Source organism: Streptomyces sp. LBL, from assembly GCF_029893585.1.
GTDB lineage: Bacteria > Actinomycetota > Actinomycetes > Streptomycetales > Streptomycetaceae > Streptomyces.
In genome coordinates this window covers 1-56,522 of sequence record NZ_JARXYX010000043.1, presented here as the reverse complement: position 1 = coordinate 56,522, position 56,522 = coordinate 1, and the positions used below count along the sequence as shown (strand labels likewise).

General features: G+C 71.0%; 52 protein-coding genes and 3 pseudogenes (1 of these 55 running past the window's edge). 27 read left to right on the top strand and 28 right to left on the bottom strand.

Annotated features, from left to right (window positions below):
* From M2271_RS37365 to M2271_RS37345, 5 genes are all read left to right on the top strand, one after another.
* Positions 1–15 carry the 3' end of an FAD-dependent oxidoreductase gene (locus tag M2271_RS37365; RefSeq protein ID WP_280891915.1) on the top strand. Its footprint begins 1,194 nt before the window's first position, so 15 of the gene's 1,209 nt are visible here — the last part of the coding sequence; its start codon lies off the left edge, out of view; it ends in the stop codon at positions 13–15.
* A 200-nt stretch (positions 16–215) separates the two neighbouring features.
* Positions 216–737 (top strand): MarR family transcriptional regulator, encoded by a 522-nt coding sequence (locus M2271_RS37360; RefSeq protein WP_280891914.1) that lies wholly within the window; start codon positions 216–218, stop codon positions 735–737.
* A gap of 347 nt (positions 738–1,084) precedes the next feature.
* Positions 1,085–1,465, top strand: a complete 381-nt coding sequence (locus tag M2271_RS37355; protein WP_280891913.1) for a hypothetical protein — start codon at positions 1,085–1,087, stop codon at positions 1,463–1,465.
* A complete protein-coding gene (locus tag M2271_RS37350; protein WP_280891912.1) occupies positions 1,462–1,929 on the top strand; it encodes a peroxiredoxin in 468 nt (155 codons plus the stop codon). Before M2271_RS37355 ends, M2271_RS37350 begins: the two co-directional genes overlap by 4 nt.
* A gap of 63 nt (positions 1,930–1,992) precedes the next feature.
* Entirely contained in the window at positions 1,993–4,365 is a 2,373-nt protein-coding gene (locus M2271_RS37345; protein ID WP_280891911.1) for a SpoIIE family protein phosphatase, read from the top strand.
* Between the two features lie 66 nt (positions 4,366–4,431).
* Here the strand turns inward: M2271_RS37345 and M2271_RS37340 are convergent, their stop codons facing one another.
* The gene (locus M2271_RS37340) at positions 4,432–5,262 is read right to left on the bottom strand and encodes an aldo/keto reductase (protein WP_280891910.1); all 831 of its coding nucleotides are present in this window, start codon (positions 5,260–5,262) and stop codon (positions 4,432–4,434) included.
* 210 nt (positions 5,263–5,472) lie between these two features.
* Here M2271_RS37340 and M2271_RS37335 point away from each other — a divergent pair, with 210 nt between their 5' ends.
* Entirely contained in the window at positions 5,473–6,447 is a 975-nt protein-coding gene (locus tag M2271_RS37335) for a TauD/TfdA family dioxygenase (protein WP_280891909.1), read from the top strand.
* A gap of 24 nt (positions 6,448–6,471) precedes the next feature.
* On the opposite strand, the gene M2271_RS37330 is transcribed toward M2271_RS37335, so the two are convergent.
* From M2271_RS37330 to M2271_RS37310, 5 genes are all read right to left on the bottom strand, one after another.
* Positions 6,472–7,518, bottom strand: coding sequence for an LLM class flavin-dependent oxidoreductase (locus M2271_RS37330; RefSeq protein WP_280891908.1), 1,047 nt, complete (start codon positions 7,516–7,518; stop codon positions 6,472–6,474).
* Between the two features lie 191 nt (positions 7,519–7,709).
* Positions 7,710–9,212 (bottom strand): metallophosphoesterase, encoded by a 1,503-nt coding sequence (locus M2271_RS37325; protein WP_280891907.1) that lies wholly within the window; start codon positions 9,210–9,212, stop codon positions 7,710–7,712.
* A 156-nt stretch (positions 9,213–9,368) separates the two neighbouring features.
* Positions 9,369–10,283 (bottom strand): MHYT domain-containing protein, encoded by a 915-nt coding sequence (locus M2271_RS37320; RefSeq protein WP_280891906.1) that lies wholly within the window; start codon positions 10,281–10,283, stop codon positions 9,369–9,371.
* A gap of 223 nt (positions 10,284–10,506) precedes the next feature.
* The gene (locus M2271_RS37315; protein WP_280891905.1) at positions 10,507–11,262 is read right to left on the bottom strand and encodes a dienelactone hydrolase family protein; all 756 of its coding nucleotides are present in this window, start codon (positions 11,260–11,262) and stop codon (positions 10,507–10,509) included.
* 183 nt (positions 11,263–11,445) lie between these two features.
* Positions 11,446–12,066 (bottom strand): L-threonylcarbamoyladenylate synthase, encoded by a 621-nt coding sequence (locus M2271_RS37310; RefSeq protein ID WP_280891904.1) that lies wholly within the window; start codon positions 12,064–12,066, stop codon positions 11,446–11,448.
* 456 nt (positions 12,067–12,522) lie between these two features.
* Between M2271_RS37310 and M2271_RS37305 the strand changes: the two genes are divergently transcribed.
* Entirely contained in the window at positions 12,523–14,055 is a 1,533-nt protein-coding gene (locus tag M2271_RS37305; protein ID WP_280891903.1) for a helix-turn-helix domain-containing protein, read from the top strand.
* A 199-nt stretch (positions 14,056–14,254) separates the two neighbouring features.
* On the opposite strand, the pseudogene M2271_RS37300 reads toward M2271_RS37305, so the two are convergent.
* Positions 14,255–14,449 (bottom strand): annotated as a pseudogene (locus M2271_RS37300) (hypothetical protein); the annotation flags it as partial.
* Between the two features lie 139 nt (positions 14,450–14,588).
* Here M2271_RS37300 and M2271_RS37295 point away from each other — a divergent pair.
* The 4 genes from M2271_RS37295 to ykgO all read left to right on the top strand — a co-directional run bounded on the left by M2271_RS37295 (position 14,589) and on the right by ykgO (position 16,151).
* Positions 14,589–15,050: a hypothetical protein gene (locus M2271_RS37295; RefSeq protein WP_348539225.1), complete on the top strand. Its 462-nt coding sequence runs from the start codon at positions 14,589–14,591 to the stop codon at positions 15,048–15,050.
* 473 nt (positions 15,051–15,523) lie between these two features.
* Positions 15,524–15,688 (top strand): 50S ribosomal protein L33, encoded by a 165-nt coding sequence (gene rpmG, locus M2271_RS37290; RefSeq protein ID WP_280891902.1) that lies wholly within the window; start codon positions 15,524–15,526, stop codon positions 15,686–15,688.
* A gap of 47 nt (positions 15,689–15,735) precedes the next feature.
* Positions 15,736–16,032, top strand: a complete 297-nt coding sequence (locus tag M2271_RS37285; protein ID WP_280891901.1) for a type B 50S ribosomal protein L31 — start codon at positions 15,736–15,738, stop codon at positions 16,030–16,032.
* Positions 16,029–16,151, top strand: a complete 123-nt coding sequence (gene ykgO / locus M2271_RS37280) for a type B 50S ribosomal protein L36 (RefSeq protein WP_030678658.1) — start codon at positions 16,029–16,031, stop codon at positions 16,149–16,151. The genes M2271_RS37285 and ykgO overlap by 4 nt, the downstream gene beginning before the upstream one ends.
* 129 nt (positions 16,152–16,280) lie before the next feature.
* Here the strand turns inward: ykgO and M2271_RS37275 are convergent, their stop codons facing one another.
* Together M2271_RS37275 and M2271_RS37270 are read right to left on the bottom strand one after the other, a co-directional pair.
* The gene (locus M2271_RS37275; protein ID WP_280891936.1) at positions 16,281–16,775 is read right to left on the bottom strand and encodes a carboxymuconolactone decarboxylase family protein; all 495 of its coding nucleotides are present in this window, start codon (positions 16,773–16,775) and stop codon (positions 16,281–16,283) included.
* Between the two features lie 295 nt (positions 16,776–17,070).
* Positions 17,071–17,946, bottom strand: a complete 876-nt coding sequence (locus tag M2271_RS37270; protein WP_280891900.1) for a serine/threonine protein kinase — start codon at positions 17,944–17,946, stop codon at positions 17,071–17,073.
* 375 nt (positions 17,947–18,321) lie between these two features.
* Between M2271_RS37270 and M2271_RS37265 the strand changes: the two genes are divergently transcribed.
* The 4 genes and pseudogenes from M2271_RS37265 to M2271_RS37250 all read left to right on the top strand — a co-directional run bounded on the left by M2271_RS37265 (position 18,322) and on the right by M2271_RS37250 (position 22,032).
* Complete coding sequence (locus tag M2271_RS37265) at positions 18,322–19,845, top strand: MFS transporter (protein WP_280891935.1); 1,524 nt, start codon at positions 18,322–18,324, stop codon at positions 19,843–19,845.
* 567 nt (positions 19,846–20,412) lie between these two features.
* A pseudogene (locus tag M2271_RS37260) lies at positions 20,413–20,679 on the top strand (MarR family transcriptional regulator); the annotation flags it as partial.
* Between the two features lie 376 nt (positions 20,680–21,055).
* The gene (locus M2271_RS37255) at positions 21,056–21,244 is read left to right on the top strand and encodes a hypothetical protein (protein WP_280891899.1); all 189 of its coding nucleotides are present in this window, start codon (positions 21,056–21,058) and stop codon (positions 21,242–21,244) included.
* 128 nt (positions 21,245–21,372) lie between these two features.
* Entirely contained in the window at positions 21,373–22,032 is a 660-nt protein-coding gene (locus tag M2271_RS37250) for a YceI family protein (RefSeq protein WP_280891898.1), read from the top strand.
* A 133-nt stretch (positions 22,033–22,165) separates the two neighbouring features.
* Here M2271_RS37250 and M2271_RS37245 read toward each other — a convergent pair whose 3' ends face one another.
* Positions 22,166–22,606: a hypothetical protein gene (locus tag M2271_RS37245; protein ID WP_280891897.1), complete on the bottom strand. Its 441-nt coding sequence runs from the start codon at positions 22,604–22,606 to the stop codon at positions 22,166–22,168.
* A gap of 839 nt (positions 22,607–23,445) precedes the next feature.
* On the opposite strand from M2271_RS37245, the gene M2271_RS37240 reads away from it, so the two are divergent.
* Entirely contained in the window at positions 23,446–24,903 is a 1,458-nt protein-coding gene (locus tag M2271_RS37240; protein ID WP_280891896.1) for a diacylglycerol kinase family protein, read from the top strand.
* Complete coding sequence (locus tag M2271_RS37235) at positions 24,896–25,483, top strand: phosphatase PAP2 family protein (RefSeq protein ID WP_280891895.1); 588 nt, start codon at positions 24,896–24,898, stop codon at positions 25,481–25,483. The genes M2271_RS37240 and M2271_RS37235 overlap by 8 nt, the downstream gene beginning before the upstream one ends.
* Before the next feature lie 195 nt (positions 25,484–25,678).
* On the opposite strand, the pseudogene M2271_RS37230 reads toward M2271_RS37235, so the two are convergent.
* Positions 25,679–26,302, bottom strand: a pseudogene (locus M2271_RS37230) (MerR family transcriptional regulator); the annotation flags it as partial.
* Between the two features lie 345 nt (positions 26,303–26,647).
* Here M2271_RS37230 and M2271_RS37225 point away from each other — a divergent pair.
* The gene (locus M2271_RS37225) at positions 26,648–27,439 is read left to right on the top strand and encodes a DUF2071 domain-containing protein (RefSeq protein ID WP_280891894.1); all 792 of its coding nucleotides are present in this window, start codon (positions 26,648–26,650) and stop codon (positions 27,437–27,439) included.
* Here the strand turns inward: M2271_RS37225 and M2271_RS37220 are convergent.
* From M2271_RS37220 to ligA, 4 genes are all read right to left on the bottom strand, one after another.
* Positions 27,430–27,627 carry a hypothetical protein gene (locus M2271_RS37220; RefSeq protein ID WP_280891893.1) on the bottom strand — a complete coding sequence of 66 codons (198 nt, stop codon included), beginning with the start codon at positions 27,625–27,627 and terminating at the stop codon, positions 27,430–27,432. The genes M2271_RS37225 and M2271_RS37220 overlap by 10 nt on opposite strands.
* 83 nt (positions 27,628–27,710) lie before the next feature.
* Positions 27,711–28,628 carry a LysR family transcriptional regulator gene (locus tag M2271_RS37215; RefSeq protein WP_280891892.1) on the bottom strand — a complete coding sequence of 306 codons (918 nt, stop codon included), beginning with the start codon at positions 28,626–28,628 and terminating at the stop codon, positions 27,711–27,713.
* A gap of 165 nt (positions 28,629–28,793) precedes the next feature.
* A complete protein-coding gene (locus M2271_RS37210) occupies positions 28,794–30,569 on the bottom strand; it encodes an FUSC family protein (RefSeq protein ID WP_280891891.1) in 1,776 nt (591 codons plus the stop codon).
* Between the two features lie 719 nt (positions 30,570–31,288).
* Positions 31,289–33,400 (bottom strand): NAD-dependent DNA ligase LigA, encoded by a 2,112-nt coding sequence (ligA, locus tag M2271_RS37205; protein WP_280891890.1) that lies wholly within the window; start codon positions 33,398–33,400, stop codon positions 31,289–31,291.
* Positions 33,401–33,684: 284 nt separating this feature from the next.
* Between ligA and M2271_RS37200 the strand changes: the two genes are divergently transcribed.
* Positions 33,685–34,743, top strand: coding sequence for a right-handed parallel beta-helix repeat-containing protein (locus M2271_RS37200; protein ID WP_280891889.1), 1,059 nt, complete (start codon positions 33,685–33,687; stop codon positions 34,741–34,743).
* Positions 34,744–34,873: 130 nt separating this feature from the next.
* Positions 34,874–35,968, top strand: a complete 1,095-nt coding sequence (locus M2271_RS37195; protein ID WP_280891934.1) for a methyltransferase — start codon at positions 34,874–34,876, stop codon at positions 35,966–35,968.
* Here the strand turns inward: M2271_RS37195 and M2271_RS37190 are convergent.
* The 10 genes from M2271_RS37190 to M2271_RS37145 all read right to left on the bottom strand — a co-directional run bounded on the left by M2271_RS37190 (position 35,947) and on the right by M2271_RS37145 (position 44,675).
* Positions 35,947–36,270, bottom strand: a complete 324-nt coding sequence (locus M2271_RS37190; RefSeq protein ID WP_280891888.1) for a TcmI family type II polyketide cyclase — start codon at positions 36,268–36,270, stop codon at positions 35,947–35,949. The two genes, M2271_RS37195 and M2271_RS37190, sit on opposite strands and share 22 nt — an antisense overlap.
* A gap of 21 nt (positions 36,271–36,291) precedes the next feature.
* The gene (locus M2271_RS37185) at positions 36,292–36,771 is read right to left on the bottom strand and encodes an SRPBCC family protein (protein WP_280891887.1); all 480 of its coding nucleotides are present in this window, start codon (positions 36,769–36,771) and stop codon (positions 36,292–36,294) included.
* Position 36,772: 1 nt separating this feature from the next.
* On the bottom strand, positions 36,773–37,030 hold the full coding sequence (locus M2271_RS37180; protein ID WP_280891886.1) for an acyl carrier protein: 258 nt from the start codon (positions 37,028–37,030) through the stop codon (positions 36,773–36,775).
* Between the two features lie 32 nt (positions 37,031–37,062).
* Positions 37,063–38,313, bottom strand: coding sequence for a ketosynthase chain-length factor (locus M2271_RS37175; RefSeq protein ID WP_280891885.1), 1,251 nt, complete (start codon positions 38,311–38,313; stop codon positions 37,063–37,065).
* On the bottom strand, positions 38,310–39,578 hold the full coding sequence (locus M2271_RS37170; RefSeq protein WP_280891884.1) for a beta-ketoacyl-[acyl-carrier-protein] synthase family protein: 1,269 nt from the start codon (positions 39,576–39,578) through the stop codon (positions 38,310–38,312). The genes M2271_RS37175 and M2271_RS37170 overlap by 4 nt, the downstream gene beginning before the upstream one ends.
* Positions 39,575–40,036 carry a cupin domain-containing protein gene (locus M2271_RS37165; RefSeq protein WP_280891883.1) on the bottom strand — a complete coding sequence of 154 codons (462 nt, stop codon included), beginning with the start codon at positions 40,034–40,036 and terminating at the stop codon, positions 39,575–39,577. Before M2271_RS37165 ends, M2271_RS37170 begins: the two co-directional genes overlap by 4 nt.
* Positions 40,037–40,104: 68 nt before the next feature.
* Entirely contained in the window at positions 40,105–41,259 is a 1,155-nt protein-coding gene (locus tag M2271_RS37160) for a SchA/CurD-like domain-containing protein (RefSeq protein ID WP_280891882.1), read from the bottom strand.
* A gap of 146 nt (positions 41,260–41,405) precedes the next feature.
* A complete protein-coding gene (locus M2271_RS37155) occupies positions 41,406–42,125 on the bottom strand; it encodes a class F sortase (RefSeq protein ID WP_280891881.1) in 720 nt (239 codons plus the stop codon).
* A 118-nt stretch (positions 42,126–42,243) separates the two neighbouring features.
* Positions 42,244–42,798: a hypothetical protein gene (locus M2271_RS37150; protein ID WP_280891880.1), complete on the bottom strand. Its 555-nt coding sequence runs from the start codon at positions 42,796–42,798 to the stop codon at positions 42,244–42,246.
* Positions 42,799–43,019: 221 nt separating this feature from the next.
* On the bottom strand, positions 43,020–44,675 hold the full coding sequence (locus tag M2271_RS37145) for an FAD-dependent monooxygenase (RefSeq protein ID WP_280891879.1): 1,656 nt from the start codon (positions 44,673–44,675) through the stop codon (positions 43,020–43,022).
* 570 nt (positions 44,676–45,245) lie between these two features.
* Between M2271_RS37145 and M2271_RS37140 the strand changes: the two genes are divergently transcribed.
* From M2271_RS37140 to M2271_RS37130, 3 genes are all read left to right on the top strand, one after another.
* A complete protein-coding gene (locus tag M2271_RS37140) occupies positions 45,246–46,451 on the top strand; it encodes an MFS transporter (RefSeq protein WP_280891878.1) in 1,206 nt (401 codons plus the stop codon).
* A gap of 281 nt (positions 46,452–46,732) precedes the next feature.
* On the top strand, positions 46,733–47,299 hold the full coding sequence (locus tag M2271_RS37135; protein ID WP_280891877.1) for a Chromate resistance protein ChrB: 567 nt from the start codon (positions 46,733–46,735) through the stop codon (positions 47,297–47,299).
* 35 nt (positions 47,300–47,334) lie between these two features.
* The gene (locus tag M2271_RS37130; RefSeq protein WP_280891933.1) at positions 47,335–48,480 is read left to right on the top strand and encodes an MFS transporter; all 1,146 of its coding nucleotides are present in this window, start codon (positions 47,335–47,337) and stop codon (positions 48,478–48,480) included.
* 175 nt (positions 48,481–48,655) lie between these two features.
* Here the strand turns inward: M2271_RS37130 and M2271_RS37125 are convergent, their stop codons facing one another.
* Complete coding sequence (locus M2271_RS37125; RefSeq protein ID WP_280891876.1) at positions 48,656–49,261, bottom strand: TetR/AcrR family transcriptional regulator; 606 nt, start codon at positions 49,259–49,261, stop codon at positions 48,656–48,658.
* A 130-nt stretch (positions 49,262–49,391) separates the two neighbouring features.
* Between M2271_RS37125 and M2271_RS37120 the strand changes: the two genes are divergently transcribed.
* Both M2271_RS37120 and M2271_RS37115 read left to right on the top strand, forming a co-directional pair.
* On the top strand, positions 49,392–49,850 hold the full coding sequence (locus tag M2271_RS37120; RefSeq protein WP_280891875.1) for a cupin domain-containing protein: 459 nt from the start codon (positions 49,392–49,394) through the stop codon (positions 49,848–49,850).
* Between the two features lie 46 nt (positions 49,851–49,896).
* Positions 49,897–50,706, top strand: coding sequence for an alpha/beta hydrolase (locus M2271_RS37115; RefSeq protein ID WP_280891874.1), 810 nt, complete (start codon positions 49,897–49,899; stop codon positions 50,704–50,706).
* A gap of 163 nt (positions 50,707–50,869) precedes the next feature.
* Here M2271_RS37115 and M2271_RS37110 read toward each other — a convergent pair whose 3' ends face one another.
* Entirely contained in the window at positions 50,870–52,084 is a 1,215-nt protein-coding gene (locus tag M2271_RS37110; protein WP_280891873.1) for a cytochrome P450, read from the bottom strand.
* Between the two features lie 136 nt (positions 52,085–52,220).
* Here M2271_RS37110 and M2271_RS37105 point away from each other — a divergent pair, with 136 nt between their 5' ends.
* On the top strand, positions 52,221–52,904 hold the full coding sequence (locus tag M2271_RS37105) for a TetR/AcrR family transcriptional regulator (RefSeq protein ID WP_280891932.1): 684 nt from the start codon (positions 52,221–52,223) through the stop codon (positions 52,902–52,904).
* A gap of 337 nt (positions 52,905–53,241) precedes the next feature.
* The gene (locus M2271_RS37100; RefSeq protein WP_280891872.1) at positions 53,242–55,584 is read left to right on the top strand and encodes a glycoside hydrolase family 95-like protein; all 2,343 of its coding nucleotides are present in this window, start codon (positions 53,242–53,244) and stop codon (positions 55,582–55,584) included.
* 61 nt (positions 55,585–55,645) lie between these two features.
* Here the strand turns inward: M2271_RS37100 and M2271_RS37095 are convergent, their stop codons facing one another.
* Positions 55,646–56,518: a hypothetical protein gene (locus M2271_RS37095; protein ID WP_280891931.1), complete on the bottom strand. Its 873-nt coding sequence runs from the start codon at positions 56,516–56,518 to the stop codon at positions 55,646–55,648.
* Between the last annotated feature and the right edge of the window lie 4 nt (positions 56,519–56,522).

Sequence of the window (56,522 nt, the reverse complement as noted above, 5' to 3'; positions counted from 1 at the left end):
GCGAGCGAGGTCTGATCGAAGGAGACCTGATCGGAAGAGGCCGACGCCTTCGCAGGCGTCGGCCGCACGTCGTGACCGGCCCACGTCGTAACCGGCCCACGTCGTGACCGGCTTGGGCTTTGCGGAGCGGTCGATGTCTGTACACGGGCCGTACTCCGCGTCAACGCGCACAGTAAATTACTTGAGTTACGCAACAAGATGGTAAAGTGGCTCGCATGCCCACACAGCCGCTCCCCGGCATCCCCGCATCCCCGGAAGTCACCGAGATCGAGCGGGCGCTCACCCGGATCACGTACCTGAGCACACGCGCCCGGCAGCACGAACGGCTCATGGCCCTGGCCGACGTGCCGCTCGACCGGGCCGCCGTGGCGCTGCTGCGTCAGGTCGCCGATTCCGAGCCGCTGCGGCCGGGGGAGCTGGCCAACCGGCTGGGCGTGGAGGCCTCCCACGTCACGCGCACCGCGCAGCAACTGCAGAAGTCGGGGTACGTCACCCGTGTCCCCGACCCGCAGGACCGCCGTGCCCAGCGCATCCAGCTCACCGAGACCGGCCGGCAGGCCATCGCCCGTATCCGGGACGTGGGCGCCCGAGGCATGGAGCTGGCCCTGGCCGACTGGTCGCCCGAGGAACTGCGGCAACTCGCCACGCTCTTCCACCGCATGGTCGACGACTTCCTGTCCCACGCCGCCGACGACGAGACCGACCCGCGGCCGGCAGAACCGGCCGGCACCGCCTGAACCGCCGGTCCTCCGGCCGACAGCGGCTGTCCGCGGCGCCCTCCGCGCCCACGGCGCCCGCGGCGCCCTCCGTGACCACCGTGCCCACCGCCGCCCCGGCCCCCGGCTGGTCGGACTGCCCGACCAGCCGGGGGCCAACCCGCTCGGCCTGACCCCCGACCGTCCTCGCGGTCGGCCCGCTCCTGCGCGAACCGATCCTCGCCCACTTCCGCGCCCCGACGATGGCAGCCCCGAACGCCTGCACACCGGGCACGCACATCCGGCGTTCCCCGACGGACAGGGGCCCGGCGGGCACCTGAGGTTTACCGTCCAGTAATATCGCGCGGCAGGTCACCTGAGGAGGAACCGTGCTCCGGTCCGAACGCTCACCCCTGCTGCTCGCCGGCCTGTTGGCCACAGCGGGCGTCACCCATTTCGCCGCTCCCCGCTCCTACGACGCGACCATCCCGAACGGCCTTCCGGGATCGCCCCGGGCCTGGACGTACGCGAGCGGCGTCGCCGAACTGGCGCTGGCCGCGGGCGTGGCCCTGCCGCGGACCCGGCGCAGGGCCGCGCTGGCCACGGCCGCGTTCTTCGTCGGGGTGTTCCCCGCCAACGTCAAGATGGCCCTGGACTGGCGGCACCGCCCCGCCCCGCTGAAGGCCGCGGCCTTCAGCCGGCTGCCCCTTCAGGTGCCCCTCGTCCTGTGGGCGCGCGGCGTCGCCGGGAACGGGGAGGGCCGGTCATGAGCGGACGTACGGAGGTGGGCGTCACGGTCGAGGACTTCGAGCTGCCGGACGAGACCGGCACGCCGCGCAGCCTCACCGGACTCCTCGCCGACGGGCCCGTCGTGTTGTTCTTCTACCCCGCGGCTCTCACCGCCGGCTGCACGGCGGAGGCTTGCCACTTCCGTGACCTTGCCGCCGAGTTCGCCGCCGTGGGCGCCCGGCCCGTGGGCATCAGCGGCGACCCCGTCGAACGCCAGCAGGAGTTCGCCGGACAGCACAGCCTCGGCATGCCCCTGCTGTCCGACGCCGACGGGACGGTCCGGGAACGGTTCGGAGTGAAGCGGGGCTTCTCCCTCGCGCCCACCAAGCGGGCCACCTTCGTCATCGCCGAGGACCGGACCGTCCTGGAGGTCGTACGCAGTGAACTGCGGATGAACGCCCACGCCGACCGGGCCCTCGACGCACTGCGCGCCCACCGGAAGTGACTCGGGGGCTCCTGTTGCGCATCGCGCTTGAAGCGGTGTGACAAAGGGGCCATCCTGGACAATATGGAGCACGTCTCCGCTGCGGCGACCACGGATGCCCAGGGCATCGTGACGGGGTGGAGCGAGGGTGCCCGGCAGCTGACGGGCCACACGGCCGAGGAGGTCGTGGGACGCACGGCGCGGGAACTGCTCGCCGAGGACCCGCCGGACAGAGCCGTGGCGGAGCTGGCGGGCGCCGTCGTCCTCCGACACCGGGACGGCGCCCTCGTCACCCTCGCCCTGCGGGCGCACCCCGTGTTCGGCGCGGACGGCGCACCGAACGGCTATGTGATCACCGAGCAGCCCGGCGAGCGGGAACCGCCCTTCACCGGGCAGCCCGGCGAGCGGGAAGCGACCCTCGCCGAGCAGGCCTTCGAGCAGGCGTCGGTGTCGATGTCCGTCTTCGACACCCGGCAGCGCTACCTGCGCCTCAACGGCACGGCCTGCCGGGTGATGGGTGTCTCGGAGGAGACCCTGCTCGGCCGACACTTCCCCGAGTCCGTCGAGGACGCCGAGGCCAACCGCGGCTTCCAGCGCAATCTGCGCCACGTGGCCGAGACGGGCTGGCCCGTCCGCTACGAGAGCTTCACCGGCGCCCCCTCCCTCAACCGGGAACACGCCTGGAGCATCGAGATGTGGCCCGTGCGGAACCCTTCCGGCGAGGTGACCGGGGTCGCTCTCGCGGCGCTCGACAGCACCGAGCAGTACTGGGCCCGGCAGCGGCTGGCCATGCTGGACGAGGCGGCGGCGGCCCTCGGCACCACCCTGGATGTGGTGCGCACCGCCGAGGAACTGGTCGGGCTCCTCGTCCCGCGGTACGCCGACTTCGCCAGCGTGGACCTGCTGGAGTGGGTCCTCGGGGCGGACGAGCCACCGACGGCCCTGGACAGTGAGATCGTCCTGCGCCGTGTCGCCCACGGATCCGTCACCGAAGGCACCCCGGAGGCGGCCGTGCACCTGGGCGAGGTGGATGTCTACCCCGCCTACTCGCCGCCCGCGCGAGCGCTGCGGCAGGGCCGGGCGGTCCTCAGCCAGGCGGGCGAGCCCGGCTTCGTGCGCTGGGTCGCCGAACGCAACACGCGGGCCCCCGCCGGCCGCTCCCACCGCAGGGGCGTCCACTCGATGCTGGCCGTGCCGCTGCGGGCCCGCGGCACCACCCTGGGCGTCGCCGTCGCCGTCCGCATCGCCCACCCGGACGACTACGGCGAGGACGACGACGTCCTGGCCGGGGAACTCGCCGGCCGCGCCGCCGTCTGCATCGACAACGCCCGCCGCTTCGCCCGGGAACGCACCACCGCCCTGGCTCTCCAGAACAGCCTGCTGCCCCGCGGCCTGCCCGGACAGGCCGCGGTCGAGGTCGCCCACCGCTATCTGCCCTCCGGCTCGCTGGCCGGCATCGGCGGCGACTGGTTCGACGTCATCCCCCTCTCCGGCAGCAGGGTCGCCCTGGTCGTCGGCGACGTCGTCGGACACGGCATCCCGTCCTCGGCGACCATGGGCCGCCTGTGCACGGCCGTGCGCACCCTCGCCGACGTGGACCTGCCACCCGACGAGCTGCTCACCCATCTCGACGACCTGGTCACCCACCTGGACTCCGGCGACCGCGAGGACGAGGTCGCGGAACTCGGCGCCACCTGCCTCTACGCCGTCTACGACCCGGTCTCCCGCTCTCTCACCCTGGCCTCCGCCGGTCATCCGCCGCCCGCGCTGGTGCTGCCCGACGGCACGGCGAGCCTCGTCCCGCTCGCCGCCGGCCCACCGCTCGGCGTCGGTGGCCTGCCGTTCGAGGCGACCGAGCTGGAGCTGCCCGAGGGGGCGGTCGTCGCCCTGTACACGGACGGACTCGTCGAGGACCGCGACCGCGACGTCGACCACTCCACCGAGGAGCTGTGCCGCGCCCTGACCGCCCGCACCGACACCCTCGACGCCCTGTGCGACACGGTCCTGAAGGCCGTACTGCCGGAGGAACCCAGCGACGACGTGGCCCTGCTGCTCGCCCGTACCCGGGCGCTGGGCGGGGACCGCGTCGCCACCTGGGACGTCACCCCGGACCCCGCCCAGGTGGCCGCCACCCGGCAGGACGCCACCGAGCAACTCGCCGCGTGGGGACTGGACGAGGCGGCCTTCGTCACCGAACTCGTCGTCAGCGAACTGGTCACCAACGCGATCCGGTACGGCGAACCGCCCATCCAGCTGCGGCTGATCCGCGACCAGACCCTCATCTGCGAGGTCTCCGACGGCAGTTCCACCTCACCGCACCTGCGCCGGGCGCACGCCTACGACGAGGGAGGCCGCGGCCTGCTCCTGGTCGCCCAGCTCACCCAGCGCTGGGGCAGCCGGCAGACCGGCGGCGGCAAGACGATCTGGGCCGAACAGTCGCTGACGCCGGAGTTCTGATCACCCGGACGGGCAGCACGGGTTCGGCGCGCGCTCGGAGAACAGCGTGCCGTGCGGCGCACGGCGTCAGAACTCCTCGTGTGTCTCCGGGTCCCCGCCGACGCGCCGGTGGGGGCGGTCCGCGATCGCCTCCACCTGGGCGGGGCTCAGTTCGAAACCGAAGACGTCGAGGTTCTGGCGCCGGCGCTCGGCGTTCGCCGACTTCGGGATGGGAAGCGCCCCCAGCTGGATGTGCCAGCGCAGGACGACCTGGCCCGGTGTCACGCCGTGGGCCTCGGCGGCGGCCGCGACGGCGGGGTCGTCGAGCAGGGCTGTGCCCCGGCCCAGCGGGCTCCAGCTCTCGGTCACGATGCCCTTGCCGGCGTGGAAGGCGCGCAGCTCGTCCTGCGGGAAGAAGGGGTGCAGCTCGATCTGGTTGACGGAGGGCAGGACGCCGGTCTCCTTCTCCAGCCGCTCGATGTGACCGGCGGTGAAGTTGGAGACGCCGATCGAGCGGACGAGGCCCTCCTCACGGAGCTTGATCATGGCCTTCCAGGAGTCGACATACCGGTCGACGCGTGGGAGCGGCCAGTGGATCAGGTACAGGTCCACGTAGTCGAGGCCGAGGCGGGCGCGGGACTCCTCGAAGGAGGCGAGGGTCTTCTCGTAGCCGTGGTGCCGGCCGGGGAGCTTCGTCGTCACCACGACCTCCTCGCGGGGCACCGAAGCGGCGGCCACACCGCGACCGACGCCGGTCTCGTTGCGGTAGTTCGTCGCCGTGTCGACGAGCCGGTAGCCCGTCTCCAGGGCGTCGCGTACCTCCCGCTCCGCCTGGGTGTCGTCCATCGGCCAGGTGCCCAGACCGAAGGCGGGGATCGTCGTGCCGTCGTTGAGGGTGTACGTCGGGATGCTGCTCACTGCCGGACCTTCCCTTGACTGTGTCGTACCCCCACCCTCACGGACGGGGCGCGGGGCGATCAACCGGACGGGCCAGAACGAACACAGGCGTCCAGCTGAAGGGGCCATGACCGTACGACGCCCTGTCGCCCCACAGGGCAAACACTGTCACGATCTTCAGGGAGCCGGCCCGGACCGGCCGGTGCGGACGGACGGATCATCGGAGCGCGTATGACGACGGACAGGGCCACTGCGGACCGCTCGGACGAGACCACGGGGATCGAGGCGAACCCGGTCGCCGGACACATCGGCGCCGAGATCACGGGTGTCGACCTGGCCGGCGATCTCGACGACGCCGTGGTCGCCGCGATCCGCGCGGCGGTGCTGCGCTGGAAGGTGGTGTTCTTCAGGGGGCAGCGACTCGACCACGCCGGGCAGGTGGCGTTCGCGCGACGCTTCGGCGAACCGGTGGTGCAGAGCAGGCGCGGCAGCGCCTCCCCGCAGGACTTCCCGGAGATCGAGACGACCGCCGACCGGCTGGAGCTGGGCGGCAGGTTCGGCATGGAGCACGAGGAATGGCTGCGCCGCCGGCGGCACAGCCTGCTGCGCGGCTGGCACTGCGACCACGGCGCCCGCATCGACCCGCCGGCCGCGACGATCCTGCGTGCCGAGACTGTCCCGCCGTACGGCGGCGACACCACCTGGTCCAATCTGGCGGCCGCGTACGACGGACTCTCCGGCCCGGTACGGGAGTTCGTGGACGGGCTCCGGGCGGAGCACCGGCTCGGCGTCGGCTATCAGCCGAGGACCGGCGACGACGCGTACGTCCGGCATCTGCTGGACCACCAGGTCGCCTCCCTGCACCCGCTGGTGCGGGTCCACCCGGAGTCCGGGGAGCGGATCCTGTACGTCAACGGCTACTACGTCGAGCAGATCGCCGGCCTCTCCCGGGCCGAGAGCGCCGCGATCCTCGAGATGCTGCTGGAGCAGGCGACCCGGCCCGAGTACACGGTCCGCTTCCGCTGGGAGCCGGGCAGCGTGGCCTTCTGGGACAACCGGGCCACCATCCATCTCGCGCCCGGCGACAACGCCCACCTCGACTTTCCCCGGACCATGCACCGGGTGATGCTCGCCGGGGACGTTCCGGTCGGCGTGGACGGAAAGCCGTCGGAGCCGATGGCCGGCACCGCATCCGGGCGCTGGTGACCTACAGGACCGGACGCGGGCTTTTCAGACGCCCGGCTGCCAGCCCAGGGCGGGCCCGAGCCTGGTCGCCATGTCGGTGAGGATCTGCACGTAGTCCTCGTGCTCGAAGGTGAACGGCAGCGCGAACGCCACCTCGTCGACCTCGCGGAACGCGGCGTGTGCGTGGAGCCGTTCGGCGATCTCGTCCGAGGTGCCGACGATGTCGGGCGCGAACATCAGCCGGGCGGGACCCTGCGGTGCGGCGGTACGAGGGGTGCGGGCAGCCGCGTACTCCTCGTACTTCGCGCGCTGTCCGGGAGAGGCGGAGTCGGTGGGGATGACGACGAGGCCCTGGGAGACGCGGGCGCCCTCGCCGTCGGGGTGGGCGGCCCGGAAGGCGCGGATGTGGGACAGCTGGATCCCGGCGAAGTCCGGTGTCCCCTCGGCCTCTTCGGCCTCTTCCGCCTCTTCCGCCTTGACGACACTGCTGACCAGGAAGTTCATACCGTGCTCACCGGCCCAGCGCGCCGAACCGAGACTGCCGCCGCCGTACCAGAGGCGGCGGCCCAGACCAGGGGAGTGGGGCTGTACCCGGTCGGAGAACACCTCGAAGCCCTCGACCCCGCTGAAGTCGGTGGCCGGCTCGCCCCGCACGAAGTCCAGCAGTCGCCGCACCCGTTCGTAGCTGAAGTCCTCGGTGTCCGCCGTGTCGGGATACAGCGCGCCCTTGAGCTGGTCGTAGTGCATCGGCGGGCCCACGCTCACTCCCGGGTTGAGGCGCCCGCCGGAGAGCAGGTCGACGGTCGCCAGGTCCTCGGCGAGGCGCAGCGGGTTCTCCCAGCCCAGCGGGATCACGGCGGTGCCGAGTTCGATCCGGCTGGTGCGCTGTGAGGCCGCCGCCAGGACCGCGACGGGGGAGGAGATGCCGTACTGCAGATGGCGGTGGCGCAGCCACGCGCTGTCGAAGCCCAGCCGCTCACCCAGCTCGATGATCTCCAGAGTGGACTCGTGGCCCCGGCGCGGATCCGCCTCGTCGAACAGGCCGATGGTCAGGAATCCCAGCTTGCGCAACGGGCGTGAGGTGGGCGGCACGGGCTCCTCCGGCGTTCTTCGATCATGGCGTACGTGGCGTACGTGGCGTACGTGGCGTACGTGGCGTACGAAAGTGCCAACCGGACCGTGCGGGGAAGTGTTCCCCAGCCAGGTCAGGCCCCTTTCCTGTCAGGCCCGTCCCGTCAGGCCCCTGTCCCGTCAAGACAGTGGCCCGTCAGCTCCGTGCCCCGTCAGGCAAGCGGAATGGTCACCTCGTCCTCGACCGGCGGGTCGATCTCCTGGGCGAGGTTCCCGGTGGCGGCGTGGCAGCGCAGCCGGATCGCCTCCGGGGTGACGTCCAGGCGCAGGAAACACTTGAAGAACGGTGGGCTGTACGTCGTCGAGCTCGGCGAGAACAACTGCGTGTAGATCTTGCGGACCGGGAGGCGGAACCGCGAGGTGCGGTCGGGGCGGCCCCCGGCGCCCAGGAGACTGGCCACCAGCCGGATGCGCGGGGTGACCCGGGCGGCCTCGCCGGGGGTGCGGGTCGGCGGGATGCCGAGCCGTTCGGCGATCACGGCCGTCGCCTCGGCCTCGGTGAGGGTGAAGAAGCGGCGCAGCCGCAGCCGGCGGCCGTAGAGCCTGCTGTAGAAGGCGAGGGAGTCACCACGCAGCGGGTAGCAGCGGAAGTCCTTCTCGGCGATGTCGGCGACCGAGACGCGGGGGATCGTGTGGGTGGCGTGCATGAACGCCCCGCCGCCGCCCGAGACGACGTACTGGAGGGTGCGGCCGTCCACCTGCACCGGATAACGCTGGTAGTTGTGGATGTCGCCGCCTATCGCGGCCACGTAGTGGTGGTGGGGATCGCGGACGATGTCGTCGACCGTGCCGCCGCCCTCTATCGGGCAGGGGTGGTGCTCGCCGTCCACGTACAGCGGCGAGCCGGTGATGAGGATCTTCGGGCGGGAGCCCCGGGAGACCTCGCGGAGCCAGGCGCCCTGCTCGGCGTCGAGGGTGCCCAGCAGTCCCGTGTCGATCCCTATGATCCGCACCGGTCCGGCGTCCACGGCCCAGTACGGGCCCGGTTGCACGGCCTGTTGGGCCTGCGCGGCACGCAACCGGCGGGCCTGGTCGAGGTGTCGGCCGTCGTGCGGGTGCGGTCGGTGCCACAGCAGGGACCGCAGCCAGGCCCGGGTGAGGGGGCGCGGCGCGGGCTCGGGAGCCGGAGGAGGGGCGTCGTCGCAGAAGACGCGCATGAAGGCGCCGAGGTCCTCATACCAGTCGTGGTTGCCGGGTATCGCGTAGATCGGCGCCCGGTAGTCCTGGTACGGGCGGAAGAACTTGGTGCCGTAGTCGTCGGCGCTGCCCACCGGATAGATCACGTCACTGGCGATCACGGCGAACCGGGTGTCCTGACCGACCTTCAGGAAGCCCGGTACGACGGCGTACTGGGAGTCGTCGCCCTCGCCCGTGTCACCGATGACCATGAAGGAGAACGTGTCCGGGTCGTCGCGCCGGATCACCTTGTCGGCGGGGGCGCCGGCCGCCGCCCGCTGGGCCGCCCACCGGCTGCGGGTCCGGCCCGTGGGGTCCCCGAACCAGGAGGCCAGTACGCCGTTGCGGGCGGCCCACAGCGTCTTCGGGTTCAACCAGGAGATTTTCTCGACCTTGGACGGCATCAGCCGCCGGTACCGGCCGTGTTCCGCCGTACCCCAGCCGGCGCCTTCGGCGGTATCACGTGAGGAGTCAGACACCGGTGCACCGTAACAACGAGCTGGAACCGGCCGGGAGGGACCCCGACCCGGACCGGGCGCCGCCGGGCCCCGACACCGTCACTGCCATTGCCTCACGTCGCCGTACGGGCGGTCAGGAGTCTTGTGTACGGCACCGGGATCGGACCGGACCGACGGCTACCATCGCCGCCCGCGAAGAGCGCCCTGGTGCGGATCCGGTGGTGCGAGAGCGGGGCCGTGCCGGTGTACGGAATCGGCGACCGCCCCGTAGGGGGAGCCGGGCCGGGCGTCGGGCGGGGGAGCCGCCGGTGCTTCGGCCCTGGCCCTCCGGGGCTGCCCGCCCTCGTTCCACTCGCCGTCGCCCAGGACCAGCAGGGGATCGAACATGACGACCACGCCCGCCAGCACCAGGAAGACGACCGGCCCCAGCAGCATGGGCAGCAGCAGCTCAGCGGGCGAGTCTTCCGCCCAGGCACCGCTGTCGCCGTTGTGCACGTGCACACTGACGGCGGCCATCCCCGTGTAGTGCATCCCGGACACGGCCACACCCATGATCATGCTCGCGCCGAGGCTCGTCAGGAAGCCGCGGACGGAAACGGCCGCCCACAGGGCCGCCGTGGCCGCGGCGATCGCGATCACCACGGAGAGCGCGACGACCACCGGGTCGAAGCTGAAGTCCCCGTTCAACTGCATCGCCGCCATGCCCAGGTAGTGCATCGCGGCGACACCGAGACCGGTGATCACGCCGGCGACGCCGAGCGTGGTGCGGCCCGCGCCGCGCCGGCCGACGATGAACACGCCGATGCCGACGACGACGACCGACACGGCGAGACTGAGCAACGTCAGCGGCACGTCGTAGTGGATCCCGGCTTCCTCGACCTGGAAACCCATCATGGCGATGAAGTGCATCGTCCAGATGCCGCAGCCGATCGAGGCGGCGCCCAGCGCCAGCCACCCGGTCTTCCACGCCTGGTCGTCCAGCAGGGTACGGACAATGCACCGCAGCCCCAGAGCCCCACCGATACACGCCATCAAGTACGCCGCGACGGGGGTGACCGCTCCATAGCGGAACCCGTCAATCGTGCCTTCCATAGCCAACTCTCCCCCAGAGCCACCGCTTTCTGGGGAAGGTCTACGGGTATGACACGAGTAAAGCAAGGCGTTACCGCTGGTAGGAGGCCAACTCGCGATCATTGGGATCGAATTCGGCCATCCACGGAAGAGTTTGAGCCACTGAACAGCGAGTTTCGGCCACTCGCCCTCTCCCGGTACATAGCGGTAGGCAGGCTCTCCGGTCGTCCGCTCCGACGTCGAGTCAGAACGTTCGCTTCAGGAGGTCCAGCAGAGCGGCCCAGTGCCGTTCGTCGCCCGCGCGGTCGTACGCGGAGGTGTCGACCTGCGTGTATCCGTGGTGTGCGCCGGTGTAGACCTCGCAGGTGTGGCGGACACCGGCCGCGGTGAGGGCCTCCTCCAGGCGTTCGATCTGCTCGACGGGCAGCGACGGGTCCTGGTCGGCGTGCCCGAAGTACAGTTCGGCGGTGATGTTTTCGGCCACCAGATGCCAGCTGTCCGGGGCGTCGGTCGCGAGGTGCCCGCCGTGGAAGCCGGCCGCCGCGGCGACCCGCTCCGGGTAGGTGCCCGCGGTGAGCAGGGCGAGCCGGGCGCCCATGCAGTAGCCGGTGAGGGCGACCGGACCGTCGACGACCGCCGGGGAGCCGGCCAGCCGGCGCAGGTAGGCGTCGGCGTCCCGCGCCGCGAGCTCCGGAGTCAACGACCGTATGAGCGGGACGATCTCCTCGAAGATCTCCGGACGCGCGGCCGGATCGATGAACTCCGGCAGGTCGACCACGGGCGCACGCCCGTGCCGGTAAAACAGGTTGGGCACCAGGACCGTGTAACCGGCCTCGGCCAGCCGGTCCGCCATCGACCTCAGCTGCGGGCGCAGTCCGAAGGCGTCCATGTAGAGCACGACCCCGGGGTGCGGTTTCCCGTCAGCGGGATGGGCGAGGTAGGCGTCCGCGATGCCGTCCTCGGTGGGGATGTCGACAACTGTGCCCTGTACGGCGGTCATGTCGGGGCTGCCTCTCTGAAGCGGGGGAGTCGGCGCACGCCCTGCCCGCCAGGAGGGGGCCAGGCCGGATCATGGTGGCACGCGGCCCTTGTCCCGCCACGCCCGCCCCCGCATGCTCCGGCCCGGGCTCCGGCTCCCGCTCCTGCTCCTGCTCCTGCTCCCGCTCCAGTTCCGGCAGAACTCCTACTCGAACCGTGTCGTGTCGCCCGCGCCCTTGCGGATGATCTCGGCCTCGCCGCCGGAGAAGTCGATGACCGTGGTCGGCTCGGTGCCGCAGTCGCCCGAGTCGACCACCGCGTCCAGGACGTGATCGAGCCGGTCCTTGATCTCCCAGCCCTGGGTCATCGGCTCCTCCTCGTCGGGCAGCAGCAGCGTGCTCGACAGCAGCGGCTCCCCGAGCTCGGTGAGGAGCGCCTGAGTGACGACATGGTCGGGGATGCGAACGCCGACGGTCTTCTTCTTGGGGTGCTGGAGCATCCGCGGCACGTCCTTCGTCGCGGGCAGAATGAAGGTGTAGCTGCCCGGGGTCGACGCCTTGATCGCGCGGAACACGTCGTTGTCGATCCGTACGAACTGGCCGAGCTGCGCGAAGTCCTGGCACACGAGGGTGAAGTGGTGCCGGTCGTCCAGCCGGCGGATGGTCCGGATCCGGTCGATGCCGTCACGGCTGCCGAGCCGGCAGCCCAGTGCGTAGCAGGAATCCGTCGGGTACGCGATGAGCGCGCCGGAGCGGATGCTGTCGGCGACCTGCGAGATGGTGCGCGGCTGGGGGTTTTCGGGGTGCACGTCGAAGTACTTCGCCATCTGCCGAGCTTATGCCCCACGCGGGTGTCCGGCGGCCGGGCCCCCACGTGGGGCCCACCCGGAGCCGTATGCCGCCGGGGCGGGCCGGTCGTACGCCACTGAGGTGGGCCGGTCGCTCGGCGGGCGGAGATCCGGTGTGCGCCGGGCCCACCGACTGCCGGCCTACCGAATGCTGCCTGGGCCGGACGACGATGCCGGGAACGCGGCGACGAACTCGGCGACCTCGGCACGGGTGTCGTCCGCGCGCCAGAGCAGGGCCAGTGCGGCCGGGACGGGGAGGCGTTGCGGCGGCGGATGCCCGGCACATCCACGTCCACGTCCGCGTCCGTGGGTAGCCGGACAAGCCGGGCCCCTGCGGCACCTGTTCGACCGGAAGGGGTGAGGTACCGTACCGGACGGTATGCCGCGGAACGGGCGAAGGGCGAACGGGCGAACGGGCGCGAGAGGAAGGGCGACGTGGCGGGACGGGAGAACAGGGAACGTCGTTCGGAGGCGCGGGGCGGCGAGGAGGCGGCCTGGGCGCGGGAACTCCTCGACCATCTGCGGCCGGCCGAGCGCGACGTCCGCCGGGTCGTCGCCTGGCTCGCGGACGCCGTCCAGGGCGCCGCATCCCTCCAGGACGGCAGCGGCGCCCTCCTCGCCGGCACCCGCGTCGCGGTGGACGAGAACCTGGTCGCGGACCTCGTCACCGGCCGCATCGCCTCCGTCTCCTGGGAAGGGCAGCGGCACCACCTGCGCCTGGTGCGGGTGGAGCGCCCACAACCGGGCGCCGCCGCAGTGCTCGCCGTGTCCCGCCCCGCCCCGTTCGACCGGCGTGCCTCGGAGGTCGTGCTGCGCACCGCCCAGGTCCTCGAACTGCTGCTGCGGGCCCGGGAGACGACCGCGGCCGGCCACCGGCTGCGGCGGGCGGCGTCCGATCTGCGGCTGGCGATCCTGCAACTGCTGATGGTGGAGGACACTGTCTCGGCCCGCCGCGTCGCCGCAGGGCTGTGGCCAGGACTCCTCGACACGGACACCGCCTGCGTCTACGTCCTGGAGGGCGACGCCGCGGCACGCGACCGGCTCGCCGAGGCATGCCTCGACGCGACGGAGGGACAGGCCCTGGTGGTGCGCTGTCCCGCCGTCGACGAACACGTGATCGTCGTGACTCCCGGCGAGTCCGCCGCCGAGGCCCTGCGGTCGCTGATCGACCGGTACCCCGGCACCTTCCTCGGCGGCAGCGTCCGGCAGAGCCTCGCCCGCACCGCCACCGCCTACGGACAGGCCGTCAGCGCCCTCGCCGTGGCCCACTTCCGGCCGGAGAAGACGGCCGTCTACGCCGAACGCACCCACCCCGAACGCCTGATGGACCCGGCTGTGCTCCGCGCATGGACCGCCCTCCTGCTGCGGCCCCTCGACACCCTTGCGCACCACACCCGCGCCGAACTCCTCGCCACCACCCGGCTGGGACTGGAGTTCACCGCCGTCAGCGCCGCCAAGATCCTCGGCGTGAGCCGCAACACCGTGCGGGCCCGCATGGAACGTGTCGAAGGCCTGCTGTGCACGGACTTCGCCCACCTCCCCGTCCGCGCGGTCGCCCACCTGGCCCTCAACACCCAGATCGGTCTCTCCGAGGCGCCGGCCGAGGGCTCCGGGCCGGCGCCGGCCTCCGCCCGGCTCATCGACCTGCTGGCAGGGACCGCCGTACGGGCTTGGGCCTGCGACCTTCTCGGACGGCTGGACACGGACGCCCGCGACCTGCGCCGGACCCTGCGCGGCTGGATCGCCGCCGGAGGCAACGCCGAACGCGCCGCGCACGCCCTGGGCATGCACGCCCAGACCGTGCGCGACCACGTCCGCAGCGCGGAGCCCGTCCTCGAACGCCGGCTCCTCGCCGCCGGCAGCGACCTCTACGAGGTCGTCCTCGCCCATCTCGCCGTCGGTGATCTCGAACCACCGGTCCTCGACCGGACCAAACCGGGCTATCCGGACTCACCTGTGCACGGGTGAGTCCTCAGGGCGGCGCAGCGCGCATGGACGCGATTCCCAACGGTTCTTCCCGCCACGTAGGTTCTACGCACCACGGGGGCACGACCGGAACGGGGGACCGGTCGCGCTCCCGTGACGCAGCCGTGAAGGCGCCGAACTGGGCAAGGGGCTCCTGCGCGCGACTCGACGGCAGCTGACACCGGCTCACCCGCAGGCCCGGTCACCGCGGAACATCGGTGCCCGGGCCTCGGTCGTTCCTCGTGGACCGGCTGGGAGCCGGCGTGCCGAGCAGGTCGCGCAGCGCCTTGGCGATGTCCGCCGGCGCCTCCTCGGCCATGAAGTGTCCGCAGGTCACAGTCGAGTGCCGCAGGTCCGTCGCCCAGGCGCCCCACAGGGCGGCGGCGTCGTATCCGAGCCGTCTCCAGGCCCGCTGTGCACGGGCCGATCTGGCCGGAGCCGACCACCACGCACAGGCCGCCGACGCCCTGGCCGAGCGCCACGAACTCCCCCTGGCGTCCGTCTTCACCACCTGGTACCGGGCGCTGCGCACCTCGATGACCGAGCCCCTGTACACAGCCGAAGCCGCCTACCGCGGCGCCGCCGCACTGCTGGACGGCTGCGGAATGCCCGGTCTCGAGTCCGGGCTGCTGCCGCTGGCCCTGCTGTGCCTGTACGTGCGTCACGAACAGCACCTCGTCCCGGAGCCGCTGGGTGACTGGGGACCGTACGAGCCGTGGGTGCGTCCGCTGCTGCTGGTGGCCGAGGGGCGCGAGGAGGAGGCCGCGCGCCTGCTCACGTCCTTACCGTCCCCGCCCCGCGACCTGCTGCACGAGGCGCTGTGGTGTTTGCTCGCGCACACGGCGATCCGCGTGGGTGACCGTACGACGATGCGGCGGGCCCACACCGCGCTCGCACCGGCAGCGGGGGAACTCGCGGGCGCCGGCAGCGGGTTGCTGAGTCTCGGTCCGGTCGCCGCCTGGCTGGAGGCGCTCGCCGCGGGACTCCGGCACACCTGAAGGGGGAGCGGTGGTGCTGATGACGACTCCCTTGGTGGATCAGGTGGTCAGGGCCGACGGAGCGGCGTGATCCATCAAACTTTCGGGGCCGCCGCCCGCACCATGAGGAACAACAGGAAGAAACACGACGGGACGATGAGTTTTCCCCGCTGCCACCGTCACCCGGGAGACCTCACCGTCCGACGGCCCGGTCGCCTGGGAGCAGGACTTCACCCTCATCCACCGCAGGAGTCGCTGACATGGGAGCCGACGGACCGGCGGTCGGGACCGCACGCGCCATCATCGTTCCGGTCCGGCTGATCACAGCCGGCGGGATTCGGCGGTCGTCCTCCGAAGAGGCCCCGAAGAGGCCCGGAGATGCCCCCCGAAGAGGCGGGAATGTACCGGCGGGGGGCTGCGTTGAACCCCACGTAGCTGACATGCGCGGACCAAGAAGCCCGTGGATCCGTGGATGTGGGCGGAAGGAGGACCTCATGGCACGCAACACCGTGCGCCCCGTCGTCACGCTGAGGTCGACGGCCGGGACCGGCACCACCTACGTGACCCGCAAGAACCGTCTCAACGACCCCGACCGACTGGTCCTGCGCAAGTACGACCCGGTGACCGGGGAGCACGTCGCCTTCCGCGAGGAGCGATGACCACAACCAACTCCCCTCGCCCGGACGGCCGTAAGGAAGGACACACCATGAGGCCCGACATCCACCCCGTCTCCCGCCCGGTCGTTTTCCACGACCGTGCGGCGGGAGCCACGTTCCTCACCCGCTCGACCGCGCCCTCGACGCGGACGACCGAGTGGACGGACGGAGTCACCTACCCGCTGATCGACGTCGAGATCTCGTCGGCCAGCCACCCGTTCTACACCGGAACGTCGCGGGTCGTGGACACCGCGGGCCGGGTGGAGCGGTTCGAGCGACGCTACGGCGGCCACCGCCCGCCGCTGACCGCAGTCCAGAGTCCGAGCAGGAAGGAGGGCAGGACATGAAGGTGCGCAATTCCCTGCGTTCGCTGAAGTCCAAGCCGGGAGCCCAGGTGGTACGCCGCCGGGGCGTGACGTACGTGATCAACAAGAAGGATCCGCGCTTCAAGGCCCGCCAGGGCTGAGGCGACGCGTCCCTCAGGCCGGCCCGGCCACCACGACACGCGGTGGCCGGGCCGACCGCTGTGCGGGCCCCGCGATGCGGCAGACCGGCCGACGGGCAGCCTCGTGGGGCATCGGCCGGCCGAGAGCCGTCACACCGATGACGGCGGCGGCACCGCAGCAGCACGCACGGGATGCTTGCTCATGACCGACACCCGGTTGAAAGCGTTGATCGTGATCGCCACCCAGATCACCGCCGACATCTCGTCGTCGGACAGGACGGCCCGTGCCTCGGCGTAGGCGCTCTCCTGTGCCCGGGCGTCCGCCGGATGCGTGGTGGCCTCCGCAAGTGCGAGCGCGGCCCGCTCCCGGGCCGTGAACAGCTGGGTGTCCCGCCAGGCCGGAAGGACACCCAGTCGCTGGGTGGTCTCCCCGGCCCGCAGCGCGGCCCTGGTGTGCAGGTTGAGGCAGTACGCGCAAGCGTTGAGCTGGGACACCCGGATGTTGACGAGTTCGACGAGCGGCCGGTCCAGCCCCGCCGCGGCGGCGACGCCCCGCACGGCTTCGGCCGTGGCCGTCAGGGCCTGGTACGCCTCGGGACTCTGCTTGTCGACGAAGACCCGTACGCCGGTGGCCGCCGCTGCCATATCTGTCACGTGCACTCCTCGATCGCGATCTCTAGCGGATCGTCCTATCACGTGCCGAGAACCCCGGCCGCGCCGGGAAGGCGAGCCGGGGTTCTCAGCAGCGGGTGTGTCGCACGGCACTGAGCCTGCCGCACGGCAGCCGGTGCACCGCACGGCCCTGCCCCCGCAAGCTCGGCAGTGGGCGCCGGTGGCGGGCGGACCGAGGCCGGCAGTCCGGCGGGGCCCCTCGATCTTTTCTCCGCCGCGGACGATCTTCTGGCCGCCGCGGAGATCAGGGCTTTCACCCAGGCAGATGTCAGAGACGGCGCCGGATCAGCCGCTCGTGCGCGGGAGGCGACGACGCCGCAGCTTCGGACGCCGCCGCATCCGCCGCCGTCGGACAGGGTGCGACGCCGCGCCGGGGCAGCAGCGAGAGATGCTCCTCGTGCACCAGGTTGAAGCGCAGCGCCAGCGTCACGACGTCCTCGCGCTTGGCGCCCACCCGGCCGCCGTCCTTCGGACCGTACGCGGGCAGGTCGTCCTCCTGGACGGTGCGCAGCCTCAGCTTCGCGGACGTCAGGTAGTCGATGTGGTAGTTCACCGCCGAGCGGGTCAGGTCACGGCACGACTCCAGGGGACGCAGCCGCTCGACGATCTCCCCGGCACCGGGCAGGGCCGCGCCGGAGGAACTGCGCAGCCTGGGCTCGCACAGCGCGACCAGGACCAGGAAGTACTTCGACGTCGGGTCGAGCGAGAAGGGACTGACGGTCCGCTCCCCGTAGTCGGGACCCGCCCCGTCCTGCGCGTAGGCGTGCTGCGGCGCGAATACCTTGAACATGGCGGTGCCGTCCAGCGCGGGCAGTACGACCCGTGAGAACTCGAACGGAATGGGGGCACCGAGCCGCCCCGGCGCGACCTTGACGTATTCGCCGGCCCCTTCGAGGTTCTCCACCACATAGGTGGACGTGGCGCTGAAGTTCGACAACCTCCAGAAATCCCCGGCGGCCTCGATGCGTCCGGCGTTGCGCGACACCCCCGGATCGGTCAGCACGATGGCCGGTAACTCGCCGGGAACTCCCCGGCCGAAGTCCTTCGTCTCACCAGGCCCCATGTGCAGAAGTCGCGGTTTCTGTCTCATTCTTCTGTGGCGTGCCGGTGTTTCTTCGGGCAACTGCACGATAACGGTGTCCATAACACTCGTTCCCCCGTCGTGGTCATGGGGATTTTAAGGTCCCGATGACCTTTCCCGGAACGCCGGAACAGGTCGTTCTCGACCCCTTCTTCTCGCGGGCGCCGCCGCCCTGACCGGATCCGAACATCGACGGAATCACCGGCGGCAGCCCGGCGGTCGCTTACCGGGCCCACGCCCGACTGATCGACAAACACCTGGAGATGTGGCAGCGGCTGAGCGTGGGCGGCAAGGGGCCGCCCACCTCGATGTCCTCGTCGGGGTGGGCGTTTGCTGTGTGGCGCGCGCAAACCCGGGCAGTAGAAGTGACGTGCGCCGGACGATCGGCGCGACCCAGGCAATATCGGAAGAAAGGCGGAAATTGTGGTAGGCGCGAAGCTGGAGGATCAGCCCGATCCGCCGAACAGGGGGCCCGTCCCGAAGTCCGTCGCGAACCTCCCGCACCAGGTCCGGGAGGAACTGACCCGGCGGCTGCGCCGGAACAAGGGTGCCTTCCGCGAGGAGGACGTCCAGGTCGTCGAACGGCCGCTGCTGAAGCGGGCCGTCAGCGCCTCCGCACTCGGCAACTGCATGGAATGGTTCGACTTCGGCGTCTACAGCTACCTCGCCGCCACCATCGGAAAGGTGTTCTTCCCGGGAGCCTCGCCGGCCGCCCAGGTGATCTCGTCCTTCGCGACCTTCGCGGCGGCGTTCGTCGTACGGCCCCTCGGTGGCCTCGTCTTCGGCCCGCTGGGCGACCGTATCGGCCGGCAGAAGGTGCTGGCCACCACCATGATCATGATGGCGGTCGGCACCTTCGCCATCGGCCTGATTCCCAGTTACGGCACGATCGGCATCGCCGCCCCGGTCCTTCTGCTGCTCGCCCGCATGGTCCAGGGCTTCTCCACCGGCGGCGAGTACGGCGGCGCCACCACCTTCGTCGCCGAGTACTCACCGGACCGCCGCCGCGGGTTCCTCTCCAGCTGGCTCGACTTCGGCACCTTCACCGGCTACGCGCTCGGCTCGGCCCTGGTCACCGTACTGAACCTGCTGCTCTCCGACACGGAGATGCTCTCGTGGGGCTGGCGCATCCCGTTCCTGATCGCCGGGCCCCTCGGCGTCATCGGCCTGTACATGCGGCTCAAGCTGGAGGAGTCCCCGGCCTTCCAGCAGCAGTTGGACGAGCACGAGAAGAGCCTCGCCCAGGAGTCGACCGGCGACGAGCTGCGGACCATCGTCAAGGACCACTGGCGGCCCCTGCTCATCTGCATGGGCCTCGTCCTGCTCTACAACGTCACCAACTACATGGTCACCGGCTTCCTGCCCACCTATCAGACGGAGACCCTGAACCGTTCCAGCGGTTCCGCCGACGTCCTGGTCCTGATCGGCATGGTGTGGATCGTGCTGCTGATCACCTTCCTCGGCCGGCTCAGCGACCGCGTCGGCCGACGGCCCCTCTACGGCGTCTCGGCGGCCGCGATGATCGTCCTTGCCGTTCCGTCCTTCCTCCTGATCAAGGCGGACGGAACCTGGCCACCGATCTTCGGCGTCCTCATCCTCTCCACCCTGCTGGCCTGCTTCGCCGCCCCGAGCGCCGCCACCCTGCCCGCGCTGTTCCCGACCGCCGTCCGCTACGCCGCCATGGGCATCGGCTTCAACTTCGCCGTCGCCATCTTCGGAGGCACCACCCCGTTGGTGACCGAGGCGCTGATCAGCCTCACCGGTGACGACCTGATGCCCGCCTACTACCTGATGCTGGCCGGCGTCATCGGCCTGGTGACGGTGAGGTTCCTGCCGGAGAGCTCCCAGGTCCCGCTCAACGGCTCGCAGCCGATGGTCGGTTCGCAGGAAGAACAGCAGGAACTGATCAGCACCTCCACGGACCTGTACCAGGTGGAAGGCCAGTACAGCGGCGTCCGCTGAACGGGCCCGCTCGGCGCCCCCACCGCTACCCGCGTCTCGACGGCGTGGTGCACCCGCACGCCATGGCGGCCGTACAGCCGGGGTAACCCCGCCCCCGTGGCGTTGGAGGTGTCCACTCCCGGCCCTACCGTGTCGCGCTGTCGCGCTCGCGGTGAAGGCGGTGAACGGGAGCCGGAGCCAAAAACCCTCCGAGCCAATGGCCCTGCGCCTCACGCAGGGCCCGACGCTCCGGCCTCCCCTCCCCTCCCCTCCCCTCGCGGTCGTCCCGGCCGAGCAGGAACCCGACGTCCTACGTCCTGCCGTACTGGGTCTCGGGGGAGCTTTGACGACCGAAACGCGGTGTCGACCGGCGATGTCCCCCGGCCGGCCTCCTTGGGGAGCGGCACCTGCCGCCTGGGGTATGCTTGATCCAGAACGCGGCGCCGAACTTCCGGTGTCCGACAGTGCGTTGGTGGTCCAAGGAAAGACGCCCCGCTTCCTGCGGGGAGATGCAGGTGCAAGGCCTGCCCAGCGCTCGAACAAGGAACCCCACCCCGTGTATGCAGGGTGGGGTTCCTGCATGTCGGGCAGACCAACCCTGACAACCGCCGGGAGACCCGGCTGCGGCTCACTGACGAAGGACGACGCACCGTCGAGGACGTCACCGCCCGGCGCCGCGCGGAGATCGCCGCGATCGTCGGAGACCTCGCACCCCAGCAGCGGGCCACACTCGTCGAGGCGCTCACCGCGTTCAACGCGCCCGCGGGAGAGGAACCTCACGCGGCGGCCCTGGACGACCCCGAACCGCACTCGCTGGGCTGGACGATGCCCGTCGCCATGGCTCACGACGCCTGAGGGTCCGGCCCGGCCCCGTGCGTAAAGCTACACGCTGAAGCGCCTGAACGAGTCAGCCCAGAAATCGAAAGATCCCGCCTGTTGATAGTTCAACGGGGAGTACTGCGACAAATGCCCTCCCGGCGTCGTCGTCATCCGTCGGCGTATAGGCCGGGCGCCGAACAAGGCTCTCGGTCACCAAAATTCGAATCACTCGAATTGCGGTTTCATGAACCCCCACAAAGTCCCACAGAGCATCAATCGGGTGTGCCTTTGGAGCCTGCGGGTTGTTGGCCGACAGCTCACAAGAGCCGGGTGCGCGGCGGCTGGTGAAGCGGCAGGGAAGGTGCCCCCGGCGCGGGTGGTTCCGCCCATGGCGGCGGCAGGGGGCGCTGTCGTGGACCGCTTCGGTCTGTACGCGGACCGCTTCGGCCTGCAACTGACGCTCGTGCTCTTCCTGTCCGTGGTCGTGATCGTGGTCACATTCTCCGGCGTTTGGTATTCGAGATGGTCGGCCGGGAAGTCATTGATCATCGGGCTTGCATTCACCGCCCATTCCCTCTGCTTTCTGGGAATCGGGTGGTGAATGTGTGGAGCTTTTGGTGCCTGCTCATGCCCAGAGGGTGTGCGGGTTGTGTGGTGGTGGGCCCGGAAAGCGCCGGTTTTCGTTACGGGGCTTGCGACAAGATCTCTCGTGCAGTAATCAGGTGAATCATGAACTTGTTCAGCCGTGGCACCGTGTTCCGCCGCCCGGAGCCCGCCGTCGCTCCCTCGCCCTCCACCCTGTCGCCGGTCCCCGACCCGGCGCTCCTCCCGGATCCCCGTCTGACGGCTCTGACCGGAGAATGGATCATCGACCCCGCACACAGCAGGATCGGTTTCTCCGTGCGACACGCCATGGTGACCACGGTGCGGGGAGCTTTCACGGAGTACGAGAGCCGCCTCTACTTCGACGGCCTCGAACCGGACAGGTCGACGGCGGAGATCATCCTGTCCACCTCCAGTGTCGACACGGGTGTGGAACAGCGGGACGCCCATCTGGTCGGGCGGGACTTCCTGGATGCCAGGGCTCATCCGCGCATACGGTTCGTCAGCACCGCCGTGGACGTGGCGGGCGCGGACGTCTACCGGATGGCCGGCGACCTCACCATCAAGGCCACGACCCGGCCCGTCGTCCTGGAGCTCACCTACATAGGACATGTCACCGACCCGTTCGGCTACGAGCGGGTGGGCTTCGACGGAACCACCACCATCAACCGCTCGGAATGGGGTCTGACGTACAGCTCCAAACTGGCCGAAGGCGGCGCCATGGTGAGTGAGAAGGTCCGTCTCCAATTCGACATCGCCGCCATCCGCGCCCTCCCCGCGGGCTGATCACACCCTCAACCACCTGGTACTCGGTGACACAGCGGGCTGGACCGACACCGTCGGCACGGGCACCGCGCACATCGCCGGCCTGGTCGAGCCGACGCCCGACCAGGCTGACGATGTGCCCGGCCGGCTCGGTCTAACCGGCTGAGGGGGAGGCGCCGGACGACCGCCCTTCCTCGATGGTGCCGCCGAGCTTCGCGCGTGCCGCTTCCATGGCCGAGCGCGGGGTCGCCGAGAGCACCCAGCGGCTCCCGACGAGGTACACACCGCCGTACATCTGCGCGACGTCGAGCCATTCGCGCTGGCCTTTGGCCGTGTCGAACGTCAGCAGCACATACTCGGCCGAGCCTGACTTGCACATGCCCTGACGGTAGTCGAGGGTCTTGCCCGGAACCTTGGGCTTCCCGCAGTCGACCGCTGCGGCGAGCTTCTCCAGGGTCATCGGCTTCGCGCTGGGCACGGTCTGCTTGTGGTCGACCCGTTCCTCGGTCGAGGCGCCGGCACAGCCGGCGAGAAGGAGCGCCGCGGCGGTCATGAGCGCCGGACCACTGAGCAGGCGGCGGAGGGGGCGGTGCATCGGAACTCCAAATGCGGGGCAGGGGCTGATCCGTCCCTCGGATGTACGGGGCGGACCTGCCCCCCGTTCACGCGTCGAGCCCGGCCGGGCCGTGAACTTCCGCCCGGCTACCGGCACAGGGGCAGTCCGGTGAGGAAGCGGCCCAGCGGGCCGGAGATGATCCGGTGGTCGTGGAGGGAGGGGGCCAGTCGCAGCCAAGACGGTCGACGCCGGGATCGTCGTAGTGCCAGTGGAGGCGCAACCGGTTGTCCCCACGCCGCTCGCGTTCCTGGACGGTGTGCTCGTTGCTCGTTGCTCGTTGCTCGTTGCTCGTTGCTCGTTGCTCGTTGCTCGTTGCTCGTTGCTCGTTGCTCGGCGCTCGGCGCTCGGCGCTCGGTGTTCTGGGCTCCGGGCGAACGCGGCCGTGTCGTGTTGGCGGGGTACGCGGAGCTGACCAGGATGAAGAACCTCCTGCGGCCGTTCCGGGCCCCCAGCCGGTCCAGGAAGCCGTGACGGGCGGCCCGGAGGTGGCGGCCAACTCCGCCTGTGCGGCCCAGCGTTCACCTGGGTCGAGGGGCGTGGAGAAGTCGTTGGTGCCCAGGCCGGCCACGATGAACTGCGGACGCCAGATGATGCGGCCCGCGGCCCGCGGTCTCATGAGATCGTTGGCTCTCCGAAATCCCCGAGGCACCGGTCCGACCGATTCCGCGGCGCTGGTGCCACGGATGCCGGGATGCCGAACCGACGGGACGTGAACGACGATGGAGGGGGAGGCAGGGCAGGGACCCGGAACACGTGGGGAGACCGATGGCGTCGTACACGCGGCACGCGGAACCTCAGGGGGAACCACCCGACGCATCATGAACGCGACCCGAACGACCGGCGAGGCCGGCCCCGCCGGCACCGACAATGCGGTCCGGGCGGCCCGGGGACTGGCCCGGCTCGCCCTGCTGTGCGTCGCCGGCGCCGTCGCAGCCGTGGTTGTCGGCGCCGGATCAGGCCGATGGCTGATCCTGCTGCTGGGCCTCGCCGGACTCGCCGTGACCGGCGCGGGCCTCTGGTGGGCGCTGGCCCACCGAAGAGCCGCCCGCCTGCTGGGCGCCCTGCTGGCGCTGGCCGCACCTGTCTGCGTCCTCGTGCTGTACGCCGTCTCGGGTCTGTGGGCGGTGGCGGTGACGGCGCTCGCCTTGTGGGGCGCGGGGCTGGCCTGTGCCAGAAGCGCGCTGCGCCGCCTGCGCAAGCCGCACGGCATGCACACCCGGTCGGCCCGGCCGCCCCGCCGCGCGGTACTGATCATGAACCCGCGCTCCGGGGGCGGCAAGGTCGGCCAGTACGGTCTCGTGGAGCGGGCCGAGGCGCTGGGCGCCCGCGTGGTGCTGCTCGACCTGGACACCGATCCGGATCCGGTGGCCCTGGCGCGGCGGGCCGTGGCCGAGGGCGCCGACCTGCTCGGCGTGGCCGGCGGCGACGGCACGCAGGCACTGGTGGCGGGAGTGGCCGCCGAGCACGGTCTGCCTTTCCTCGTCGTGGCCGCCGGGACCCGTAACCACTTCGCGATGGACCTCGGCCTGGACCGTGACGACCCGGCCACCGGCCTGGACGCCCTGACGGACGGTGTGGAACTCCGCGTCGACCTGGGCGACGTGGCCGGGCAGCCGTTCGTCAACACCGTCTCGTTCGGGGCGTACGCGGAGATCGTGCAGAGCCCCGACTACCGGGACGCCAAGGCGGCCACCGCACTCGACCACCTGCCGGACCTGCTGGTCGGCGACGCCGCCACCCCGTTGGACGTCCGGACGGACGACGAGCGGCTGACCGCCCCGCAGACACTGCTGGTGAGCAACAACGCCTACGCCCGGGCCGACCCCCTGGGCGGCGGACGAAGACCGCGACTCGACGGAGGCACTCTCGGTGTGATCGCGGTCCGCGTGGACGGCCCGGCGCAGGCCGCCGAACTGGCGTTGCGGGGCGAACGCGCCAGCAGTATCACCGCGCTGACGTCGCGGCGCGTGGTCGTCGAGGCCGACGCGGAGCTCATCCCGGTCGCCGTCGACGGAGAAGCGCTCACCTTGCCTCCGCCGGTCGTGTGCACCGTGCGGCCCGGCGTCCTTCGGGTGCGGGTGCCCAGACAACGTCCCGGCGCCCCGTACGTCGCACCGTCCGTGGACTGGCAGCGCATCGTCCGCCTCGCCCTCGGCCGGGCATCCCTCCCCTTCCACGAGAACATCCACCACGAGAACGTTCACCACAAGAACGCCGACCACAGGAACGTCCACCACAAGAACGTCGACAAGAACCAGGAGCAGAGCGATGCTTGACCGCCCGTCGCACCGCCCGTCGCCGGAACACCGGGCCCGGCGAGACCTGATGCGTGATCTCGCCGCCCTCGACCAGGCGCTCTACGAGGCCGTCACGGTCACCAGGACACCCGCACTGGACTCCGCCCTGCGGCGGCTGTCCGCGGCGGCGGACCACTCCAAGATCTCCTTCGTGACCGCCGGGCTCCTGGCACTGTTCCCCGGCCGGCCACGCCGAGCCGCGGTGCTCGGTCTCGCGGCCGTCGGTGTCGCCTCGACGACCGCGAACCTGCTCGGCAAGCGCCTCGTCCGGCGTCCGCGTCCCCACCGCGCCGAGGACTCGCCGTTCCCCGGGCGGCATGTGCCGATGCCGGCCTCCGCGTCCTTCCCTTCGGGTCACACGGCCTCGGCTGTCGCCTTCGCCGCGGCGGTCGGGCCGGCCTTCCCGGTCGCCACGGTTCCGCTCGGCCTGCTGGCCTGCGCGGTGGGCTACTCGCGGATCCACACCGGCGTGCACTACCCGGGCGACGTCATCGCCGGCGCGCTCCTGGGAACGGGCGCGGCGGCCGCGGTCCTCGCCGCCGCCCGCTGGGACGACTGAGAGGCAGCGCGTTCGGCGCGCACCGCGAACACCGCCATGGACCAGAGGCCGTCGCGGTCAGGCGGTGACGGCGACGGCGCTGCGCAGCCCGGCGTGGGTGGGTCCGGTGGCTCGGATCGGCATGCGGTTACCCGCCGGCCGGTTTCACCGTGACCCGGCCAGGGGTCAGGGATCGAGAGACCGACGGTAGCCGACGTCGACGCGCACCAGCGCGCTGCGGCGGATCTCGGAGACCGCGGCCCGCAGCTGCTCGCCGTCGATCGTGGCCGCCCACGTCGTGGCGGGTGGCTCGGGCGGCACCAAGGTGCGTGTGGAAAGCCGGTAACGGTCGGTCGCGGTCAGCGTGACCGCTTCCCGGGTCGCCTCGACGCGCAGAGCACCGAGCACCGGCATGTCCGGCTCGCGTGCGGTTGCGGTCAGGACCTGTTCGACCGCGTCAGCCAGCACAGGACCCTTCAACGTGGCAATCGGCAGACGTCGTACGTCCGCGAGTGATGCCTTGATGTGAACGGCCCTGTGCTGCGCCGTCACCGCGTCTTCGAGGACCTGTGCGACGTGCTCGTCGATCAGCCGTGCCGCTTCATCAGGTCCGGCGTCGAGGGCGGCCTCGACAGCGGTGAGAGGCATGGCGATCTCACGGAGCCGGCGAAGGGCGGTTGCCCGCGCCACCTGGTCAGCGGTGTAGTAGCGGTAGCCCGAGACCGGGTCGACCTCGGCGGGACGCAGCAGCCCGGAGTCGGCGTAGAACCGCAGCGCGCTCGAGGTCAGACCACTGCGTTGGGCGAAGACGCCGATCGGCATCAGCTCGGAATGTGGCACCCCGCCATCATTGAGCTTCAACCAACTCGAAGGTCAACCAACTCGAAGGTCAACCGCTCGAAGGCACCCCATGAAGGCACCTCATGAAGGCACCTCATGAAGGCACCCCACGAAGGAACTCCCACGAACGCAACCCCCACGAAGGTCAACACCGACCGGTGGCGCCACCACCACCCGGCAGTGGCTCACGCCGTGTGCTGGTAAGCGGAACTGGTGAGGTGGCCCGTCGTCCGGGTGGGACACCGAGCGGGCCGGTGGAGGACGCCTACGGTCGTGCAGCCCGGGCAGGCCGACTGTGACGGCGCTGGTGGTGGGGAGTGATGCGCCGCCTGTGATACTGGAGCGGTGACGTCACTCTCCCCACCGCAGTCGTCGACACCGGATGAGCCCGTCACCGGGGACGCGCCCCACCGGATCCGGCGCCCGCTCCTCACCCAGTCCTGGCTGGATGCGACGTTCCTGCACTGGCCCGCGGATCCGGCCGACGTGGCCGGCGCGCTGCCGCCGGGAATCGTGCCCGACACCGTGGACGGCGTCACCTACGTGGGCCTGGTGGCCTTCCGGGTACACCGTTCCGGCTGGCTCGGTCTGCCCCCGGTGCCGTATCTCGGCAGCTTCCCCGAGACCAACATCCGCCTCTACACGGTGGACGCACACGGGCGTCGGGGGGTCGTCTTCCGTTCGCTGGACGCCTCCCGCCTCCTGCCCGTCGCGGTGGGGCGTGTCGGCTTCGGCATGCCGTACGTGTGGTCACGCATGGCTGTCGGCACCCGTGATGACACCGTCACCTACACCAGTACACGACGGTGGCCCGGTCCGCGCGGCGTCCGCAGCCGTATCTCCGTACGGGTGGGCGAACCCATAGCGCGGCCCACCGAGTTGGACCATTTCCTGACCGCCCGCTGGGGCCTGCACAGCACCCTCTTCGGCCGGCCGGTATACGTACCCAACAGCCACCCGCGCTGGCCCCTGCACCAGGCCGAGCTCCTCGCCTGCGACGAAGACCTGGTGGCGGCGGCCGGCCTGCCCACGCCGGCCGGTGAGCCGGTGAGTGTCCTGTACTCACCCGGCGTCCCGGCCCGCTTCGCCCGCCCTGCCGGTACCCCGCAACGGAAGAACCGTCGGCCTCAGTCCTGACCAGGGGGAGAGCCGAAGGTGAGCGGATCCACGGTGCCCGTCTGGATCACCAGGCCGTGCTGCACGCCCCCGCTGATCGTGTTGTGGACATCCACGACCTGCTGACTGCACTGGTGAGGCGCCAATTCGACGAGTACTGCCCGCAGTTCAGAAGCGGCGGCAGGATCGGCGAGCAGGGTGCGGCGCAAACGCGTACGCCGCTCCGCCTCGACATCCCCGGCGGTCCGCTCATCGCCGGACGCCCTGGCCGCCCTCAGGCGGGGCCTCGGTCTCAGGCGCGCGAGGCTGACCTCGACGCCGTGGGTGTGTCGGCCGACTTCAGGGCATGGTCGAGGAAGCGTTGGGCGATCGGCGGTACGGCGCGCGAGCCGAGCCAGGCGATTCCGATGTCCCGGGAACCGCGTACGTCGGTGATCTCCAGGTAGCGGATCGGGGACTGCGGGCTCGCCGTGGTGTCCGGCGACGAGGGGATCAGGGACACGCCCAGACCGGCGGCGACCAGGCCGCGCAAGGTCTCCACCTCCTCGCCCTCGAAGCCGACGAGTGGGGTGAAGCCCGCCTTGTGACACAGCGTCTCGGTGAGGTCGCGCAGCCCGTATCCGCGCTTGAGCAGGATGAACCGCTCCTCGGCCACCTCGGCCAGGCGGACCCGGCGGCGCCCGGCCAGCCGGTGCCGGGCGGGGACGGCCAACCGCAGGGGCTCCACCAGGAGGCGGCGCCAGGTGATCAGTGGGTGAACGGGCTCGCTGCTGGTGATGATCAGGTCGGCCGTGGTGTCGAGGAGGTGCCGGACCAGGCCGACCTCACCGTCCTGACGCAGCTCGAACTGGGCCTGCGGAAACGCCTGCCGGAAGTCCGTGACCAACCGGGGTACGAGCCAGCTGCCCAGGGTGTGCAGAAAGGCCAGCGACACCACACCGGCGTCGGGGTCGACCAACTCGGCCACGGCTCGCCGACCCCGGTCGTAGCTGTCGAGCATCGTGTCGACGTGCTCCTTGAACACCCGTCCCGCCGGGGTCAGGCGCAGGACGCGTCCGACGCGTTGGAAGAGTTCCGCGCCGACCTCGTCCTCCAGTCGGTTCAGGGCCCGTGACAGGGCGGGTTGGGTGACCTGGGCGTCCGCCGCGGCCTCGGTCACCGTCGTCCCCTGCGCCACGGCCTGGAAGGAGCGCAGTACCTGAAGATCCATACGGTCATTCTCCTCCCTCATGGATGAGGCGGGATCCAGACTGCAGCAACATGGGTCACGGACGGCCGGGCGGCCGGGCGGGCAGGCAGGCGGGCAGGCAGGGATGTCCTGTCTGTCTTTCTGTCTGTCTGTCTGTCTGCCTGCCCGCCCGCCGGACCGGAGTGCCTACCGCCGCGGGTGGGCCGCGCCCGCCACCACCTGCGCGGTCACCCTGTCGCAGAGCCGCTCGGCGACCGTGATCGCGTCCTCCCAGTCGGCCAGTGAGCGGCCGGGGCGCACCGGTTCACCGCGGGCGTGAGCGATCGCCCGGCGGGCCTGGGCCAGCTGGTGGTACGCGGTGCGGCGCAGTGACTGCCGCTGGGCCGGGCCCGCTTCCGGAGCGACGTCGTGGTAGCGGCGGGCGGCGGCGACGGCGGCCTCGGTCTGCGCAAGGGCGCGGTGCCCGGCGGAGTCGGGCCACACCACGAAGTGCGCGGCGAGCACCAGCGCGGAGGCCAGAGCGGTGTCCAGAATGCGCGTGCCGTACAGCGCCCGGTGGTCGCCGAGCAGGTCGAGCAGCACGAACACGACCGCGGTCAGCCCCACGGTGGCGAGCGCGTAGTGATGGCGCACGCCAACGGCCATCAGCGCCCCGAAGACGGCCACGACACCGATCACGGTGTAAGTGCCGGTGGCCGCCACCGACACCGCTCCGATCGCGGCCACGCCGACGACCGTGCCGGCCGAGCGGTGCAGCGCCCGGGTGAACACCGGGCCGAAGTCGGGCTTGTAGACGAAGGCCACCGTCATGGGGAGCCAGTAGCCGCGCGGACCGTGCAGCGCCTCGGCGAGCAGATGGGCGACGAGGACGCAGCCTGCCAGCAGGACGGCGTAGCGCAGGCGTGCCGCCCCTCCGGGCCAGGTGTGGGCCGGCAGACGCAGTGTCGGATCGGCGGCGTCCGGTTCGTCGATGCCCGCCCACAGCGCGGCCAGCGCGGACCTGCCCGGTGAGTCGGCGTCGAGGGGGCCGGGCACCGACTGTTCGGCCGCCGTCCCGGCCGGTGCGGGAGCCGAGACCTGCCCCGGCAGCAGCCGCTCGGCCAGCCGCAGCGGTACGCCGGTCAGTGCGGGTGGGAGCGGGCGGGCCTCCCAGACGAGCGCCGTCACGGCCTCGCCCAGCCGTACGGCGTGGTGGAACGCCCGGACCAGTTCTCGGACTTCCGTCTGCTGTCGTCGCCGGGTTCGCGGTGTGAGGTGGACGGCCATCACCTCGTGGGCGTGGTTGAGCGCGAGTGTCATCCGTCGGCGGGCCTCCTCGGCGTCCTGCGTACCGGCCGCGGCGAGCGCATCGCCCGCGCTCCGGTACACGGCGAGGACGGCGGCCCGCTCGACGTGGTGCCGGCGCCACAGCCACGGGGCCGCGGACAGCACCAGGACGAGGGCGACACCGGCGAGCAGGGCCAGCGGCGGCTGCCACCACGGCCCCGGCACGGGGATGCCGGTGCCGATCGTGACGCCGAGGAGCAGGTGCATGCCCGAGACGGACGCGATCCGCCCCCGCAGACTGACGGTGCCCGCGACCAGCGCGGCAGCCACCAGGCATCCGGTCACGGCCGCCGACTCCGCGCTGCGCAGGGCGAGTTCACCGGCGAGCAGTCCGAACGCACTGGACACGCCGGTCCAGCCCAGCCGTCGCACCCGTACCCGGTAGGGATCGGAGCCGTCCTGGCTCACGCCCCACAGGGCGCCGATCGCCGCGATCACGGACGGCATCACCCACCCGGTGCACACCCCGACGAACAGCGGCAGAGCCAGGGCGAAGGCGCCCCGTGCCGCCGCTGCCAGGGGCAGGGGCAGGGGCAGGGGCAGGGATACGGGTGCGAGGCGGGCGGCGGAACGCGGCCACCGCAGGCGGGACGTACGGCGCGGACGTTCCGGTCGCGCCGCTGCCGCTGGACTCATGGACCGTGTCCTTTCGCATGCCGGGCCGGAGAGCGGACAACGGGGTCAGCCCACCAGCTCGAAGAACAGCGGCAGGGGGGCGCGGGAAAGCCCGAGCGAGGCCGCCTCGGTGGTGACCGGCGCGGCGGCCTCAGTACGGCAGGTCCGCGGGCGGTCGTGCCGATGAGACCATCGACGCTGCTCCACCGGCTGCCCATGACTGCTCCTGAACGGTCGGGTACGGGACAGCGACCAGCCTGCGAGCTTCCGGATGCATGCGTCCAATGCCTGAGAATCACAGGACCCATAACCTGATGGTATTCGGGCGCCTGAACTGCGGTTTCGCCGCCGAGGCAGGAGTGTCCGACGCGGCGACTGTGACGGAAACCGCCCTCTTGTGGTCAACCCACGAGACGCGTTCTCACATCCAGGCTGTCGAGCCGTCCGGACGTACCGGCACCTTCCGGCGCCAGGTCACCCAGTCGTCGTCCTTGAGCACCGTCTCGTCGATCTCGACGCCCACCCGGGGCGGTCCGGGCGCAGCGGAAGATGCCCGTCCACCGGGACGTAGGGGTCAGGGCACCACATACGGCAAGCGCCGCCGGAGGCCGCGCGGGCCAAGGGCCGCGGGCACGGTGAGGGCGCTGGTGCCGAGGCCGTGGGCCAGGAGACTCACCGATCGGACAACTGCGGGACAGCCCGCAGGCAGGGGGAAAGCTCGCCTGCGGGCTACCCGCCACTCAGCCGATGAAGTCGGCGATGAGGGTGGCGAATTCGTCGGATGTGGCCAGGCGGATACCCAGAGTTTCGGCCTTGGCGCGTTTGGAGCCGGCTCCTTCTCCGGCAACGACCAGGGTGGTCTTCTTGGAGACGCTGGAGGAGGAGCGGCCGCCGGCGCGTTCGATGAGTTCGTTCATCTGGTTGCGGCTGAGCTTTTCCAGGGGGCCGGTCATCGCGCCGGTGACCACGACCGTCATCCCGGCCAGCGGCATCGCCGTGGCCTCCGTGGCCTTGGTGGCCTTGGTGGCCTCCGGGCTGTCGCCGTCCATGGTGTCGCCGGTCGTGGGGGAGGGTGGGGTGGCGCCGGGCTCGATCATGTTGACCCCGGCGGCGGCGAGTTTGTCGATGAGAGGGGAGAGCTCGGCGAGTTCGGCGACGATGGAGGGGGCCTTCTCGGTGCCGATGCCGTCGACCTGTTGCATGGTTTCGGCGTCGGCGGCTCGGATGGTGTCCATGGTGGCGAAGTGCCGGGCGATGCGGCGGGACATGGAACGGCCGGTGCCGCGGATCCCGAGCGCGCACGGCACCCGTGACAGCGGCCGGTCCTTGGCGGACGCGATCGCGGTGAGGAGGTTGTCGGCGCTGGTCTCACCCATTCGCTCCAGGCGCAGGAGCTGGTCGCGGGTGAGGGTGAACAGGTCGGCGAGGTCGGTGACGAGGCAGGCTTCGACGAGCTGGACGACGCGGGTGTGGCCCAGGCCCTCGATGTCGAGCTGGTCGCGGCCGACGGCGTAGGTGAGGGCGGCCACGAGGTGGCAGTTTCGGCCGTTCTCGCAGCGCCAGCGCTGTTCGCTGCTGTCGATGGCGGCGCCGCAGCGCGGGCAGGCCTCGGGGAAGGCGATGGGCTGTTCGTCGCCGGTGCGCAGGTGGGCGACGGGGGCTTCGATGCGGGGGATGACGTCGCCGGCGCGGTGGACCATGACGTGGTCGCCCAGGCGCAGGTCGCGGCGGGTGATGTCGGCCGGGTTGTGGAGGGTGGCGTAGGTGATGGTGGCGCCGTCGATCTCGACCGGCTCCAGGACGCCGCGGGGGGCGATGATGCCGGTGCGACCGACGTTCCACTCCACCTCCAGCAGCCGGGTGATCTTCTCGACGGCCGGCAGTTTGTAGGCGATTGCCCAACGCGGGGCGCGGGAGCCGGATCCGGCGGTCTGCTGGTCGGCGGCCAGGTCCGCCTTGATGACGATCCCGTCGATCCCGAACGGCAACTCGGCCCGCAGTGCGGCGATCTCCTTCACCCGGGCCAGGACCTGCTCAGCCGTACGGGCGGTGACGTCGGGCACGGCGGTTGTGGCGGTGGTGTTCACGCCGTACGCGGCGACCTGCGCCATGAGGTCGCTGTGCGCGCCCTCACCCAAGCGCGCGGCGAGCGCCGTGTCGGTGTCCGGGAGGGGTAGCAGGCCGTAGCCGAAAAAGGTCATCGGCACGGTGTAAGCGCGGTCTTTCGCGCGCAGGGTGCCCGCGGCGGCGTTGCGCGGGTTGGCGAACAGCTGCCCGCCGTGCGCCGTACGGACCTCGTTGGCGTGCTCGAACTGGGCCGTGGTCATCAGGACTTCGCCGCGCACCTCCACCGTGACCGGCTCCGCCAGCTCCGACGGCAGGCCCTCGATCGTGCCGATGGCGTGCGAGACGTCCTCCCCGGCCGTCCCGTCGCCGCGCGTGATCAACCGGCTCAGGCGGCCGCGGGTGTAACGGGCGGCTGTCGCGAGGCCGTCCAGCTTCGGCTCGACACTGAACTGCTCCGCCTGGTGGCCGATACGCCGGGCCAACGACGCGGTCCAGGCGGTGAACTCCTCCGGCGAGAACACGTTGTCCAGGCTCAGCATCGCCACCGTGTGCGGGACGTCGCCTTCCACGGCTCCGCCGGCGACTTTCCCGGTGGGGGATTCGGGCAGTACCTGGTCGGGATGCTCGGCCTCCCACGCCGCGATGCCGCGCATCAGCCGGTCGTAGGCGTCGTCGTCCAGCGACGACGTGCCGCCCGCGTAGTAGCCGGCCGACGCCTTCACCGCGTCCTCGACCGCCTGCGCGTAGGCGGCAGCATCCACGATCACTGCAACAGGTGTTGTCATGCCCGTCATCCTGCACGCCACCACTGACAACGCTCCTGCTGCCGGTGTCCGGCAAAGGGGCAGCTCCCAGCGGTTCATGTCGGCGTCCGATGCGATGGGCGAGGGGTGTCGTCCGGTGGTGCGGGGCTGTCGTTCAGGGCTTTCCCGCTGTTCTCGGCGCGGGTCCAGGTCCGGCCGAAGGCCTGGACAAGCCCGCCGCGTGCACCGCACCACGCGGCCCGTGACACGCCACCGAATGGCCCATCCAGGCCGTTTGCGCATCTCTGGGCAATATCGTGCAGAATATGAAGAAATGTCATATTGCGTACTGGGCCTGCGCCGCAGTGGTCGTCGGGGCAGGCCTCGGGGCCGCTCCGCCGAGCGCCGGTCACACGACCCACGTGGTCCGCCCGGGGGAATCGATCCAGAAGGCAGTGGACGCTGCCGCACCGGGTGACACCGTCCTCGTCTCCCCTGGGACCTTCCAGGAGAGCGTCAAGGTGAGCAAGCCCGGGCTGACCCTGCGCGGCATGGGTGCCCGCACGGTGATCAAGCCGGGCACGGACAAGGCCGCGAACAGTTGTGCCGAGCGCGGCAACGGCATCTGTGTGGTGGGGACGAAGGACGCCAACGTCGAGGGTGTCACCGTCGCTTCCCTGACCGTGACCGGCTTCACCGGTGACGGCGTGTTCGCCATGGCGACGGACGGGCTGACCGTGCGGAACGTGACCGCGGTGAAGAACGGGGTGTGGGGCATCGCCCAGGAGCAGTCGGTCCGTGGCGCGTTCCGGATGAACACCGCCCGGGACAACGGCGACGCGGGCCTGTTCCTCGCCAACACCATCACGGCAGAGCAGGGCGCCACCGACGCCCTGGGAACGGTGGTCGAACACAACCGGCTGGAGGGCAACCGGATCGGCATCACGGTGCGGCGCCTGCAGAACGTCAGCGTGCAGAGCAACCGCCTCACCGGCAACTGCGCGGCGGTGTTCGTCGTCGGTGACGAGAACAAGCCGAAGACCGGCCACCTGACCGTGCGCGACAACATCATCGAGCAGAACAACAAGTCCTGCCCGAAGACCGAACGGCTGCCCGCACTGCAGGGTTCCGGCATCGTCCTGACCGGCGCCGAGGAGACGCTGGTGACGGGAAACGAGATCACGGAAAACGTCGGCACGTCCCCGCTGTCGGGCGGCATCGTCCTGTTCAAGAGCTTCGTGGGCGTCACCAGCGAGCGGAACCGGATCAGCGACAACGTGCTGCAGGACAACTCCCCGGCGGACATCGTGAACGCGGACACCGGCGAGGGCAACATCTTCGAAGGCAACACCTGCCAGGCGTCCAAGCCCGCGGGCCTGTGCTGACCGGTCGACCGTGGTCACCCGTGGACCCGAGAAGGAAGAGAGACGGCACATGACGACCGCACAGACCGCACCCACCGCACCCACCGCACAGACCGAAGACGCCGCGCAGACCACCACCCCACCGCCGTCCATGCGGCTGAGGGAGCTCGCGTTCGGGGCGGCGTGTGCCGCAGCCCTCCGCGCGGCCGCCCGGCTGGGGGTCGCCGACTCTCTCGGCGACAGCCCCATGGCCGTGGAGGACCTCGCGGCAGCGGTGAAGACCGAACCCCGGCCGCTACGACGGTTGTTGCGGGCCCTGTCCTGCTACGGAGTCTTCGCCGAGCAGCAGGACGGGACGTTCGCGCACACCGGCATGTCCCGGCTGCTGCGCGAGGACGACCCGCACAGCCTCCGCAACATCACACTGTGGTGCACCGAGCCGTGGACCTGGGACGCGTGGCCCCAGCTGGACGAGGCGGTGCGCACCGGCCACAACGTGGTCGAGGGCCTGTACGGCAAGGAGTTCTTCACCTACCTCAACGAGGACGCCCCCGAATCGGCCGCGGTCTTCAACCGCGCGATGACGACCTCCAGCGAGCAGTCGGCGCGGGACGTCGCGGCGCTGCTCGACCTGTCGGGCAGCGCGTCGGTCGCGGACATCGGCGGCGGCCAGGGGCATGTGGTGGCGAGCCTGCTGGACAAGTACCCCTCGATGCACGGCACTCTGCTCGATCTGCCCCGCGTGGTCGAGAACGCCGTGCCGCGGCTGCGTGCGGGCGGCGATCTCGCGGACCGGGCACGGATCGTGCCCGGCGACGTCCGCGAGGCCGTCCCGGTCAAGGCCGACGTCTACGTCATCAAGAACATCCTGGAGTGGGACGACGAGAGCACCGCCCGGACCCTGCGCAATGTCATCGAGGCGGGCGGAGCCGGGTCGCGGGTCGTGGTCATCGAGAACCTGGTCGACGACACGCCCTCGATGCGGTTCAGCACCGCCATGGACCTGCTGCTGCTCCTCAACGTCGGCGGGGCCAAGCACACCACCGACAGCATGGTCAGCCGGCTGACCGAAGCGGGCCTGGTAATCGTGTTGGGCCGGCGGGACACCCCCTACCGCCACGGGTTCGACGCCCCCGCCCCGGGGTCACTGCCCCCCCGGTGGGCGGGGGCCCGCCGCGGGGGGGCCCCGGCGACCAGTGGCCGTCCACGGGGAGAACGGTGCGTTCAGCCGCGCTCCCAGACATAGAAGCGGTGCGCCATCGCGTCCTTCGGCGAGCGCCAGGTCTCGGGATCGTACGCCGTGACGTACGCCGACAGCCGCTCGCTGATGTTCCGGAACTCGGGGTGTCCGGCCGCCTTGGCGATGGCGGGCCCGGGGTCCTGGTCGGACTCGATGAGGTGCATGTACACGTCGCCGAACTGGAAGAGGCTGCGCCGGGCGACCCCGACGAGATGGGGCAGCTCTCCCCGGTCGGACTCCTCGAAGAGCTGGGCGATGTTCGGGGCCGTGCCCGGAGCCATACGGGCGACGATCAGGGCTTGGTGCATGGGGACTGTCCTCCGTCCTGCTCAGTCGGTCAGGCCCGGCGCGGACCCCTGCTCGGCGGCCGCCTTCTCGATGCGGTCCCGGATCAGGGCCATCTGGACCTTGGAGTTCCGGTTGATGTTGTCCGTCATCCAGTCGTCGTCGACCGGCGCCTCGGGCTTCATCTCGAAGTCCTGCGTCCACACCATCCGAGTGCCGCCCGGGGCCTTCTCGTACTGCCAGCGGATGTTCATGTGGGCGAAGGGCCCGGTCTCCACGCGGCGCGCCCTGACGCTGAGCATGTCGCGGTCCGTCTCCCGTTCCGATACCCAGCTCCACACCGTGCCGTTCTCGTCGGGGTGCATGGTCAGCCGGAAGGAGGTCTTGTTCCCCTCCTGGGAAAGGATCTCGACGGAGGCGTACTCGCTGAACAACTGCGTCCAGTTCGCCACGTCGTTGGTGATGTCCCAGACCAGGTCCAGCGGCGCGGCGATCGTGATCTCGTTCTGCGTGTGTCCGGCCATGTCACGCTCCCGCCAGGAGGGCACTGTTGACGAGGTCGAGGAACTGCCGGGGGCTCTTGCAACGCTCCGCGTCGGGAGGCATCGGCGTGCCGTACCGGTTCTCCAGCTCGCCCACGATGCCCAGCAGACCGAGCGAGTCGATGCCGATGACGTCGAAGCCGGAGTCGTAGCGCTCCTCCAGCTCGGCCGGGGTGACGGTGATGCCGGCGGCCTTCTTCATCAGCTCGGCCAGCTCTTCCACGGTGATGCGGTCACTCATGTGGTTCCTCTCCTTTGCTGTGCGGCGCCTCGTCAGGAGGCGCCGGTGGCACCGTGCCGCAGCACCAGCGCCGAGTTGGAGCCCATGAGCCCCCGGCTGAGGACCAGCGCCGTGCGCGCCTCGGCGGCGCGGGCACGACTGGTCACCAGGTCGAGGTCATGGCAGACGTCGAAGACGTTGGGGGTGGGCGGGATCAGGCCGTGCTCCATCGAGAGCACCGCCGCCGCGACGTCCAGCACGGGCGCCGCGCAGTAACCGCGTCCGATACCGGTCTTCGGCGCGGTGACCGGCACGCGCTTGGCGTGAGTGCCCAGCGCGTCCGCGATCGCCAGCGCCTCGGCCCGGTCCGCCTCCGGTACACCGAGGGCGTCCGCGAAGACCACGTCGATCTCCTCGGGCGCGCAGCCGGCCTCGTCCAGGGCACCGCGGATGGCCTGCGCGAGCCCTTCCCGGGACGCCTCCCAGCGGGAGGCGCCGGTGAACGTCGCCGCGTGTCCGGCCAGGACGGCCCGTACCCGCGCGCCCCGTTCCCGGGCCGCGGCCTCCTCTTCCACGACGAGCATCGCACCGCCCTCGGCGGGCACGAACCCGCAGGCCGAAGCGGTGAACGGGCGATAGGCGCGCGTCGGGTCGTCGGCGCGGCTCAGCTCCCGGTAACCGAGCTGGCAGACCACCGAGTACGGGGCGAGCGGTGCCTCGGTCGAACCGGCCACGAGGACGTCGGTGCCGCGCCGCACGGCCCGCGCCGCGTGCGCGAGCGCGTCCAGACCGCCGGCCTCGTCGGCGGCGACCACCGAGCAGGGGCCCTTGAAGCCGCGGCGGATGGAGATCTGGCCGGTGCTGGCGGCGTAGAACCAGGCAATGGACTGGTACGGCCCGACGAAGCGGCTGCCCTTTCCCCACAGCTGTTGCAACTCCCGCTGCCCGAACTCACCGCCGCCGGAACCGGCCGCGGTGACCACGCCCACGGAGAACGGCGTGTCGTCGGTGTCGGCCTGGCTGAGGCGGGCGTCGTCCAGCGCGAGGTCGGCCGCGGCCAGCGCGAAGTGCGTGAACCGGTCGGTCTGGACGAGGTAGCGTTCCTCGACCGCCGCCGTCGGCTCGAAGGCGCGGATTTCACCGGCCACCCGCAACGGCAGGTGCTCGCACCCCTCGCGGGTGACCCGGTCGAGGACGCTGATGCCTTCCTGGGTGGACTTCCAGAAGGCCTCGGTGCTGGTTCCGTTGGGCGCGACCACACCGATTCCGGTGACGGCGGCGCGCCGTGGATGCGGTTCGCTCATCGTGTCCTCTCCCTCGGCCGGCTCAGGACCACCGCGGACTGGAAGCCGCCGAACCCGCTGCCCACGGAGAGCACGCTGTTCAGTTTCCGTTCGCGCGCGACGCGCGGGACGTAGTCCAGGTCACACTCGGGGTCCGGGGTCTCGTAGTTGGCGGTGGGCGGTACCACCTGGTGGTCCAGGGCCAGCACACAGGCGACCACCTCGATCGCCCCGATCGCGCCCAGGGAGTGGCCCACCATGGATTTGATGGAACTCATGGGGGTGTCGTAGGCGTGCTGCCCCAGGGCCCGTTTCACCGCGGCGGTCTCGTGACGGTCGTTCTGCTGCGTGCCCGACCCGTGCGCGTTGACGTAGTCGATCGCCGTTCCGTCGAGCCGGGCGTGACCGAGAGCGTTCTCGATGGCCCGGGCCATCTCCACGCCCTCGGTGGTCAGACCGGTCATGTGATAGGCGTTGCCGAAGGTCGCATAGCCACTGAGCTCGCAGTACACGCGCGCGCCGCGAGCCCGGGCGTGTTCGAGCTCCTCCAGGACGAGCACCGCGCCGCCCTCGCCCATGACGAACCCGTTGCGGTCGGCGTCGAAGGGACGTGAGGCGTGCGCGGGGTCGTCGTTGCTCGAGGACGTGGCCTTGATCGCGTCGAAGCAGGCCATGGTGATCGGTGAGATCGGCGAGTCCGAGGCGCCGGCCAGGCACACGTCGGCCCTGCCCTCCTCGATCGTGTGGAAGGCGTACCCGACCGCGTCGAGCCCCGAGGTGCAGCCCGTGGAGACGGTCTGCACCGGCCCGTGCGCCTCGAACCGTTCCGCCACCGCCGAGGCGAGGGTGCTGGGCGAGAACGCGCGGTGCAGATGCGGGCCCGCCTCCTCGTGGCCCACGTCCCAGCGCTGCCCGCCGTGGCTGACCAGGACGTAGTCGTTCTCCAGCCGCGTGGTGCCGCCGACCGCGGTCCCCAGGGAGACCCCTACCCGCCAGGGGTTCTCCCGGGCGAGGTCGAGGCCGGAGTCCCGTACCGCCTCCTCCCCGGCGACCAGCGCGAACTGGATGTAGCGGTCGCACCGTGCGACGTCTTCCGCGTCCAGCCCATGGGCCGCCGGGTCGAAGTCGCACTCGGCGGCGATCCGCGAACGCAGGCTGGACGGGTCGAAGAAGGTGATGCCCCGCGTCGCCGTGCGCCCGTCCGCCAGCAGACCCCAGAACGCCGGTACGCCGATGCCGCCCGGGGCGACGACACCTATGCCGGTGACCGCTACGCGCCTGGTCATGAACCCACCTGAGATCCTGCGACCGTCCGGCCCACACCGGCGGGGGCCGCCTCCGTCGGGGCCGGGGCGGCGTCGGTCTCCTCGGTGTCGACGTGGCCGAGCGGCGGAGTCGGGGCCAGCGGGCTGAGATGGAAGACGATGCGGGCCTCCACGTTGCCGACGTTGCGGAAGCGGTGCCGCATATGGGCGGGGATCATGAGCCCCTGCTCAGGCTGCAGCGGGTGGGGGTCACCGTCGAGGTCGACCTCCAGCCGCCCGCACAGGACGTAGATGAACTCCTCGGAGTACGGGTGGTAGTGCTCGGCGATACGGTCGCCGGGCTGCACGATGGCCACGCCCATGAAACCGCTGGTGGAGCCGACCGTGGCGGGAGTGAGCAGGGCGCGCAGATCGCCGCCGCGCCGGGTGTTGGGCTCGATTTCGCCGAGCTCCACGATTCTGGGACGGTTCTTCTTCACGACGTTGCTCCGATCGTGTGCTGTGTCGACGCGGGCGCGGTGGCCGCCGCGCCCGGCTGCTGGAGGAATCAGGCCTCGGGCGAACGGCGGTCGGTGACGAGTTCCATGCGGGCGAGCTTGAGCAGGTGGGTGAGATCGCCGTCCTTCGCGGCGCCGCCCGCACCAGCGCTGCCGTCCAGGAACGTCGTCAGCTCGGTCGCCTCGGCGGGGTCCAGGAGGCCGAGGGACAGCGCGGGGTCGCCGGCGTCGAGGCCACCGCGCAGGTCGACCAGCCGCACCACGACGTCGTCGCGCTGGAAGATCGTGCTGCGCAGGACCGGGCTGCGCGGATCGTCCGCGGCCGCCTCGTCCTGCTGCGCCAGCAACTCGGCCAGCCGCAGACCGCACCCGGGCCGGGCCGGGTAGTGCAACGCGTGCCGTTCCGCCGCCGGGTTCTCCTGCTCGGCCGTCACATGGTGTACGGCCGGCAGCGCGGCCCGGGTGAAGAAGACCCGGGCGGACTCGGGGTCGTTGAGGTCCCGGTCCTGCTCCAGATACGGGTTGATGGCCTCCTCGACGGCCCGTACCTCGGGCTGCCGGGAGACATGGCGCAGCGCCGCGAGCAGGTCGCCCCGTACCTCGATGGCGCGCACCACCCGGTTGCCGTGCATGAACAGGGAGGTGCGGCACAGCCGGGTGGTGTCGTCGACCCGCGGCTCGGGCGAGGCGTAGCCGGCGAGGATCCCGGCGACGGTCGCCTCACTGCCGGGCTTGACCGTGAACGTGAGCGCGTGCCGGATCACGCCGTCACCGATCCGGGGCGCGGTCTGGAGCCCGCGCTCACCTGCCTTGGCGTGCGCCACCGGGCGGCCGGTCTCACGGACGACGTGGAAGCGAAGCGACCGGGTGTCCCGGACACAGCTGTGCAGCGGCTCCACCATCCGTACGTGCGCCTCGCTGTTCACCCAGGTGAGGAAGGGCGGAGCACTCTCCCACTCACTGGTGATGAGCCATTGGGAGGGGTTTTCGATCGACTGGCACAGCTGGTCGCTGACGTGCCCGGGGACGGACGCAACCTGGTTGCAGAGTTGCTCGTACGCCTCCAGGAACTGCTGCTGGGCTCCGTCGTAGACGTCCACCAGCAGGACGACCCGGAGCGTGGAGCCGTCGAACACTGACTGGGAGACACGCGGCGACGCAGGTCCGGTCCGCGGCTGTGAGGCAGGTGCAGACGTGGTGGTCATCCTGGGCACTACTCCTTCGAGGGGAGGGAAAACAGCGAACTGGGCTGCGGTGCTCCGATGTGAGCGTGACTCGATCCTGTGCCGGTCCCCTCCGGCGCGCGATTCGTATGGACTACGAGGGTGACCGGGCCGGCCGGCGGAGGAGGTCACACGAGGTGGGCGAAGACCACCAGATTGGCCGTGTAGTCCTTGACCGTGCGGTCGTAGTCACCCGCGCAGGTGATGAGCCGGACCTGGGCCCGCGGTGTGTCGTCGTACACCCGCCGGCTGGGGAAGTGGTCCTTGTCGAACTGCTCCACGCTGTCGACCACGAAGGTCGCCGTACGCCGGTCGGCCCTGACGACCCGGAAGGTGTCGTCCTTCTTCAGTTCACCGAGGCCGGCGAAGACCGCCGCCGAGACGACCGTGTCGACGTGCCCGGCGATGACCGAGGTGCCGGTCTCGCCGGGAGAGGCGCCCCCTGTGTACCAGCCCACGAGGTTGGTGTCGGCGGCGGGCGGGGGTTCGAGTTGCCCGGTGGGCCCGATCTCGAGGGCGGTGAAGGGGGCGTCCACCCAGATTTTCGGAATGAGCAGACGAACGGGCCTCGATCGCGGCAGGTGCTTGCCGACCGGCAGGACGGAAGGGGAAGCCGACGGGATGGCTCGCGGGGAGACCGGCGGGGCGGCTTGCGGGGTTCGAGGAGCCTGCGGGGCGGGGTGGCTCTGCGGCGGGCCGGAGTTGTCGGACGACGTGTCGTGGCCGCCGGCCAGGCTCGTCGCCAGGATCAGGAGGGCCGTGGCGCACAGCACCATCACGCCCCCCCGAGGGCCTTGGGGGGTCGGTACCGGCTTGTCGTCGGTGGGGGAGGGCGGAGGGACAGCCATGGGGATCACCTCATTGGTGCGCGGAAGCGGGGCGGACGGAGCGGCCGAGAGCCGTCAGCGGAGCGGCCGCCACACGAGGCACCGGTGGCGGCCGCGCTGCTATCGCGTCCGGCATGGATCAGGCCGCGCTGTAGGCCGACTTCTTGCGACGGGCGGCGTACAGGCCGGTCCCGACGACGGCCAGGGCCGCCAGTCCGCCCGTGGTCACGCCAGGCGTGGCCAGCGCGCCGCCTCCGGTGTGGATCCCGCCGCTGGGCTTTTTGTGGCCGCCGCTCCCGGAGCCCTCGCCGCCCTTGGTCTCGGAGTCCTCGCTGTCCTTGGTCCAGGAGCTCTCGCTGTCCTTGGCTCCGGAGCTCTCGCTGGCCTTGGCCCCGGAGTCCTCACTGTCCTTGGTCCAGGTGGAGTCCTTGCCCTGCTCGCTGTCCTTCGAGGCCTCCGGGTCCTGCTTGGAGCTGTAGCCGCTGTCCGAGCCGCCGTCGCTCACCGCGGTCAGCGCACCACCACCCGTGTGCATGCCACCGTGCGGTGAGTCATGGCTGCCGCCCTTGTCGTGTTCCTTGCTGTAGGACGAGTCGTCGTGGTCCCAGTCACCGGCCGCGTAGGCGCCGGGCGCGGTGACCGCGAGGACGGCCGAGGCCGCGGCGGCGGCCAGGAGCATGCGAGGAGAACGCATAAGAGGGTCCTTTCGCCATGGCAGGGCAGCTGGCACGTTGCCGGCTGAGGTGACCCGGCCCTGACGTGATCCACCGTCAGCCAGGCGTCCGTCTCGCACCACTTGGGGCGCTCACCCGGGTGAGCGCCCCAAGTGGTGGTTCACGTGACGTGCCGTCTCCTGGACCGCCGTTGTCGATCCCGGGCCAGGGGAGCGGAGGCCGTTTCCGAAGGCGGGTCAGCTCACCTCAGAGCCAGCGTCAGGGTCAGGACATGGCGCAGCGTCGACTCGGCATCCGGGACCGGGCCAGTCGAGCGCCAGGCGACGAACCCGTCGGGCCGCACGAGTACGGCGCCCCCGGGCGCCAGGCCGTGCCCTTCCCGCCAGTCCGCGCCTTCCTCGGGCACAAGCTCGGCTTCGGGCCCGCCGCCCACCCGGTACGTGGCCAGAGGGAGGTCCATCTCTTTCGCGAGGCGGGTGGCACACTCGTGCCAGCCGTTCGGCTCGGCGGCGTCGCTGAGCAGGACCAGGGACCGCTCGTACAGGTCGAGGGTGGAGATCCGCTCGCCCCAGTGCCGTACCCACAGGTGGGGTGCCCTGCTGCCGGGCTCCCCCGTCAGGGCGAGTTTCTCCGGGACCACGGCGGTGGCGGGATCGGTGCCGACGACGGCGCCGTTCGGGTAGCGGTAGCCGAGGGCCACGTTGAGGATGCCGCGCTGAGGTGCCCCACCGGGGCCGGGCGGCGGGGCGAAGCCGGGGTGACTGTGCTCGACGGAACGGGCGGCCGCGCGGGCGCTGGTCGCCTCCGCCACCGGGCGCCGTTCGGCGTCGTAGGTGTCCAGCAGTCCCTCGCCTGCCCAGCCGCCGAGTACCGCGGCCAGTTTCCAGGCGAGGTTGTGCGCGTCCTGGATACCGGTGTTGGAGCCGAAGGCTCCGGTGGGGGACATCTCGTGGGCCGAGTCGCCGGCCAGGAGGACACGGCCCGCCCGGTAGGTCCGTGCGACGCGTTGGGCGGCGTGCCAGGGGGCTCTGCCGGTGATCTCGACGTCGAGGTTCGGGTCGCCGACCGCTCGGCGGATGTGGTCCGCGCAGCGCTCGTCGGTGAAGGCATCGATGGATTCGCCGTCTTCGGGGTGCCAGGGGGCGTGGAAGACCCAGTTCTCGCGGTTGTCGACCGGCAGCAGCGCGCCGTCGGTGTCCGGGCTGGTCAGGTAGCAGACGATGAAGCGGCGATCCCCCACCACCTCGGCGAGGCGCCGGGAGCGGAAGGTGATGCTGATGTTGTGGAACAGGTCGCCGGGTCCGCTCTGGCCGATTCCGAGTTGTTCCCGCAGGGGGCTGCGAGGGCCGTCGGCGGCGACCAGGTAGTCCGCGCGGATGGTGCTGTGTTCGCCCGTCTCCCGGTTCTTGACCACCGCGGTGACGCCGTCGGGACCGCTGTCGAACGACATCAGTTCGGTGTGGAACCGCAGGTCGCCGCCGAGTGCGGTGGCCTGGTCGAGCAGGACCGGCTCCAGGTCGTTCTGGCTGCACAGACACCAGGAACTCGGGCTGAACCGGGCCAGTCCGCCACCCGGGTCGATGTCCCGGAACAGCCATTCGCCGGCGTCACCCACCAGGGTGGGCGTCTGCAGGATGCCGTGGTTGTCCGCCAGTGTGGCCGCGGCCTCACGGATTGCCCGCTCGACGCCGGCCACCCGGAACAACTCCATCGTGCGTACGTTGTTGCCGCGCCCGCGGGGATGGATGGATGTGCCGGCGTGGCGCTCCACCAGTGTGTGCGGCACACCCAGTCGGCCCAGGAACAGAGAGGTCGACAGACCCACCAGCGAGCCGCCGACGATCAGGACGGGGACCTCGTGGACCGTGTCGCCGGATTGACCGGCTCTTTCGTTCATCACTCGCCTCCAGCGCGTCGTATCCGCCGCTTCGGCCGGAAATGGCCGGGAATCTCATGCATGCCCCGCACCGCGGACAACGGCTCAGGCTTCACCCGCTTACCAACCGCTCGCCGGTCTTGAGGTCGTGGGCGGTGGGTGATCGCACGGCGACGCTCCCCTGTCCGGCGTAGGCCTGCGGAGCCGCCTCATGCTTCGCCCCGTGAGCGCGGCCTGTCGTCGGCTGCCGACGATCGACAGGCGGGCGCGTATGTCCCCCCGTGACCGCACCGCGCAGTTCCCCGGGTGAAGCCGACGGCCGCATGGGCCTCGGCGGGCGAGGTCGCCTGCCAGGATCCCGCCACCAGGGGCTACTGCACCGGCGCACAGGAGGAGTTGGGTCGCCGGCAGTACAAGGTGACGGACGCCTGTACGAACTCCATACGCCAAATGGCATAGTGGTGCCTCGGCGTCGCGCGGTCCGGCATCGGGCCGTAGCGCGGGCGGTTCGGCCTCCGGGCGGTCCGTAGGGCGGGGCGGCAAGTCCCGTACGCCGCGCACTCGTTCGGGCGGTCGATCGGAGAACTGCGCATGCCAGGTGGACTCATCGCGCTGGCACTCGGCGGTTTCGGCATCGGTCTGACCGAGTTCCTGATCGCCGGGCTGCTGCCGCAGGTGGCGTCGAGTTTCGCGGTGTCCGAGGCGGCCGCCGGCTGGCTGATCTCCGGGTACGCGTTGAGTGTCGCGATCGGCGCGATAGCGCTGACCGCGGCGACGGCGCGGCTGCCCCGCAAGGGGGTCCTGATCGGCCTGGTGGTGTTGTTCGTCCTCGGCAACCTGTTGTCCGCCCTCGCGCCGAACTATCCGGTGATGCTGTTCGGGCGGATCGTCGCGGCGTTGTGCCACGGTTCGTTCTTCGGTATCGGCTCGTTGGTCGCTCGCAGTCTGGTCGCGCCGGAGAAGAAGTCCCGCGCGGTGGCGGTCATGTTCGCCGGGCTGACGGTTGCCAACGTGCTGGGCGTGCCGTTCGGTGCGTTGGTCGGTGAGCGCTGGGGCTGGAGGGCGGCCTTCTGGGCGGTCACCGCCATCGGCGTGATCGCGCTGGCGGGAATCGTCGCCCTCGTCCCCGCAGGCGCGGCAGAGGCGGCACCGTCGGCCGTGACGGGCCGCGCGGACTCGGTACCGGCCGACAGCCTGCGGGCCCAGTTCCGCGCGTTCCGGTCCTGGCAGGTCTGGCTGACCCTGACGGCCACCGCGCTCAGCTATGGCGGGATGTTCGGTGCGTTCAGCTACATCGCCTACACGTTCACCGAGGTCGGTGGCTTCTCCTCGGAGGATGTCGCCTGGTTGCTGATGGTGTACGGCGTCGGCCTCGTCGTCGGAAACCTGGTCGGTGGGAGGGCGGCCGACCAGGACCGTGACCGCGCTCTTGTCCTCTCCTTGGTCGGACTCACCATCACCCTCGCCGTGTTCGGTCTGCTGGCCGGCAGCGCCACCGCGTCGGTCATACTGGTGTTCCTGATGGGGCTGTCCGGTTTCGCCAGCGTCCCCGGCATGATCACTCGCGTCACCGACTTCGCCCACGGTGCGGCGCTGGCCGCCAGTGCCAATGTGTCCGCGTCCAACATCGGCAACGCGCTCGGCGCCTGGCTCGGGGGCCTGGCCATCACCGCCGGCCTCGGCTACGCCTCGCCGCTCTACGTCGGCGCCGGTATCTGCCTGGTCTCCGTCATTGTCATGGTCGTCGCCGCACGCCAGGCCAGATCCCCCGCTCAGGAGACCGACCACCGCGGGTGAGGGACGCCGGTCAGCAGACTGACGACCGCGGGCGCATGGATGCCGGTCAGCCGTCGAGACCCGGCCCGGTGCCGCTGAGCGGCCATCGGTGACCTGTGCCGATACCGCAGCAGCTTGAGCTTGAGCCTGTGCCTTGAGCTCCGCTTTCCGCTTTCCGCTTTCCGCTTTCCGCGTGACGCGCCGACCCCTTACCTCACGCCGGGTCGGGGGCTCCCCGTCGACCCCGCCCGCGAACAACTCGGGACGCCCGGGTGGACGTAACGCCTGCTACATTTCGTGCCGTGACGAACGACCAGGCAGGGGCGCGGTGGCTGGTCCTGGTGATCAGGCTGCCCGGCGAGCCGTCGCGGCACCGGGTGGCGGTCTGGCGAGAGCTGCGTAAGGTCGGCGCACTGTCGCTGGGCCAGGGAATCTGGGCCGTGCCGGACGTGCCGGCCTTCGCCGAGGGGGTGCGGCGCGCGGTGGAGCTGACCGAGCGCGCCGAGGGACAGGCAGTGACGCTGCAGGCGACCGGACGCGACCCCGAGGACGCGGCCCGTTTCGAGGCGCTGTTCACCGCCGCGCGGTCCGAGGACTGGACCGAGTTCCTCGGGGACTGCGGCAAGTTCGAGGAGGAGATCGCCAAGGAGATCCGGATCTCCAAGTTCACCCTGGCCGAGCTGGAAGAAGAGGAACAGAGCCTGGAACGGCTGCGGCGCTGGCACCGGGACCTGACGGCACGCGATGTCTTCGGCGCGCCGGAGTCCGCCGAGGCCCGTGAACGGCTCAGGCAGTGCCAGTCGGTCTGTGAGGACTACGCGGAACGCGTCTTTGCCGCGCTGCACCAGAGCGAGGCGGATCAGGTGTGAGCGCGCAGGGAGGCGTTTCGGCGCCGCGGCGGACGATGTGGCCGCTGTACGCGGCCGGCTTCACCACCGCGTTCGGTGCCCACGGCATCGCCGCCAACCTCGGTGGCTTCTCCGACGACGCGGTCACGTCGCTGCTGGTCCTCGGCGGGCTGCTCGCTCTGTACGACGGGGCCGAGGTCCTGCTCAAACCGGTCTTCGGGACCCTTGCGGACCGTGTCGGCGCGCGGCCCGTCCTGCTCGGCGGGCTTGTCGCGTTCGCCGCGGCCTCGGCCTTGTACGCGATGGTGGACAGCCCCGGCTGGCTGTGGGCGGCCCGACTCGGTCAGGGGGCCGCAGCCTCGGCCTTCTCGCCTTCGGCCTCCGCGCTGGTCGCCCGGCTCAACCCGGCCGCCAAGCGCGGCCGGGCGTTCGGCAGTTACGGTTTCTACAAGTCCATCGGCTACACCCTCGGCCCCCTGCTCGGTGGCGTCCTGGTCCGGGCCGGCGGGCTGCGACTGCTCTTCGCTGTGATGATGGTGCTCGGCGCGGCTGTGGCCGTATGGGCGGCGCTCGCCGTCCCTGCCACAGCCCCGCTGCCCCGCAGGCGCCAGACCGTTCTCGACCTGGCGCGGCGGCTCACGTCCGGCTCCTTCCTCGTCCCGACCGCCGCGCTGGCCGGAGCGACCGCCGCGCTCTCCGTCGGCGTCGGCTTCCTGCCTGTCTCCGGCGCGAGGGCCGGGCTCGGCACCGTGGCCACGGGCGCCGCCGTCTCCGTCCTGGCCGCGTGCGCGGCCGTCGTCCAACCGGCAGCCGGACGAGCCCTGGACACCGAGCGCCTCACCACCCGCACCGGCCTGGCCGCCGGACTGCTGACCACCGCAGCCGGCCTCGGATGTGCCACGCTGCCCGGTCTGCTCGGCATCCTGACCGGCGCGGCCCTGATCGGATCCGGAACCGGACTGATCACTCCCCTCGGCTTCGCCGCCCTGGCCGCCACCACACCCGCCGAACGCCTCGGCCAGACCATGGGATCGGCCGAACTCGGCCGCGAACTCGGCGACGCCGGCGGCCCACTCCTCGTCGCCGCAGCCGCCGTCCTCACCACCCTCTCCTACGGCTTCGCAGTCCTCGCCGTACTCCTGGCCACCGGCTCCGCCTTCCTTCTCGCCACCCACCGCGCAACGACCCCGGCACCCCGATAGCTGTCGGGGACCGGCCGGAGGTCTGCCCTGCGACCCGCGCTCCCGGGTGGTGCCCCCGAGATGAACGCCGACCCGGTCGACCGGGAGCTGTCCATCGCGGGCGAGCCGACCGGCCGGTGCACGCCGAGCCGATCACAGGGCTCCCTGATGTGCCCTGACCGCTAGCCGCTAGCCGCTAGCCGATGGAGCGCCCCGCGGCCCGGGTCAGGGTGGTGGCGGTCCGTACGGCGCTGGTGACGGCCTCATCGGGATCGAGCCGGCACAGATCGGTGAGGGTGAAGAGAGCCTCGGCGCTCACGACCACCGCGAGGTCTCGCTTGAGTTGGGCGAAGGCCGCCGGATCGGTCGCCCCGAGCGTGTCTTCGAGGGGCCGGAGCGCGTGGTCGATCAGTCCGAAGCGGATGCCGGGGCGTGCGGTCGCGGTCTCGGGCCGGGTGATGGTGGCAGCGATCATCGCGCGAACCGAACTCTGGCGGGCCAGAATGCCGCGGAGCAGGAACTCGCAGGCGAAGGCGACGCGTTCGACGGGGTCGGTGGAGTGGGCGACCGGTGCGAGCGCCTCGGCGGGGGGCGGCCAGACGCCGGCCAGGGCCTCGCTGATCAGCGACGGGAGGTCGGGGAAGTACCGGTAGGCGGTGGCCTCGGACACCAGGGCCGCGCGGGCGATCGCGGGCATGGTCACCTCGGTGCCCGTGCCGATGAGGTCCCGGGCGGCCGCCACGATCGCCGTCCGCGTGCGCTGCTTCTGGTTGGTGCGGCCGGTGCCCGCTCGCGCCGTCATGGTGCGACTCCTCCTGTTGGACCACCTTTGATCCCTCATTCTAGCAGTGGCCTCTTGTTATGAGAGTCCACTTGCATAAAGAGGGTCGACTTCCCTATTCTCATGAGGGTCGGCTCGCGAAGGAGGAGTAATGAGCACGGTTTCCCTGGTCGGTCCGGACGACGGTGAGACGATCCAGTTGGGCCCCATGCGGATGCGCATCCTCGAGGACGGCAGCACCACCGGGCACCGCCTCGGCATCGGGGAGATCACCATCGCCCCGCACACCCAGGGCCCGCCGCAGCACCGCCACGCCCGGCATGACGAGGGCTTCTACGTCGTCTCCGGCACCGTGCACTTCACCATCGGGGAGACGACCCACGTGGCCCGGGCCGGCACGCTGGCCATGATCCCTCCCGGGGCCCCGCACACCTTCGCCAACCTCGGGGACACGCCCGCGGTGGTGCTCAACACCTTTACGCCCGACCTGTACGTGCAGTACTTCCGCGACCTGCGGAACATGATCGCCGGCGGCCGGGAACTGACCCCGGAGTCGACCGTCGCGGTGATGAGCCGCTACGCCACGGTCCCCGCAACCGACTTCGCGTGACGGCGACCCGCTTTCCCCTTGGCGCGATCCACTTGAGGAGCACCACATGACCACCAGCACCCACACTCTCACGCTCGACCAGGGCACCGTCGACGTCAGCGTCAGCCTGGACGGGCAGCAGGGGCGTCCCTTCCTGCTCCTGCACGGAGGTGGCGGTCCGCAGACCGTCACCCCCTTCGCCGGCTTCCTGGCCCAGCAGCGCCCGGCCAGGGTGTTCACCCCCGTCCATCCCGGATTCGGCGGCACCGCTCGCCCCGAGTGGCTGTCCGACGTCACGACTCTGGCCCAGGTCTACGCAGAGCTGCTCGACACGCTCGACCTGCGGGACGTCGCCGTCGTCGGAAACTCGATCGGCGGCTGGATCGCCGCCGAACTGGCGGCCCTGGGCGGCGATCGGATCAGCAGCGTCACGCTCGTCAACGCCGTCGGCATCCACGTCCCCGGCCACCCGGTAGCCGACACCTTCTCCCTGACGCCCGTCGAGTTGTCGCGCCTCTCCTTCCACGACCCCGCGAAGTTCCGCTTCGACCCCAGCACGCTGACCGACGTGCAGCGCGCGGTCATGGCCACGAACCGTGCCGCGCTGCAGGTCTATTCGGGCCCGCACGCCATGACCGACCCCACCCTCGCCGACCGCCTCGCCAAGATCACCTGCCCGACCCTGGTGGCGTGGGGCGCGAGCGACCAGGTCGTGGACGCCGACTACGGACGTGCGTACGCGCAGGCCGTTCCCGACGCGGAGTTCCGTCTGATGGAGGGCACCGGCCACATGCCTCAGACTGAGACGCCCGAGCAACTCCTGCCGGTGCTCTGGGACTTCGCCGACTCCCACACCACCGACCGGCCGCAGCACTGACCGAGGAGGAAGGGGAACTCGGCCTTCTGTCCATGGGTGGGCGAAAGCGGTCGCAACCGGACCCGGCGCGGGCGACTCGCGCCCCTTTGTCTCTTCAGGGAAGCAGCTTGATCAGTCCCGGGGCCGGCGCCTCGCGGCGGGTCGACGCGCAGAAACCCAGGTGTCAACCGAAGCTCAGCGGAAGTCCGGTCAGCCCCCGCACAAGCATGCTGCTCCGCCAGACAAGCGTGTCCGGGTCGGTGGCGAACCCGAACCGGGGGCGCTGACGGAGGAGTTGACTCAGGGCGATGGTGGCTTCGGCGCGGGCCAGGGGCGCGCCGAGGCAGTGATGGAGGCCGTGGCCGAAGCCCAGGTGGCCGCGTTGCTCGCGACGTATGTCGAAACGGTCCGGATCGGGGAAGCGGAGCGGATCGCGGGAGGCGGCGGCGAGGGAGATCATCACCGAGTCTCCGGCGGCTATGCGCGTGCCCGCCACGTCCAGGGACTCGGCCGCGAAACGGAACGCGGCAGCGTGGACCGGTGAGTTGTGGCGCAGTGACTCCTCGACGCAGGAAGCGGTGAGACCCGGATCGGTGCGGAGCAACGCGAGTTGTTCCGGGTGGGCGAGCAGGGCGTGGACGGTCGCGGAGATGAGGTTCACCGTGGTCTCATGACCGGCGACGAGGATGAGGAAGGCCATCCCCAGGAGCTCTTCGGGGGTGAGGGCGGCGTCGTCGGCCGTTCCGTCAGGTGCCGGGCCCGGGTGGGTCATGGCAACCAGGTCGGTGAGCAGATCGGCGTCCGGTGTACGGCGCTTGCGGTCGGTCAGCTCGGCCAGGTACGTGCTCAGCGCGGCGGTGGCCTGTGATGCCGCCTCGGGCGAGGTGGGCATGACCAGTTCGGCGGACCATGTGTGGAAGGCGGCGCGGTCCGCCGGCGGGACGCCCAGGAGGTCACAGATCACTGTGACCGGCAGCGGCAGGGCGTATCCGCTCACCAGGTCCGCTGTGCCGTGCTCCGGGAGCCCGTCGAGCAGTCCGGTGGCGATGCCTTCGATCCTCGGACGCAGCGCTGCGATCCGCGCCGCCGTGAAGTGACCGGCTACCAGTCGGCGCAGCCGGGTGTGCTGCGGTGGATCGGACTGGAGCATGTTGTGGCCGATGGCGTGACCCCCGTCGCTCCGCCACGACGAGGAGTGCCGGATGTCGTTGCGCAGGCGCGGGTCGGTCAGCGCGTCCCGCGCGGCGTCACGTGTGACGACCAGCCAGGTTTCCCCACTGCCTGGGACCATGACGCGGTGGACGGGGCCCTTGGCGCGCAGGGCCGCGTAGGCGGGATACGGGTCCACGGCGATGTCGTGACCGTCGGGTGCCAGGTCTTCCAGGGTGGGCGCTTTCATCGCGCTCCGCTCCGGTTCGTGGAACGTTGGGCCGTTCACTCGTGTAGACCTCCCAGTTAAATGGGGAGTGCTCCCCGCTTAAGGATCCGACGGTAGCATCCCTTCCGGGGAAGACTCCCCGGAAGGGCGGAGGGTGATGATGGCGGCCGGCAGTGAAGGCGCGGGCACACCGGTACGGCGGCGCGATGCCCGGCGCAACCAGGAGCTCCTGGTCGCGGCGGCCCACGAGGTGTTCACAGAGCAGGGCCTCGAAGCGCCGCTGGACGTCATCGCCCGTCGGGCCGGGGTCGGCAACGCCACGCTCTACCGCCACTTTCCCAGTCGGGCCGCACTCGTCGACTCTGTCTTCCGGAACCTGCTCACGGACACGATGGCCGCCGGCGAACGGGCGCGGGCCGCTGAGGACGCCTGGGCCGGGCTGACCGCCTATCTGCACTCCGTCTTCGGGGTCCTGTCGGCCGACCGCGGCGCGAACGACCTGATGACCACCCATGTGGAGGGTGTCGAGACGCTACGAGCCGTCCACGCCCACAACCGGGAGACGGTGGAGTTGCTGCTGGAGCGCGGCCGTGAGCAGGGAGCCGTACGCGCGGACGCCACGGTCGAAGACGTCCTGTTCGCGCTGGCCGCCCTGGGGCGCGCTGTTCCCTCTCTCGCCGAGGAGGTGGCCCCGGACGCCTGGCGCCGCCCCCTCAGCCTGCTCCTCGACGGTCTGCGGGCCGGCCCGGCAGCCCTCCCGCTCCCCGCCCCCGCGCTCAGCGCGACCCAACTGGACGGCGTTCTACGGGGGTTGGGCCCACACCGCGGGCCCAACCACTGACAGTGTCCTCGCCGGCGAGTTGTTCCCGGACCGGCAACATGACGGGAGGCACCCCGCTTCGGCCGCGAGTACGGCATTCTCATGGCCGGGGGGTGTGCTGTTCCAGCGGCGGCCGAAGGCCGGTCGGCCCGGCTGCGAGGGCGGCCGGTGCCCCGGCCCGCCGCCGCGACACGGGCCGCTGTGGAGACGCACGTTCCGTCACCCGCTTCATCCGTCCACCAACTCAACACATCGGATCTCTTCCAAATTATTGACGTGCTCTCGCATCATCTCTACCTTGCGCACTGAGATAGCTCCGATGAATCTCGGCAAGTTGTACGAGCCGCCAGGAGGCACGATGCCCAGCACGTCCAGCCGTCGTTCCCGCCGTCCGTCCAGACGTACCGTGCTTGCCACCGGCTCCGCGCTCGGCGGGACGCTGCTCGCGGGCGGACTGCCGGTCCAGGCCGGAGCGGCGACCGCCGCTGGTGTCGGCTCGGATCCGTGGCGCACCGTCCTTGACGACGCCGACCTGGTCTGGCAGCGGATGCCGAAGACCTGGTACGAGGGCCCCTACCTGGGCAACGGCCTCCTCGGTTCGGGGATCTACGCCGAACCGGGCGCCGAGGCCGACACCGTCCGGGCTGTCCGCTTCAACGTGCAGCACTCCGAAGTCCAGGACCACCGCCCGCAGTTCGGCTCGCTGTTCGGGCTCGCGCGGCTGCCGATCGGCCACTTCACGCTGGAGCCGGTGGGCACGATTACCGGCCTGGACTGGCGGCTCGGGCTGCGCGACGCCGAGCTGACCGGAACGCTCACCACGGACCGGGGCACCCTCACGATCCGTGCGCTGGTGCACAACTTCCGCTCCGTACTGGCCGTCGAGGTGACGCCGAGCGAGGGGGAGCGTGACTTCACGTGGGTGTTCCACCCGGCGGAGGCGATCAGCCCACGCGCCGCGTTCCGGCCACTGCCCGAGGGGTACACGGCCAACCCGCCCGCCGAGACCGGGAAGTACGACGGCATCTCCGCCGCCGTACAGCCGCTGCTGTCCGGCGGACAGCATGTCACCGCGTGGCGGGAGCGCACGTGGGGGCGTACGCGGACGCTGTACGTGCATGTCGCGCACTCGTATCCGAAGTCGACGGCGCTCGGGCGGGCGCTGGCCGCGGTCCGGGGCGCCTCGAAACTCTCGTACGACCTGCTGGCCGTGGCGCATCGTGCCTGGTGGCATGCCTTCTACCGGCAGAGCTTCCTCTCGCTGCCCGATGCGCGCATGCAGCGCTTCTACTGGATCCAGCTCTACAAGACGGCGTCCGCGGCCCGGCGCGACGCGCCCGTGATGGCCACGAGCGGCCCCTGGCTGGAGTCCACGCCGTGGCCGAATACCTGGTGGAACCTGAACGTGCAGTTGGAGTACTGGCTCATCCATGGCTCCAATCATCTCGAACTCGACGCCGTGACAAGGGCGTTGAGCGAGTTCAGGGACCATCTCAAGGCGGAGATGGCGCCTGCCTATCGCGCCGACTCGCTGGGCATCCCGCGCACCACCGACACCTCGCTGGTCAACGGCGGCGCGACGGACCCCGCACTCGGCTACGGCGTCGGCGTTCCCGGCCAGGACCCGCCGACCCCCGAGGTCGGTAACCTCACCTGGGCCCTGCACAACGTCTGGCTCAGCTACCGCCACACGATGGACGAGTCGATCCTCCGCGACGTCCTCTTCCCCCTCCTCCGCGAGGCGATCAACTACTACCTGCACTTCCTGGAGCCGGGAACCGACGGCAAACTGCACCTGCCGGCCACCTTCTCGCCCGAGTACGGGGGCAACTCACGCGATTGCAACTACGACCTGATGCTGCTGACGTGGGGCTGCCGAACCCTCCTCGAATCCGCCGAAGTCCTCGGCATCGACGACAAGTCGGCGCCGCGCTGGCGCGAGGTCCTGGCCAGGCGGGCCCCGTACCCGACCGACGACAACGGCTTCATGATCGGCGCGGACATACCCTTCGCGAAGTCGCACCGCCACTACTCGCATCTCCTCGCGGTGTACCCGTTGTACGAACTGACCGGCCGTACGCCCGACGAAAAGGCCCTGATCGAGAAGTCGCTGGCCCACTGGGTCGGCTTCGAAGGCGCCCTCCAGGGCTATACGTTCACGGGCGCGGCCTCGATGTCGGCGCTGCTGGGCAAGGGCGAGGACGCGCTTGCCTACCTCGGCCAGCTGATGAGCCGCTTCATCCAGCCCAACACCATGTACAAGGAATCGGGCCCGGTCATCGAGACCCCCCTCTCGGCCGCCCAGTCCCTGCATGACATGGTCTGCCAGTCCTGGGGCGGCATCATCCGTGTCTTCCCCGCCCTGCCGACCGCCTGGGCCGATCTGACGGTGCACAACTTCCGTACCCAGGGGGCGTTTCTGCTCAGTGCGGTACGCAAGGGCGGTGTGACCCGCTGGGTCCGGCTGGTCAGCGAGGCCGGCGCTCCCTGCGTCGTACGGCCTGGCATCACGGGCCCGATCGAGGTACGGGATGGCAGAGGACGTCCGTTGCGGTACGAGTCCGTCAGCGACGGCGCGATCAAAGTCGCCCTGCGCAAGGGTGATTCGGCGCTCATCACCGCCAAGGGCGACCGTCCGGACCTGCGGATCACGCCCGTCGAGCCGAACGAGGAAGCCCCTCGTTGGGGATTGCCCGGCTGAGGAGTCTTTAATCAAGGCCCGTGGCGGACGCGTTTCGTTGCCGGCCCTCGAACAGCACGCCCTAGCGGCCGGACGCCAGGCGCGTCACCTTCCGGGCGGCCACATGTGCTGCCTGTTCGGCGTGGGTCAGGGCGTCGGAGGCAGCATGGTGCCGGTCCTCGGCTTCCCGCTGCTCCCGTTCGGCTCGCTGGAGCTCCTGACGTGCCTGCCGCAGTTGTTCCTCGGCCGCGGACGCCTGCTGACGGGCCTGGTCGTGCCGGTCGCGGGCCTGCCGCAGCACCGCGTCGGCGTCCGCCTGTGCCGCGTGCTGGTCCCGCAGGCGCTGCTCGGCCGCCTTGGCTGTTTCTTTGGCCCGGGCGATGTCCTCCTGCCGCCGGCGGCGGCGCTCGGCGACTTCGTCCTTCGCCTGTGTCCGCGACGGTGACGGTGACGGTGATCTCGACGGTTCGCGCGCCGCGCGAGAGGCCGGGGCGGCGGCGGGGGAGGGGAATGTCAACGGCGGGGTGAGGGCGCCCTCCAGTCGACCGGTGGCCCACCGGTCGGCGGCGTCCTGATCGGCGAGAACGGCGCGCAGGGTGGAGCCGACGTCCTGCTGTGCTGTGTCCGACAGCGGGTGGCCGGCGTCCCGCGCCAGTTGGGCAGCCTGCCCGGACAGGGCGGCGACGACGCTGCGGCACTGGTCGGACAGCTTCCTGATCCCCTCGGCGTCCAGGGTCTGATACGCCTCGCGCAGCGCCTGCCCGAGTTCCAGGAAGCGCCCGCTCTCCTGCGGTCGGGAGCGCAGCAGCAGGTTCGCCGCCCATGCGGCGAGGGTCGGACGGCGGGCGGGGTGGGGGGGGGGGGGGGGGGGGCACCCCCCCCCGCGCGGTGGCTCGGCCGCGAGCCCCAAGCGGCCCCGGCCGCACCAGCGCCGCCCGGTGGGGGGAATGCCCACTGTG

Bases quoted from the DNA above. Each gene is read 5' to 3' on its own strand.
- M2271_RS37360 (WP_280891914.1), top strand. From the start codon at position 216: ATGCCCACACAGCCGCTCCCCGGCATCCCCGCATCCCCGGAAGTCACC.
- M2271_RS37350 (WP_280891912.1), top strand. From the start codon at position 1,462: ATGAGCGGACGTACGGAGGTGGGCGTCACGGTCGAGGACTTCGAGCTG.
- M2271_RS37345 (WP_280891911.1), top strand. From the start codon at position 1,993: ATGGAGCACGTCTCCGCTGCGGCGACCACGGATGCCCAGGGCATCGTG.
- M2271_RS37335 (WP_280891909.1), top strand. From the start codon at position 5,473: ATGACGACGGACAGGGCCACTGCGGACCGCTCGGACGAGACCACGGGG.
- M2271_RS37320 (WP_280891906.1), bottom strand. From the start codon at position 10,283: ATGGAAGGCACGATTGACGGGTTCCGCTATGGAGCGGTCACCCCCGTC.
- M2271_RS37315 (WP_280891905.1), bottom strand. From the start codon at position 11,262: ATGACCGCCGTACAGGGCACAGTTGTCGACATCCCCACCGAGGACGGC.
- M2271_RS37310 (WP_280891904.1), bottom strand. From the start codon at position 12,066: ATGGCGAAGTACTTCGACGTGCACCCCGAAAACCCCCAGCCGCGCACC.
- M2271_RS37295 (WP_348539225.1), top strand. From the start codon at position 14,589: ATGACCGAGCCCCTGTACACAGCCGAAGCCGCCTACCGCGGCGCCGCC.
- rpmG (WP_280891902.1), top strand. From the start codon at position 15,524: ATGGCACGCAACACCGTGCGCCCCGTCGTCACGCTGAGGTCGACGGCC.
- M2271_RS37285 (WP_280891901.1), top strand. From the start codon at position 15,736: ATGAGGCCCGACATCCACCCCGTCTCCCGCCCGGTCGTTTTCCACGAC.
- ykgO (WP_030678658.1), top strand. From the start codon at position 16,029: ATGAAGGTGCGCAATTCCCTGCGTTCGCTGAAGTCCAAGCCGGGAGCC.
- M2271_RS37275 (WP_280891936.1), bottom strand. From the start codon at position 16,775: ATGGCAGCGGCGGCCACCGGCGTACGGGTCTTCGTCGACAAGCAGAGT.
- M2271_RS37270 (WP_280891900.1), bottom strand. From the start codon at position 17,946: ATGGACACCGTTATCGTGCAGTTGCCCGAAGAAACACCGGCACGCCAC.
- M2271_RS37250 (WP_280891898.1), top strand. From the start codon at position 21,373: ATGAACTTGTTCAGCCGTGGCACCGTGTTCCGCCGCCCGGAGCCCGCC.
- M2271_RS37245 (WP_280891897.1), bottom strand. From the start codon at position 22,606: ATGCACCGCCCCCTCCGCCGCCTGCTCAGTGGTCCGGCGCTCATGACC.
- M2271_RS37240 (WP_280891896.1), top strand. From the start codon at position 23,446: ATGAACGCGACCCGAACGACCGGCGAGGCCGGCCCCGCCGGCACCGAC.
- M2271_RS37235 (WP_280891895.1), top strand. From the start codon at position 24,896: ATGCTTGACCGCCCGTCGCACCGCCCGTCGCCGGAACACCGGGCCCGG.
- M2271_RS37215 (WP_280891892.1), bottom strand. From the start codon at position 28,628: ATGGATCTTCAGGTACTGCGCTCCTTCCAGGCCGTGGCGCAGGGGACG.
- M2271_RS37210 (WP_280891891.1), bottom strand. From the start codon at position 30,569: ATGAGTCCAGCGGCAGCGGCGCGACCGGAACGTCCGCGCCGTACGTCC.
- ligA (WP_280891890.1), bottom strand. From the start codon at position 33,400: ATGACAACACCTGTTGCAGTGATCGTGGATGCTGCCGCCTACGCGCAG.
- M2271_RS37200 (WP_280891889.1), top strand. From the start codon at position 33,685: ATGAAGAAATGTCATATTGCGTACTGGGCCTGCGCCGCAGTGGTCGTC.
- M2271_RS37195 (WP_280891934.1), top strand. From the start codon at position 34,874: ATGCGGCTGAGGGAGCTCGCGTTCGGGGCGGCGTGTGCCGCAGCCCTC.
- M2271_RS37190 (WP_280891888.1), bottom strand. From the start codon at position 36,270: ATGCACCAAGCCCTGATCGTCGCCCGTATGGCTCCGGGCACGGCCCCG.
- M2271_RS37185 (WP_280891887.1), bottom strand. From the start codon at position 36,771: ATGGCCGGACACACGCAGAACGAGATCACGATCGCCGCGCCGCTGGAC.
- M2271_RS37180 (WP_280891886.1), bottom strand. From the start codon at position 37,030: ATGAGTGACCGCATCACCGTGGAAGAGCTGGCCGAGCTGATGAAGAAG.
- M2271_RS37175 (WP_280891885.1), bottom strand. From the start codon at position 38,313: ATGAGCGAACCGCATCCACGGCGCGCCGCCGTCACCGGAATCGGTGTG.
- M2271_RS37170 (WP_280891884.1), bottom strand. From the start codon at position 39,578: ATGACCAGGCGCGTAGCGGTCACCGGCATAGGTGTCGTCGCCCCGGGC.
- M2271_RS37160 (WP_280891882.1), bottom strand. From the start codon at position 41,259: ATGACCACCACGTCTGCACCTGCCTCACAGCCGCGGACCGGACCTGCG.
- M2271_RS37155 (WP_280891881.1), bottom strand. From the start codon at position 42,125: ATGGCTGTCCCTCCGCCCTCCCCCACCGACGACAAGCCGGTACCGACC.
- M2271_RS37150 (WP_280891880.1), bottom strand. From the start codon at position 42,798: ATGCGTTCTCCTCGCATGCTCCTGGCCGCCGCCGCGGCCTCGGCCGTC.
- M2271_RS37145 (WP_280891879.1), bottom strand. From the start codon at position 44,675: ATGAACGAAAGAGCCGGTCAATCCGGCGACACGGTCCACGAGGTCCCC.
- M2271_RS37140 (WP_280891878.1), top strand. From the start codon at position 45,246: ATGCCAGGTGGACTCATCGCGCTGGCACTCGGCGGTTTCGGCATCGGT.
- M2271_RS37130 (WP_280891933.1), top strand. From the start codon at position 47,335: ATGTGGCCGCTGTACGCGGCCGGCTTCACCACCGCGTTCGGTGCCCAC.
- M2271_RS37125 (WP_280891876.1), bottom strand. From the start codon at position 49,261: ATGACGGCGCGAGCGGGCACCGGCCGCACCAACCAGAAGCAGCGCACG.
- M2271_RS37120 (WP_280891875.1), top strand. From the start codon at position 49,392: ATGAGCACGGTTTCCCTGGTCGGTCCGGACGACGGTGAGACGATCCAG.
- M2271_RS37115 (WP_280891874.1), top strand. From the start codon at position 49,897: ATGACCACCAGCACCCACACTCTCACGCTCGACCAGGGCACCGTCGAC.
- M2271_RS37110 (WP_280891873.1), bottom strand. From the start codon at position 52,084: ATGAAAGCGCCCACCCTGGAAGACCTGGCACCCGACGGTCACGACATC.
- M2271_RS37105 (WP_280891932.1), top strand. From the start codon at position 52,221: ATGATGGCGGCCGGCAGTGAAGGCGCGGGCACACCGGTACGGCGGCGC.
- M2271_RS37100 (WP_280891872.1), top strand. From the start codon at position 53,242: ATGCCCAGCACGTCCAGCCGTCGTTCCCGCCGTCCGTCCAGACGTACC.